The organism is Spirillospora sp. NPDC048824 (assembly GCF_043198455.1).
In the GTDB taxonomy this organism is placed as follows: domain Bacteria; phylum Actinomycetota; class Actinomycetes; order Streptosporangiales; family Streptosporangiaceae; genus Spirillospora.
The window spans coordinates 1-46,895 of the sequence record NZ_JBICUS010000031.1 but is presented as its reverse complement, the minus strand read 5'-3'; the positions used below and the strand labels follow the sequence as shown (position 1 = coordinate 46,895).

The following is a 46,895-nucleotide window of genomic DNA, read 5'->3' as shown; positions in this document are numbered from 1 at the left end:
CCGGGCCATCAGCATGCTCCGACACCGAAAACCCGCTCCCGGGGACGCTCGTCACGCCGTTCAGGCAGACGCTTCAGCAGCGTGAAAGATCGAGGCCAGGCCGCGCTACCAGGCGGAACGCTACCGCGCGGCGGACAAGCTCCGCGACAAGGTAGCGCTGATCACAGGCGGCGACTCCGGTATCGGCCGGGCGGTGGCGGTCCTCTACGCGCGCGAGGGCGCCGACGTCGCCATCGTGCACCTGCCCGAGGAGCAGCCGGACGCGGAAGAGACCCGCCGCGCAGTGGAGGCCGAAGGCCGCACATGCCTGCAGCTGTCCGGCGACCTGTCCGACGCGTCGTTCTGCCGCGAAGTCGTCGAGCGGACCGTGCAGGAACTGGGCGGCCTGAACATTCTGGTCAACAACGCCGCCCACCTGAACAGCCAACTGGACCTGTCGCAACTCTCCTTCGAGGACTGGGACCGGTCCTTCAAGGTGAACACCTACGCGTACTTCCATCTCGTGCAAGCCGCCCGTCCGCACCTGAAGGCGGGCGACGCCATCATCGCGACCGCTTCGGAGGAAGCGCTCAAAGGCAGCGACACGATGATCGACTACGCGGCCAGCAAGGCCGCCATGGTCAACTTCACCAAGTCGATCGCCTTCCACCTGGCCAAGGACGGCATCCGCGCGAACGTGGTAGCGCCAGGCCCCACCTGGACCGTCCTCAACATCGCCGACCAGAACATGCCGCAGGACGGCCTCGCCCATCTCGGCAGCGAAGGCCCGATGGGACGCGTAGGGCAACCAGAGGAAATAGCACCGGCGTACGTATACCTGGCCTCAGAGCCGGACTCCAGCTACACCATCGGCGAGATCATCGGCGTCACCGGCGGCTTGACCACCACCCGCTGACCCACCCGGCGACACGGCTGGAGCAAACATCGGGCGGTGAGTGCGCTTGAGCGCACCCTTCCGAGAGGCGCTCAACCGCCTGGGCACCGTCAGGCGTCGGGCGGGAAGAAGTCCCAGACGCGGTGATAGCCGAGCAGACCGACGACTCCCCTCAGGATCGCTCCAACATCGCCGATGGCGACGACAAGGGCGTCCGGTGGCAGGCTCGCGATGTTGAACACCTGCCGAGACCGAGGTCACAGGCACCCAGCGGCTTGGCGTGCCGGTACGCCACGGTGGATCATGAGCAGCGCGCAGATCGGTGGCCGCCTCGGCGGCCCCGCTCCAACGTTGGTGTCGCGGGTGGCGAAGAAGTCGCCGCCCCTCGGCGGGCATCCCTGCCAGGTGATGGCGTCGAACTCGATGGACCGCGCTGGCACGCTCCTTAGAGCTTGCCGTTCTTCTTCACCAGCGCCATGTCGCGGGTGCGCCAGTGGCCCAGGTTGACCTCGAACACGTCGAAACCCGGGTCGATATAGCTCCGATCCTGCGGCACGCCGAGCGCCAGCAACTGCTCGGTCTGGACGAGGCAGCCGCCCTCGCGCTGGTCCGCGCACTGCAGGAGCAGATCTTCGCCGGCGGCATGGCCGCTCAACGTCCGGCCGACCGACGGCAAGCTCGGCTCCGACACCAACAACCCCATACCGGTGCAGCGAAGCTTGGTCCCCTATACGTAGCGGCCCTTGCTGACCTGGCTTCGCCAGGGCAGGTCCAGCCAGTTCAGCAGCGTCCATTCGCGGGTGTGATGATGCACCACGTCGATCGCTGCGACCTGCTCCCAGGGAAGCAGTAGTTCGACGGGGCGCCCAGCCACACGCCCTTGCCGGTGACCGAAAACGCGACTTCGCGCTGCAGTCGGCGGCGTGCTGTGCCGACCGCCTAAGCGTCACCACGCCCAGGCACATCACGCCGAGCGCTGTCGCGACCAATGCGAACTGCTGCGGGCCGATGTCCCGTCCCGGAACACCGCGAGCAGAGCACCGGTACCGAGGGCCGCCAGAACGAGCGCAACCAGGGCGAGAGTGAGCGGCCGCCGCCAGGTGTACGGCACGACATAGGTCTCCTGCTCATCGATCATGCCGGGTGCCGCCTTCACCCAGCTCGCCCTCGCCCGTGACCCGGAAGCTTCGGGCCCGAAAAGGTCTCAGGGCGTGCAGCCTCTCGTGGCGATTGTGATTCTCTTCGCAGTCTGCTGCGGCCGGCAGGGGGTAGCTCTTGGTCGTTGCCGTGGCGGAACCAGAATATGCGGAGGGGTGAGATGGCCGAGGCCGCGCCAGGATCGCAACGTACGCAAGCGGCGTCCCTGGGGCGGGTGGCCCGCTTGAGGCAATGGCTCGGTCGAGCGGCTCGGGGCGGCCATGAGTGGCACACCTTTGCCCTCATCGCCAAGAGCGCGCTCGCGGCCACCGCATCGTGGGCGATCGCCCACGATGTCGTGGCCGCAGAGTCGCCGGCCTTCGCGCCGTTCTCGGCGATACTGATCATGCAGGTCACCGTTTATCAGTCGGTGCTCCAGGCCCTGCGTTACGTCGGTGCGGTCGTCCTGGGAGTGGGGCTTCAGGGCGTTCTGGGCGCTCTCGTGGGCCCGGGCCTGTTCACGTTCGTGCTGGTGGCATTGGCGGCGCTGGCCATCGGACGGTGGCGACCGCTGGGTTCCCAGGGCTCTCAGGTCGCCACAGCCGCCCTCTTCGCCTTTTCCACCTATGTCGCGGCTACCACTGATTCCGAGCGGTGGACCGGGATCGGGCAGATCATTGTCCTCGTCCTCATCGGCTGCGGCATCGGCGTCCTGATGAACCTGATATTTCCGCCCATGCGCTACCGCAGCGCCGAGCACGGCATCCACACCTTGGCGCATTCGCTGTACGGGTTGATCGGCGACATCTACCCGGCACTGCAGGAAGGGAAGCTGGAGCAAGAACGCACCCAGGGCTGGCGGCAGCGCGCCTCACAATTGGGGCCAATCGCGCAACAGGCCCAGTTGTCGGTGTACACCGCTTGGGAGAGCATTCTCTATAACCCGCGCCGTCTGCGTCATCGCCACCGGCGCCGATCCTCTTTTCAGAACTACCAGGCGCTTGTCGACGCCCTCGAACGCGTCTGCGACCAGGTGGCCTCCATGGCCCGCAGCCTCGACCAATGGCACGACGCCGACGGCAGCCGAGGCCAGCTCGACTTTCTCCGCGCCTACGGCGATTTCATGGCATCCCTCGCCCGCATCGCCGAACTGCTCGGCCGGATCGACGAAGACCGTTTGCAGGACCAGGCTCAGGAACTTTCCGAAGCGACCGCTGAAGCCCAGAGGTGCCATGACCGGCTGCGGGAGGACGCGCAGGCCGACTCGGTACCGCTCAGCGACCCCGGCCAGCCGCACGGCATCCTCATGGCAGAAGCGGCCCGGCTGATGGACGAATTCCAATACACCAGCGATGTCCTCAATTACGGCGTCGACGAAGCCCGATCAGGACCCGGAGCCTCTCCGGCAAGCTGCGGCGCCCGGTCCCGCCACCGTGGATCACGGTATTGGCGGTCAGCTCGTTGACTGCCAGTTCGAGGTCCAGGACCCGGTCGGGGTTCAGGCCAGCGCGGGTGGCGTGCTCAACGACCAGCCCGCTGGGGCTGCTGCAGCCGGTCGGCGCCGTAGTCAAGCGTTGCCACGAGCTCCGCGGTGTCGCGCCGGGGCAGGTTACAGACCTCGATCATGCGGTCGGCGGCAGAGCTGTGCTCGTCGGCGAGTCGGGGTCCGCGCCCTGCAGGGCTATCCCTGCGGCGCGCCAGCCAGTTCGCGGCTCGTCCTCTCCATTCTTGTGTTCGGCCACCACGCCTTCTCGGGAGAGTAGCGGCCCGCAGGGAGGCCACTCGAAACAGGTCAACCGCGGACTTTTCCGATGGCATCGCGGACCCGGTCAGCGACGGCCGCCATCGGGCCGACGGTGAGGTTCTTGGCGGGCGACTCCACGCCCTTGTGCGGGTGGGTCGGTGCGACCGCCTCGGCGGCCCGGACGGCCTTGGCCATGCCGCTCATCTGCTCAGGGGTGGCCACGCGCGCGATGCGCGGGAACTCCTCCTTCTCCTCGTGTGAGGCGTGCGCCTCCAGATCCTTGTGGAACTTGGAGAACGTCTCCTCGAAACCGACCGAATCGGGGTCCATCCCCTCCAGCTCGGACAGGACGCCCTTGGCGTCGTGCTCCTCCTCCAGTCGCTTGTCCACGACATGTGCGCCGTCGTCGGTGGAGCGTCGGGCGAACGGATGAACGACCTCCTCCTCGGCGGTCTCATGGATGGCGAGCAGTTCACGCAGCCGGTCGAAGGCGTCCTTGCGGACCTGGCCGCTGTTGTCGTCCACGATCGCTGCGAGGCGGCGGATCTCCCCGTGCTGCGAAATCAGCAGATCCACGACGTTCTCGGTCTGTTCGGTCATGATCGATCTCCTATTCAGGGTTCGAACAGAGCCAATACCCGGAGGTCGGGCTTCAATCACCGGGTGCTCGGGCTGCGCCGAGCAGGGTTAATACATGCTCAATGGGACCCACTGGACCATGTTGAGCACCGGGTACGTCCAGGACACCTGCTGGCGGTTCGAGGAGTACAAGGCGAGATCAACGTTGAGCGACCGCGTCTTCGACGAGCACCGCGACAAGTCGGAGGCACCGTCCGGCCATGCAGTCGGTCGACCTGGGGTAGTGGTCGCCGAACGAACCTACGACCGGCAGGCGGTGCGGGGCCGGGCGTCGAAGCCCAACCGGAAAGGGCTCAGCGTGCGCGGCAGCGGCCGGTCCGCGGACAGCCGCAGACCGACGTCCTGCCTGAGGTCGTAGGCGCGTAGCAACGCGGCGAGGAAGTGGCTTGCCGAGAGCAGCGACAGATTCCGTCCGGGGCACTGTCCGGGGCCCTTGCTGAACGGCACGACAGCCCAGTCGTGCTCCGCCGTGCCGTCCAGCCAGACGCCGGGCCGGAAGGAGTCGGCGTAGGGCAGCGTTTCGTCGTCTCGCTGGAGGAACGGTGTGTGTACGAGGAACCCGGTCCCGGCGGGCAGGGTCTGGCCCGCCCATTGGGTCGGGCGGGTGCTGTCGCGCAGGATCGTCATGGTGGTGGGCCACAGGCGCACCGACTCCCGGACGCACGCCCGCAGGAACGGCAGGTCGGTGTCACCGCCCTCGGCTTCGCGGCTGGCGCGCTCGGCGTGTTCGGGATGGGACGCCAGCAGCGCGAGTATCCGGAAGGCGGCCAGCGCGGCGGACTCGTAAGCGAACAGCCACTGCGGCACCTGGTCGTCGGGTTCGGTGACCTCCGATTTCGGGACGGCGGCCATCAACCCGGCCAGACTGCCAGGATCGGGATCGTCCAGGTAGCGGCGCAACCGCCGGAAGAACTCGATCCGCACGCCGGCACGCCTGGGGTGGGCGAACGCCCAGTTGGAGTTCATCCGCAATGTGGTGAGCAGGTCACTGATCTCGGAGTCGTCGCGGGCGGCGTCCCCGAGGACGACACGCCGCACCATCCGCCACCACGCCATCCGGAAGTCCGCCCAATCCAGGCGCCCGGCGAGCGCGACGGCACCGACCAGCCCGTCCGCCTCCTGGCGAACTTTAAGGGTGAGCGTGTCGGCGTGCCGGTGCACCGGCTGCGATGCGTCCAGCACGTCGTCGTTGAACCGGTGCCGGTCGGCGCGCTCCTCACCGTGCGAGGCCAGCACGCCGTGCGGCTGGAAGTGGACGATGGCGGCGCGCTTCTCCTTCGAGGCGATCGCAAACGGCTCGGGCGAGCCGGTCAGCACCCGCTCGACGTCGCGCGGCGAAAGGATCAGGGCGAACGAGCGTCCAGGTACGGCGAGCCGCAGCGGCCCGGTTCCGTACCGTGCGCGCAACCGTTGCAGCAGGCGCGCCGCACGGCGATCGGCCTGGATCGCCTCGGCCAGCGCCACGAAACGCGGGCGGCGGGCCAGCACACCCCGCGCGAGGGCCGGGACGACCACCGTCCCACCGATCCTCAGCGTGTCGGCGACCGTGGCCCTGGCCGGCGGCGCCTCGGTCGCTCCTGGCTTCACCTGAACAGTCGGCACATCTCCCCCCTTCGCATCAGCCAGGTGCTAACCGCTCACCGCCACGGCAAACAAACCGCCGCGTGACCTCCCGCATACGGACTGGATCCAGCCTCCTCCCGATCGCCAGCGTTCCTCAGCATCGCCATACGTGGACCTGGGATCTCCTCCGAGTCCGCGTCCCGGCAGCCCATCCGGGCGGCGGCACCACGAACCAATAGTTGGCATTCCATGCAGCGCTGAATAGCCACACTCCGGCTGACAGCAGCTAAAAGCGCTCGACTTTCCGGGCCCTCGAGTCGCAACGAACACGCGACCAGAGTGTGCGGTCCCCCTTGATGCCGGGCGTGTTCGAGAACGTGCCTGCCGCCGCAGTCCCGGCGTCATCGCGGGCGTCTCGGGTAGTGACCGCGCATGCGGGTAATGATCATGAACTTGTGGGGGACGCGCGGAGACTGGACGAAGCGGCGGGAGATACTCAAGCTATTTCGGGAGGGGGTCGGGGCCGCTGGACTCTTGGACCGACGTCCATGATGCTCGACAGCGTGGGTGTTTCTGCAGACTCCGAAGGGCTGGCCCGCGCGATGTTCTCGGCCGAGCAGGTCGGGGATGTGCTTGAGGTGGTCGGCTGGTACGACGACGTGCAGGCCGAAGACGTGCACCGTGCCGTACTGACGTTGAGTCAGGGCGACGTGGACGCTCTCCTCAACCTCGTGGTAGCGGCGGTGACCGACTACCGGGATGTGTTGATGTGGGCGAGTCAATCGGAGCCGACACCCGAAGAGCGAGAAGCAGCATGGGCGTGGACGCAGGAGATGGTCCGTGAATACCGGCAAGTCCGGCGTCGGCATCTGGAAGCCGAGTACGGGATCGAGGGCGCCGAGCAGATCGAACGGAGCAACAAGAAGCTGTTCGGCAGACCGTCGCCGGCCGATCACGACCTCGACGCCAACTGACGTCCAGCGGGCGCCGCCTTCGGCACCCGGGGCTCACTGTGGATGACCGGTGGACCCGGGTGATGTGTGGCAGGGTGGAGGTACCGCTTTGAGGCTTTTCGTGTCTGCTGGTCCGGTGGTCCGTCCCAGGGTGTGAGGTGAATCGCAGCCACCCCAAAGGGTCGGCGCAGTTAGGCCGGGCACCCGATGGCTGACGACACGTCCCGGCACGATTTCGGCCCGAACGATCCCGACCGGTGCGTTCTTAACGGTTCGTCCGAGGGTGGGGACGGCGCTGAGGCTCTCGGCGTTCTGGAGGGCGGGGACGGTCCGGCCGGTTATGAGGGGTATCGGCTGTCGGGCGACGCGGTGGCGGAGTTGCAGCAGCTGCTGCTGGCCACCGAGAGCGTCGAAGGGTTCATGCAGGACATCGCGCAGCTGGCCGCCGGGACGATCGGCGTGGGCCTGTCGTGCGGGATCACCATGAAGACCGACGGTCGGCCGACGACGGTGGCGTCCTCGGACGCGCTCGCGGAGAAGGTCGATGAGGTGCAGTACCAGCTGGACCGCGGGCCGTGCCTGTACTCGATGCGCAGCGGCGAACAGGTGCTCCTCAAGGATCTGCATCATCCCGACCGGTGGGGCGATTACGCCGCCCATGCGCTGGAACACGGTGTGCGGGCCTCGCTGTCGATGCCGCTGCACCCCGGCGGCGACAGCCAGGGGCGGGGGGCGCTGAACATCTACGCCCCTACCATCGACGCCTTCGGGCCCGAGCAGATCAGTCAAGCCAGCGGGTACGCCCAGATCCTGTCCGGGGCGGTGGCGTTGGCGGTGCGCATCGCCGACCAGGCGGCCCTGACCGCGCACCTGCGCACGGCGTTGACCTCGCGCGCCACCATCGACCAGGCCATCGGCGTCGTCATGGCTCGCCGTCGCTGCCCGCCCGAGCAGGCTTTTGAGATCCTGCGGCAGACGTCGCAGAACAACAACGCCAAACCTCCGCGACGTCGCCGCCCGCCTGGTCGCCGAGACGGCCCGCCGTCCCTCACCCCACCCCGGCGCCCCACGAACCTGAGGTTCCCTCGATAGCGGCGCCGGTGGATATGGCCGTGCTCGTTTGACACCTCGGCCCCACAGTGTGCATTTTGGATCAAGGTCCGCAGTCTCGCGTCGCGGACCCGGGTCCGACAGCGCTGGCCCTCCCTGCATTCCTTGATGCTGCCCGGAGGCCAGCCATGCGCGACCATGTCGCCGAAGCCGTCGAAGTCCACACCGCAGTCCGTCCTGAGCGGGCGACGGTGCTGGTGTTTCCCGACCAAGTCGACATCGCCAACGCCCCGGCGCTCCGCGCCCGGGTGCTTCAACTGCTCAACCAGGGCACGCGCAGCCTGGAGTTGGACCTGACCCAATGCAGTTTCTGCGACTCCAGCGGCGTGGACGTCATCCTGCGCTCCCACCTGCGCGCCACCGCCCTCGGCGCTCACCTGGCGATCCGGCTGCCGCCCACCGGCGTCGTCGCCCGCGTCTGCCAGATCACCGGCGTCACCCGCGCCGTCACCGTCCTCCCGGCCCCCGCACAATGAGCGACACCCACGCCACGAGCACCACCCACACCGCAGCAGCCAATGCCGACACGCCGCCGCCCGAGTCGCCCCCGACCGGGGCCACGCTCCGGACTGGGCGGACTCGGACATGCCATGCCGCCCACAGCGCCACGCCCCCATTGAGCAGGCCCCGGACCAAGGGCATAACGACCTATGCGAGTAGTGCTCGCAGGGGGGCAACACACCGGGCCGGGCCCGCCGCGGGGCCGACGAGGGCGGCGCGGGCGTTGTGGAACCATCCCCGTGCGTGCGGGGCCGACCCGCGCAGTTTCGTGATGATGAGATCGAACCCGTGGACGCAACGGAGCTGGTCCCGACCTGGGCTGATGCTGGTCAGATGATCGCGATCCAGCGGGCCGGATTGTGACCCCCGGTGGCGGAGGTGATCACACTGCTCGTACGCCGTGGGCTCTGTGTGAGCTGCCTACCGGCGACCTCGACGAGACCAGGTACGGCACGACCGTCGCCAAACCGACAATCCCAAGGAGGACGCCGTGGTGATCCCCGAGCGCAGACGTGCGCGTGGTCGACGCCCCAGCCCCGCGTAGCCGGCCGGGCCATGCGAACGGGCATGGGCGGGCAACCGACACCCTGGGCTCAGGCCCTGGCGGCGAGGCGTCATAATCATCCAGGCGAAGATCAGATGGCCCTGGAGCCGGGCGGCGGCGACCGCCGTCCGCACCGGTCTCCAGTCACGTTCGCCACGGAATGCACCAAACATGCTCGCGGTATCGGCATTGATCGCGATGGACTGCGTGCCGATCGGTGAAACGCTGGCGCGCTGCGACGCCGCCTTCGCCGCGCACTGGTGGCACTGGTTCGTCTATGGGCAGACCAGCAGAACCGGCCGCTCAATGCCGAACCCACCGCCCGGGAGTGGACAGGCGTCCCGAGGCGGTTCAGGGCATGGCGGGCAGAAGCGCCTCCCGCAGAGTCACGGGACGATGCTCGGGCTCGCGGCCCTCGGCCAGTTCGTCCAGGCGGTGCAGGAGGATGCCCTCGCGGAGCGCCCACGGGCAGATGTCGAGCCGGTCCAAGCCCAGCACGTCCATGGCGGCCTCGGCGACGATGGCGCCAGCGAGGATCTGGTGCGCACGCGACGCCTTGACCCCGCGTAGCCGGGCCCGGTCGGCGTCGGGCAGTTTCGCCAGCCGCGGAATCCAGCGATGCAGGTCGCGCCGGTCCAAGTGCCGCTCACGGTAGGGGCCGGCTTTCGCCTTGGGGGCACCGCACAGCCGCGCGAGCTGGGTGAACGTCCTGGATGTCGCCACGGCCCGGACCGGCGGCGGACGCTTGGCGATCTCTTGCGCCGCCTCGGCCAGCACGGACCTGACATGCCTGCGCAGTTGCTTGCGGATACGCTTGCGCACTGGCGGGTGCGGCGGCAGGTGATACCGGGTAAGGCGGCCCGCGCCGACCGGCAAGGAGAGGGCGATCTCCGGTTCCCGTCCTCCACCGTAGGCCAGTTCCAGGGAACCGCCGCCGATGTCGGCCAGCAGCAGTGGGCCCGCCGACCACCCGTACCAGCGACGGGCCGCGAGAAACGTCAGCCGTGCCTCCTGCTCGCCGGTGAGAAAGCCGAGGTGGACGCCCGTGGCGGCGTGGACCTCGGCGGCGACTTCGTCGCGGTTGGCGGCGTCTCGCAGCGCGGACGTGGCGAACGGACCATCTCCTCGACGTCGAGGGCGGCCGCCGCGGCCGCCGCCTCCCGCACCGCGCTGATCAGCCGTTCGACGGCGGGCCGGTGGATGATGCCGTGCCGGTCGGTGGCCTCGGCCAGCCGGACCGCGCTCTTGACCGACCGTACGGGGGCAGGCGCCTGCCTGGGGTTGAGGTCGGCGATCCGCAGATGGGCCGAGTTGGAGCCGATGTCGAGAACCCCGAGGCGCAGGCGCGCGTCGTCCATGCGCATGCTTTACCCCCCCTCCGCCCGGTCAGTCCGGCGTCCGTGCGGGGCCGAGGTTTTGCGCAGGTCGGCGGGCTGGGGCCGGCTGCGCGGTGTGCGGAGACCCGGTTCTGGAGGAGCGCGATGAAGGCTGTCCCCTAGCACGGCAAGCGTGTGTGCGACCGCGGCGCGGCGATGCTGCAGGCTGCCCTGGTGTGGGGCCTGGTCGCGTGGCGCTGGAGGATCTGGCGGCGGGGCGGGGAGGCGCCCTGCGTGAACCGACAGGTCTGCGTTTCGGCGGGTTAGAACGCTGCGCGGTACGGCATGCTGGACCAGGTGGTGGACCCGTTCTTGGGGGCGGCCAGCCCCGCGTGGGCGGATGGACGCGGACCTGGGACCTGTGCCGGGGCTGGCCGACCGGCGGGTCTTGACCAGGACATGGTCTAGGGGAGTGGTGAATCCCGGCCGCACGCTGGTGCCTTATCGGTGCAAGGGGGGCCGGGTGGCAGTCTCGGGTCACCCAGCACATGAACGACTCGCCTTTCAGCCCGAACCACCCACCGACCAGCCCTACAGCCGAATTAGTGGCGCTGGGGGACGTCGATGAGGTGCTGGTGGTCGACAGCGGCCGGATTGTGCAGCGGGGGTGCGCGCGCCGGGTTGGTGGCGGTGCCGGGTCCCATACGGGGACCTGTGGGAGACCGAGGCGCTGGTGGCCTGGCCGCGCCGCAGGGTCCCCGGGGCCCGCTTCGCGGACGTCCGCATGGGGGTCGGCCGCGTGGGTAGATGCGGCCGGGATATGCAGGCGTCCAACCCTCGGAAGGGGGCGAGTGATCATGTGCTCGGTGAGCGCGTTCGGCTCTGCGGTGTGCGGTCAGGGGGCTGGCCGGTGGTCGGCCCGGACGGCCGAGGGTAGGTCGTGACGGGCCGGGTGGTGGTGGTGACCGGTGCGAGCGCGGGCGTGGGACGTGCCGTGGCCCGCGGGTTCGGTGCACGCGGTGACCGGGTGGTGCTGCTTGCGCGCGGCGAGGAGGGTCTACAGGCCGCGGCGCGCGACGTCCGGGAGCTCGGAGGGTGGGCGCTGCCGGTGGTGGCGGACGTGTCCGATCCCGGGCAGGTCGAGACGGCGGCCAACCGCGCTGAGGAGGAGTTCGGGCCCATCGAAGTGTGGGTGAACAACGCGTTCTCCACCGCGTTCGGGGAGAGCCAACAGGTGTCGCCGCAGGAGTACCGGCGGGTGATCGAGGTGTGCTATCTGGGTGCGGTGCACGGCACCCGGGCGGCGCTGGACCGGATGGTGCCGCGCGGCACCGGCGCGATCGTGCAGGTGGGGTCGGCGCTGGCGTACCGGTCGGTCCCGCTGCAGTCGGCGTACTGTGCGGCCAAGAGCGCTATCCGGGGGTTCACCGAATCGGTGCGGTGCGAACTGATGCACGACCGAAGCGGTGTGGCGATCACGATGGTGCAGCTGCCCGGGCTGAACACTCCGCAGTTCGACTGGGTGCTGTCGCGGCTGCGCAACCGTGCACAGCCCGTCCCGCCGATCTTCCAGCCGGAGGTGGCCGCGCAGGCGGTCCTGCTGGCCGCGGACCGGCCGCGCCGTAAGGAGTACTGGATCGGCGGGTCGACGGCGGGGACGCTGCTGGGGCAGCGGATCGCGCCGGCGCTGCTGGACCGGTATCTGGCGCGTACGGCGTTCTCCTCGCAGCAGACCGGTGCCCGTGAGGACCCCGGCCGCCGGTCCAACCTGTTCCATCCAGTGGACGACACCGACGACGCGGGTGCGCACGGCCGGTTCGACCGCGGCGCCAAGGCCGGGAGCCTCCTGCTGAAGGCGCGGTCGCTGGTGGCGGGGCGGGGGCCGGGGACGGTACGGCGGCGTGCGGGCCGCGGCGGGCGTCTTCCGGCGGCGGTTCAGCGTGCACTGGCGGGGCGGGACGGCTGAGATCCTGCCGTGCCTCGCCGTTCAGGGGTGTTGGTCCGGTGGGGTGAGGCCGTGCACGGCGCCCGATGGCGTCGGCGATCTGGGACGGGGTTCCGGCGGCGTAGCCGAGGGACGAGCCCGGGCGGGGGCGGATGCGGGCGCTGGCAGTGCCATGACGGTGGATGTGCTTTGACGACCTGTGGCAGTGCGGCGTCCGCCGCGGCTCGGTCGGCGGCCCCTTCCCCAGCGGCACGGGCGTCGAGGGTGACGGTCAGGTGCAGGCCGGCGGCCGAGCAGTAGACGGTCGCGGCGGCATGTGCTCGGCGATCGCGCGGATCATCGCGTCGCGCGCGGTGCTGGCGGTCCAAGAACCGCAGTTGCCGTTCCAGCTCGCCGGTGTGCATCAGGCGGGCCAGGACCAACTGTGGCAGGTCGCGCCGCGGATCGCCTGCCGAGGGCTGGTCGGAGACGGTGGAGCGTTTGCCGGGCTCGGCATCTGTCACGTTGTCCTCAGCCTGCTTCGCGTGGCGGCGGAAAGTCGACGCCGAAGCCGTCCGGAGGTTTCCTTCGCGTACGAGGGCGGAGAGCGGGTGTGAGTGCCGTCCCTCCTTGCTTGAGAGTTGCGGCCCCGCGACGCGACGGCTGACGGGCCGGTAGTGCGAGAAGCGGATCGTCGAAGGGCGGGCCAAAATGCGGGAAGCGTGTGGGCCGGAAATGGCGTCCTCGCTTTGGCCGGGTCGGCTCGGCCGCATGGTCCGGCGAGGAGCGGGAAACGGGTCAACCGTCACTGTGGCGCCACCCACGGTTGAGAGATCATGCGCGGAACCGGCCACCGGTGCTGGGCAGCGTCTCGCTGGATTGATGAGGGGGCCGAGGGAGATTGACCGAGGAGGGCGTGCCTCGTGTGTTGGTGACCGGCTGGCCGAGTTTCCTGCACGGTGAGGCCACAGCGGGCGATGTCCTGGCGATGGAGGCGGTTGGTGGGGCGCTGACCGGCGCCGGGGTGGAGTGCGAACTCGCCTGGAGCCCCGTCTTGCGCCCGGGCGGAGTCGACCTCGACACGGCCGACCCTGGGCGGTATACCGACGTCGTGTTCGTCTGCGGGCCCGCGCACGGCGAGCAGGTCCGCGGCCTGCACCGCCGTTACGCACGGTGCCGCCGCATCGCCGTCGGCGTGTCGGTGATCGACCCGGACGACCCGGCGGTCACCGGGTTCGACGCCGTTCTGGCCCGGGACGCCCCGGCCGCGGGCCCGCGGCCGGACCTGTCCGCGCTGCTGTCGGCCGGGTCCGTGCCGGTAGTGGGCGTGGTGCTGGCACCGGGGCAGCCCGAGTATGGCGAGCGCGGGCGGCACGGCGCAGTCGAGGATGAACTGATGGGGTGGCTCGCCGTGCGGTCGTGCGCCCGGCTGCCGCTGGACACTCGGCTCGACCCGCGCGACTGGCGGCTGTTCACCACGGCGGCGGAGCTGGAGTCGGTGTTCCGCAGGCTCGACCTGGTGGTGACGACGCGGCTGCACGGGCTCGTTCTCGCGCTGAAGAACGGTGTGCCCGCGCTGGTTGTGGACCCCGTTGGTGGTGGCGCCAAGGTCTCCGCGCAGGCGCGGGTGTGGGGATGGCCGGCCGTCGTGACCGTTCCGCGGAACGGCGGCCCGCCGCTGCTGGACCCGGTGGAATTGGACCGGTGGTGGGCCTGGGCGCTGTCCGCCGAGGGGGCCGGACGCGCGTCCGCGGTGCCGCCGGCCGGGACCATGCTCGGCGAGCTGCTGGACGTCCTCGGCGCACGTTGATGGTCCTACACAACGGGGGAGCCGTCGACCGGCGCGGCGCCTAGACGGAACGGCCGCGCCGAGGAGGGAACCTCATCGCGGTCGTTCCGATGAGGGCGGCCGTCAGGCCGGGCGGGCCACCACCAGTTCCCGGGCGAACCACTCGATCGTGGTGCGCAGTCCCTCCTCGACCCCGATGCGAGGACGCCAGTCCAGGACGTCCTCGGCGAGTGTCGTGTCGGGGCGCCGTACGCGGGGGTCGTCCTTCGGCCGGTCCACGAATCGCAACGCAGACGGTGCCCCGGTCAGCTCGATGATCATCCGGGCCAGGTCCGCCATCGAGACTTCGTAGGGGCTGCCGATGTTGACCGGCCCTGGATGGCCTGCGAGGGCGAGGGCGATGATGCCGCGGACGGTGTCGTCGACGTGGCAGATTGAGCGGGTCTGGGTGCCGTCCCCGGTGACGGTGAGGTCTTCTCCGGTCAGTGCCTGCCGCAGGAACGTCGGGATGGCGCGGCCGTCGTCGGGGCGCATCCGTGGGCCATAGGTGTTGAAGATCCGCACGATCGCGGTGTCCAGGCCCCGGGAGTGCCGGAACGCCGACGTCAGCGCCTCGCCGAAGCGTTTGGCCTCGTCGTACACGCTGCGCGGCCCCACGGGATTGACGTTTCCCCAGTACGACTCGGGCTGCGGATGCACGAGGGGGTCCCCGTACACCTCGGAGGTAGAGGCGAGCACGAACCGGGCGCCCTTGGTCTCAGCGAGGTCGAGCGCATTGCGGGTGCCCTGGCTGCCGACCTCCAGAGTCTGGACCGGCAGCCGCAGGTAGTCGATGGGGGACGCCGCCGAGGCGAGATGGAACACGTACCCGACATCGCCCGGGACGTGCGCCGGCTCGGTGAGGTCGCGCTTGATGAACCGGAAGTCGCCCCGCTCGGCCAGATGTGCGATGTTGCGGGACGACCCGGTCAGAAGGTTGTCCATGCACACCACGGAGATCCCGCGGGCCAGCAGTGCCTCGCACAGGTGCGAGCCGAGGAAGCCCGAGCCTCCCGTCACAACGGCGCGTGGATGTCGCATCATCTCTCCTCAGCAGTGTTGTAGAGCGAGCAACCGGGCGGCGGCGGCCCGGACGACCTCGTCCGCGGTGATCTCCAGCAGCCCCGGGTCCCGTGCGGCGCCGTGCGGGTCGCCGTGCCGCCCGGCCCACAGCACCGTGTGCTCGGGCCGGTCCGGCGGCGGGCCCCACCGATCCGGCGGTGTCGGGCCGAACAGGACGACCGACGGCGTGCGGTACGCCGTCGCCAGGTGCGCCACGCCGGTGTCCCCGCACACCACCAGGCACGTGCCGGCGATCAGCGCCGCGAGCTCTGATGGCGAAGTGTGTCCGGACAGGTCGGCGGCGTCGTCGAGCCCGGCCAGGCCGGCAACGCGGCGGGCGAGGCCCGTCTCGCCGGGGCCGCCGGTGACGACGACCCGCTCTCCGGCGTCTCGCAGAGCGGCCGCGACGGTCGCGAACCGCTCTGCGGGCCAGCGACGGGCCGGGTGGGCGGCGCCGGGATGGACGACGACGGCATCGGGCGCCGGGGAGGCCGTCTCCGGGGGCGGCAGGTCCAGGTCGTCGGGGTCGGCGGGAAATCCGTAAGCCTCGACGAGCCCGCACCAGCGCGTCACCTCGTGCGCGCTCGCGTCCCACTCCGGGCCGCCGATCTCCGGGAAGTCGGGATGGGCGAACGCCAGCAGCCGCCCTGGGCTCGTTGTGGCGAGCAGTCGGTGGCTCTGCGGGCCGCGGCCGTGCAGGTTGACGGCAGTATCCACTGGCTCGGGCGATGGCAGCGGCTCGTCCAACCCGGACGTGTCCAGGACGGCGTCGACCGCGCCCGTAGCACGGGCGAGCGGCGCCAGGACGTCCGGCGCCGCCAGGGTGATCCTGGCGTCGGGGGCGCCACGTCGCAGCGCCCGCAACGCGGGGACGGCGGTCAGAAGGTCGCCCAGACCGAGGGCCCGCAGTACCAGTATCCGCCGCACCGGTTCCCCGACCGCCCGTTGCGGCGTCACGGCCACGAGGGCTCCTTGGATGGCGCGACGACCAGTTCCCGCACCTCGCAGCCCGCGGGCTGGGCGAGCGCGAACGCCACGGTCGCGGCGACGTCCTCGGGCCGGTTCAGCTTGGCGTCGGGGCCCGGCCGGTACTGCGGGGCGCGGCCCTCGAAGAACGCGGTGTCCATGCCGCCGGGGATGACCATGGTGACGCCGACCCGCCCGGACAGTTCCGCCGCCAGCGCGCGGGTGAATCCGACGATCCCGAACTTGGACGCGCAGTACGCGGTGGCGTCGGGGAACGCTCGGAGTCCGAGCGTGGACGCGATCGTCACGACGCGTCCCTTCGGCTCGTTCTCCAGGTAGGGGATCGCGGCGCGGACCACCGCAGCGGTGCCCAGCAGGTTGACCTGCACGACCCGCTCCCAATCCTCGGCGGGCACGTCGTTCAGCTGCCCGCAGGCGTCGATTCCGGCGGCGGTGACGACGCCGTGCAAGCCGCCATGAGCGCGGGCCAGCCCGTGCACGGCCCGCTCGGTGCAGTGCCGGTCGGCCAGGTCCGCCTGCATGCAGGGGAAGTCGTCCTTGGGCGGGTGCAGATCCAGGATCAGCGGCTTGCCGCCGTCGTCGGCGACGCGCCGTGCGACGGCCGCGCCGAGCCCGGACGCACCGCCGGTGATGAGCACGTTCATGAGGCATGTCCCTTCGTGGTCGACAGCAGGCGCGTCGTTGAGCGCCCTTCCAGCAGGGGGAGGAGGACGACTTCGCCGCCGTGCGCCCGGACGGTCCCGGCTTCGGGCAGCGGCGTCCCGGCGTAGTCGGAGCCCTTCACCCACACGTCGGGCCGGAGCCGTTCCAGCAGCGGCGCGGGGGTGTCGTCGTCGAAGACGACAGCGGCGTCCACGTCGCTGAGGGCCTCCAGCACCCGGACGCGGTCGGCGGCCGTCGTCACTGGCCGGGACGGCCCCTTGCGGCGCCGCACCGACGCGTCCGAGTTGACGCACACGATCAGGCAGTCACCGAGCCGCCGCGCGTGTTGCAGCATGTTGACGTGGCCCGCGTGCAGCAGGTCGAAGCAGCCGCCGGTCGCCACCACCGTCCCGCCCGCGCGCCGCGTCCGCTCGATCACGTCCCAGGCGTCCTCGCCGCGCTCGGGCACCAGCCGCGCGGTGCCGGTCTCGGCGAGCCGCGCCGTGACGCCCGCCGCCGCGCCTGCCCGGACGAAATCCGAGGCCCGCCGGACGCCCTCGGTGACGGCGCCGGGGAGCGTGCCGCCGTCCGCGAGTGCCTGGAGGGCTCCGGCGGCGAAGCTGTCGCCCGCGCCGCAGGAGTCGCCGCAGGCGGGTTCGGCGGGCACCAGGAACGGCGCCTGCGACCCGTCGCACAGCAGCGCGCCCTCCGAGCCGAGCGTCACCGCCACGCCGTCGAGTCCCCAGGACCGGCCGAGGTGCCGACCGCGGCGGCCCGCCGCCGGCAGCCCGAACCCGGAGATTTCGGCGCCGTCGGCAGCGGCGAGCCGCGCGGCCTCCTCCTCGTTCGGGGTGAGCAGCTGCACCACCCCCGGCACCGGTGGTTCCCCGCGGGGGTGCGGGTCCCACACCACCGGGACGCTCGGCGGCAGATCGGTGAGCCGCGAGCGGACGGCGCGGTGCCGGGTGACGCCCCGGCCGTAGTCGGAGACCAGCACGGCACCCGCGCCGGAGATCGCCTCGGCGACGCGCGGGCCGAGCGGCCCGTCCAGCGCTTCGCCTTCCCCGGTGTCCAGCCGCGCCACCGACTGCCCGCCGGACCGGATCCGCAGCTTGCACGGGGTGCCGCCGTGCAGGTGGAACGCGGCGACATCCAGGTGCCGTTCCAGCATGGCGCGCAGCCGGCGGCCCGGTTCGTCGTCGGCGAGGGCGGTCACCAGGACCACGTCGTGGCCCTCGGCGGCCGCGAGCAGCGCCGCCATCCCGGCGCCGCCCGGACGGGGACGCTCCTCGGCCCGCTCGACGACGGGGACCGGGGCGTCCGCGCACAGGCGGCTGCTGCTGCCGACGATGTCCACGTCCAGCAGGACGTCCCCGATCACCACCAGCGGTCCAGTCATGAGCCCTCCATCCTGGGGCCGGCAAGAGCCGCGCTCATGCCGCGCCCAGCGTCTCGTCCACCACCCCGCACAGCAGGTGGATAGCCGCGAGGTGGATCTCTTGGACGGTCGAGGTCGTCGCGGCGTCGGCGGTGACCGCGTCGTGGCACGCGTCGGTGAGCGGATTGGGTCCCGGCCCCGTCACCGCCCAGGCCGACATGCCGAGCCGCCGCGCGAGCCGCGCCGCCGCGATCACGTTCGGGCTGCGCCCACTGGTGGACAAGCAGATCAGCACGTCGCCACGTCGCCCGTGGGCCTGCACCTGCCGGGAGAACACCTGGACCGGCCCGTAGTCGTTGCCGATGGCGGTGACCGCGGACGTGTCGCCGTGCAGCGGAATCGCCGACAGCGGCCGCCGGTCGCCCTCGAACCGTCCGGTCAGCTCGGCCGTCAGGTGCTGCGCCTCCGCCGCGCTGCCGCCGTTTCCGCAGGTCAGCAGCCGTCCGCCGGAGTCGAGCACGCGGGCCAGACGACGGCCCCACACGGTGATCGTCGGTACGTGCTCGCGGAACGCGAGCGCCGCCTCGGCCAGCGCCTCCAACCTTGCGTCCTGCGCGGTCTTCGTCTGCGTCGTGGTCATGGCTGCTCCTAATGGGCGACAAACACCCGATCGGTGAGGACCAAGCCGGTTGGGCCTACCGCTGGGCTGGAGGGACGGGAAGTGTGCGGAGTCAAGCGGGCACCTCACAGAGTTCGGCGGCCCGCCGGTAGACGGCGGCGGTTTCGGCGGCGATTCGCGCCCACGAGTAGCGGACGCGGGCCCGGTCGGCGCTCGCGATGCCCATCGTGGCGCGGCGCATCGGGTCATCGAGGAGCTCCCGGATCGCCTTGGCGGCGGCGTCCGGGTCGCGTGGCGGGACCAGCAGCCCGGTGTCGCCGTGCACGACGGTGTCCAGATGCCCGCCCACGGCGGCCGCGACGATCGGGACGCCGCACGCCATCGCCTCCAGCGGCACCATCCCGAAAGGCTCGTACCAGGGCAGCGTCAGTACGAGGCTCGCCGACCGCAGCAGCGGCGCGACGTCTGTCCGGGCCACCCGGCCGACGAAGTCGACCCGGTCGGCCACGCCCGCATCGGCGGCGACTCTTCGCAGCCGGCGGATCTCCGGGTCGGCGTCCAGTTCGTCGCGGGGCGGGCCCCCGGCGATGGCCAGCTCGGCTTCCGGGAGGAGTGCTAGCGACCGGATCGCGGTGTCGACCCCCTTGCGTTCGACGAGCCGGGACAGTACGACGAGACGGTGCCGCGAGTCCGCGCCGGCCGCGCCGTCAGGGCCGCCGGGTCCGAACAGCCCAAGGTCCACCCCGCACGGCACCACCGAGACGCGCTCGCCCGAGACGCCCATCGCGGTCAGCTCGCCGACCTCGTCCGAGCACGTCGCGATGATCGCGTCGACGCGGCGGCCGATCGCCCGCTCCAGCCGGACGCGCCCCGCCGGGCTCGTGTCCGTGGCGCCCTGGTGGCGGCGCTTCACGGTGCCCAACGCATGATAGGTCTGCACCACCGGGACAAGCCGCCGCTCCGCTCGGTCGCCGGCCGCGGTGTCCACTGCCCGGAGCGCGGCGAGACCGCTCATCCAAAAGTGCGCGTGCGCGACGTCCGGCGGCTCGGTTCGCCACCGGTCCCGCAGGTACCGGCCGAAGTCGCCCATCCACGGCAGCAGGTCGTCTTTGGGGACGTTCTCGGGCGGCCCCGCGGGGACGTGCTCGACCGTCACATGGGGCGCGAGCCGGACCCGGCGCGGTAGCGCGGGCGCGTCCCGCCGGGTGTAGACGGTGACGCAGTGCCCCTGCCGGCCCAGTTCGGCGGCCAACTCCGCGACGAACACGTTCTGCCCGCCGCCGTCGGCCCCGCCGAGGCCGCCCTTGGCCGCCAGCGGGCTGGCGTGCTCGGAGATCATGGCTATCCTCATCGCGTCACCTCCGTGAGTGTTCGCTGCCAGTCGCGCAGGAACCGCGTGAGCCCGTACCGTTCCACGGCGAAGGTCCGCGCCTCCTTGCCCATCTGGCGGGCGCGTGGCGCGTCGGCGGCGAGGGCCGCGGCCGCGGCGGCCAGCGCGCCGACGCGGGTCGACAGCACCCCCGCCTCCGGCGGCACCGCCTCGACCGCCTCGGTCGTGGCGAGCGCCACCACGGGGAGGCCGAGCATCATCGACTCGATCAGCGCGAGGCCGAGCGAAGTCCACCGGTAGGGGTGGACGTAGACGCGGCGGCGCGCGAGTTCCGCGTGCATCCGCGCCTGCGGGAGGTCCTCGAAGGTCCACAGCGACTCCGGGGGGATGCCGAGCTTTCCGGGCGCGTCCACGACGTTCATCCCGAACAGGTCCAGAGGGACGGCGGCGGCCAGTTCGGGGAGCAGGTCGGCGCCGGTGACGCGCCCCCGGCGCAGCGGATCGTTGATCACCACGGCCGCGCGGGGCATCTCGGCGGTGTACCGGTGACCGGGGTCCACGACGCCGTGCTCGATGACCGTGGTGGGGGCGCGCCCGCAGTTCCAGAACAGGTGGTTGAAGTGGGTGACGTGCACGACCGGGATGTCCGAGCGGTCGTGCAGGAAGTGCCGGCTGTCGGGGACGACCTCCTCGCGGCGGCTCGCGTCGGCCGGCGTGCGGCGGGGGGTGTCGTGTTCGACGTAGACGGCCGGGACGTCGGTCCCCGGCCGCCGCCCGAGCCACTCCTCGGCCAGCCGCAGCTCGTGCGGACGTTGCAGGACGACGACGTCCACGTCCTCGTCGCACAGTCGGTCGTACGGAACCTCCAGGGCGCGGTCCGGCCAGGTGAAGGTGTCCGGGCGGCCACGCCCGTCCGGGCCTCGGCCTGGGACGACCGGAACGATCGTGGTCTGCGGGCCGTGGACGAACGACGTCGCCCACGAGCCGTGCACGTGCCACAGCAGAACCCTCATCGCGCGGGCACCTCCTCCTGCTCCTCCACCTGCACGTCGGCCACGATCTCCACGGCCGCGGCGACCTCGTCGGCGGTGACGTTCGTCAGGCACGGATGCCCCCCGACCGGACACTCGCGGGCGCGGGTGTCCCTGCACGGGGCCTGCTGGTCGCCCAGCAGCGCCATCGGCACTCCGAACGGCGCCCACCGCGCCGCCGAGACCGTCGGCGCGAACAGCGACACCACGGGCGTGCCGACGGCAGCCGCCAGATGCGCGGGCCCGGTGTTGCCCGCCACCACCGCCCGCGCGTCGGCCAGCACCGCCGCGAGCTCCGGCAGCGACGTCCGTCCGCCCAGGTCCAAGCCGTACTCACCGGCGACGTGCGCGGTCAGTTCCTTCTCGTCGCCGTGCCCGGTGACGACGACCCGGTGGCCCGCCGCGTCCAGCAGCCGGACCGCCTCGGCGCAGCGCTCCGGCGGCCACGCCCGCGCCGGCACCGACGTCCCGGGGTGGACGACCACGTAGCCCGGGCCGTCCGTCAGGTGCGCGGTGTCCGGCAGTGGCCGGCGGACCCGCAGCCGCGTGTCGGCGGGAGCCGGGAATCCGGCGTCCTCGGCCAGCGCGAGCATCCGCAGCGGCTCAGGGACGTCGCCGTCGGACCGGTGCCGCAGGTCCAGCAGCGCTCCGGGATAGTCCTCGCTGATCCCTCCGATCCACGGGACGCCCGCCAGCCGCATCAGCAGCGCCAGCGGAAGCGGCGACTGGTGGAACGAGGTCAGGATCAGCGCGCGGTCGAACCCCCGCACCATCCCGACGAGCCGGTCGACGTCGTCGCGGTGGACCGGGTCGGGCTCCGGGTCGATCCAGGGCGCGCACCACTCGAGTACTCGGTCGACGCCGGGCAGCAGGTCGGCGGCGGCACGTCCGCGCGGCCCGCACAGCAGCACCACCTCGTCGGCGCGCTCGGCAACGGCCCGCACGGCAGGCCCGGCGAGCAGCACGTCGCCGATGTTGTCCTGGCGTGCGACGAGGACCCTCATCGGCGCGGCCCCCCGCCAGTCCGACCGCCCAGTACGAGCTCGACGGCGGCGCGCAGTGTCGGCGCCGTCTCCGTCGCTCCGGCGATTTCCCCGGGCAGCGTCCGCGCGGTCGGCACCAGGATGCCGCGGACACCCGCCGCCGCGGCCGCCTCGACGTCCCGCCCGATGTCGCCGATCACCGCGATCTCCGCCGGCAACGCCCCGAGCCGCCGCGCGGCCCGCTCGATCATCCCCGGCGCCGGCTTGCGGCAGCCGCACCCCTCTCCGCCGTCGTGCGGGCAGAACTCCCACACGTCGATGCGTCCGAGCAACTCCTCGACCCGCGCGTTGACTCGGCGAACGTCGCCCTCGGCGATGCGGCCCTTCGCCACGCCCGACTGGTTCGACACGACTCCGATCCGCACGCCGTGGCGGCGCAGCCGGTCCAGCGCCTGCCGCGCCCCCGGCACCGGCTCGACCCGCGCCGGGTCGCCGTTGTAGGGGACGTCCCGGATCAGCGTGTCGTCACGGTCGAACAACACCACCCGGCGACCGGCCCACGGGTGCGCCCGCCCGTGCAGGACGAGCCCGCGAACCCGATGCCGCACCGCGATGGGCGGGATCAAGGCACTGGTCACGGCCATCCGCGCGATCTCCCCGGCCGTTCGCGGCCCCGGACGGATCCGCTCCGCCGCGAACCGGACCGTCAGCCCCGCCCAGGCCGCCCCGCCCGCCACGGCGGCGAACGCGGCGAGGCCGCCCGACGTGGGCGCAGTCCGCATGAGGACGGTCCTGTGCGAGGTCGGCCCGCGCGGAGTGAGGCCGTGCCGGGACACGAATCCGCGTGAGGTTCGAGCCGTCCGGGTGAGAGTGGATTCGCGTGAGGCGGCCAGGCCGCGCGCAGTGGTCGAACCACGGCGGAGGAGCCGATCACGCAGGATGGCCGGACCCGACGGGACTGCGCGGCGGCGGAGGGCGGCAGGGGCCGCGGCCAGGGCCAGCAGGGCGGACGCCGTGATGAGGACGTGCTCGCGGAGGCGGCCCCGGCCCTCGCCGGCGCGGGTACGCCAGGACGGGCCGTGCAGGCGCCGCATCAGGACGTCGTCGGCGTTGCCCGCCTGCGCCCGGACGGACGCCCAGAAACCGGCGGGCCGGACCGGGTGCGTGATCTCGCGGTCGCCCCGGACGAGGACGCTGCCGGTGTCCAGGACCCGCAGGGCCAGATCGGCGTCCTCCCTGTACGCGCGATGGAACCGCTCGTCGAAGCCGCCGGCCTCGGTCAGGGCGCTGCGCCGGTAGGCCATGTCGGCGGTGATCCACTCGGCGGTCTCCAGGCCGGTCGTGTTCCGTTCCCAATCGGTTGGGCGGCGGCCCTCCGGGCGCGGCACGAGGACGCGGCCCTGGGAGCCGGCGACCTCGGGCAGCAGGCCTGCGAGGTCGGCGGCCAGCCGCTCTGGCCAGCAGGGGCCGGGAACGACGTCGTCGTCCAGGAACGCGATCCACTCGGTGGCGGCGGCGCGCCAGCCGGTGTTGCGGGCGGCGGCCGGCCCGCGCCCGCCCGAGCGCAGCACGCGCAGGGCATGCCCGCCCGCCTCCGGGAGCGGGAGCGGCGCGCCGGGGACCGGACGATCGTCCACGACGATGATCTCGTACGGTGCGGGCGCGATCCCGTCGAGGTCGGCGAGGAGCGCGCTCAGCGTGATGCACAGGCTCGTCCGCCCGACAGTGGGAATCACGACGGTGTAGTCCATCAGGCGTGCACCTCCCGGCGCCGCACCACGAACGGGCCGATGGCCAGCAGGTCCACCGGGGCGGATCCGAAGCACTCGAGGGCGTCCCGTGGGTCGTCGACCATCGGACGTCCGGCGGTGTTCAGGCTCGTGTTGATCACGAGGGGTATCCCGGTGCGGCGGTCGAACTCCCGCACCATCCGGGCGACGAGGGGTTCGTCGCCGTCCGCGACCGTCTGGATCCGGGCGGTGCCGTCGACGTGCACGACCGCTGGGATCCGCTGGCGCCACTCCGGGCGCACGCGGTGCACGAACAGCATGTACGGGCTGGGGAGCGGGCCCTCGAAGATCTCCGGCGCCCGGTCGAGGGACACCATCGGCGCGATCGGACGGAACTGCTCGCGGCCCTTCACGTCATTGAGCCGCTCGACGTTCGCGGCGTGTCCCGGGTGCGCCAGGAGGGAGCGGTGCCCAAGCGCGCGCGGGCCGAACTCGGAGCGGCCCTGGAACCACGCGACGACCCGGTCGTGCGCGAGGGCCTCGGCGACCGTCGCGGCCAGGTCCGCGGGACGCTCGTAGGGGATCTTCGCGATGTCGAGGTGGTCCGCGATCTCGTCGTCGTCCCACTCGCGGCCGAGGTCCGCGCCCGGCATCGCCTCGATCTCGTCACCGGACGAGCGCGCCACGTGCAAGGCCGCGCCGAGTGCCGTGCCCGCGTCGCCTGCGGCGGGCTGCACCCAGACGTCGTCGTAGGGCCCGGTCTCGGCGAGGCGGGAATTGGCGACGCAGTTGAGCGCGACACCGCCGGCGAGCATGAGGCGGCCGGACCCGGTGCGGCCACGCAGCCAGACCGCGAGGTCGAGCAGCACCTCTTCGAGCCGCGCCTGGACGCTCGCGGCGAGGTCGGCGTGGTCGCGGGTCCATTCGCCGTCGGGTGTCCGGGCCTTCGCCAGCGCCCCCCAGTCGAACGGCGCGACCGCGAAACCGCCGTCGCCGGTGGCGCCGACGTGCTCGCGCAGTTCGTTCAGGAACCGCGGCTCACCGTAGGAGGCGAGGGCCATCACCTTGTACTCGTCGCTTGAGGGCAGGAAGCCCAGGTGTTCGGTCAGGTCCTCGTACATCAGCCCGAGCGAGTGCGGCAGCCGCTGCGCATGCAGGGTGGTGAGGACACCGTTCGCGTAGGTCCCGGCCAGGTGCGAGTGGGATTCGCCGCGGCCGTCCAGGACGAGCACGTCGCCTACGCCGGGGCGGGGGGCGGCGAGCGCCGCCGACGCCGCGTGCGCCACATGGTGCGGGACGAACCGGACGATCCCCGGGTCGAGCCCGGGCAGCGCGGTGGACAGGAAGTTCGGGGCCCGCCGTGCGTAAAGCGTGCGCAGCCGCTCCCAGTTCACGTCGTGCCCATCGAGCCCGGTTCGACCAGGTGCGGGTCGTAGGAGTAGGCGACGGCGTCCAGCTCGCCGGGCTCTAGCCCGGCCCGGTCCAGGCACGATCGGGCCGCCTTCTCCGGCAGTTCCCATCCGGAGAACGGCACTGGGCGTTTTCCGTGTTTGCGGCGGCTGAGCCGCTCTTCCTCGGTCGCCGCCACGACGCGGCCGTCCGACACCAGCGCGGCGGCCGGGTCGTGGAAGATCGCGTTGATTCCGAGCACACGCATGACAGAGCCCCGTTCGGCGCACGGTCGGTGGGATAGCCGATGCCTGCGTCATAGACATCGGTCAAGGGGCGAAAATCCCCTTTAGGTAATTTCGGACATAGCCGAGAACTGGGACGCTAAACGCGGGCGAGGCAAAAGAGGTCTTCTGAGGAATTGGCTCGTCAGGGACGATCCCGCCTTCCCAGGGGGCGAGTACCCGCGAGCTCGATGGCCTATCTGCCCCGAGCGGGCGCCGTCGCTGCGGCTCGTCGCCGACCGGCCGCGGTAGAGGACATGGCACGGCGAGGCCCGGGTAGGGCGGACGCATGCGCTACACCGTCGTCGTCATCACCCGGAACCGGCGGGCCTCGCTGCTGGCCGTTCTCGGCCGCCTGCGGGCCCTGCCGGAAGGTGCACCCGTCATTGTCGTCGACAACGCCTCCCGCGACGGTACCCCGGACGCGGTCGCGGCCAGGTTCCCGGAGGTGCGGCTGATTCGATCTCGCGAGAATCTCGGTGCTGTCGCGCGCAACCTGGCGGTGGACCACGTCCGTACCCCGTACGTGGTGTTCTGCGACGACGACACCTGGTGGGAACCGGTCGCCCCGGGCCGCGCGGCGGCGCTGCTGGACGCGCACCCGCGGCTGGCCGTGGTCACTGGGCGGATCCTGGTGGAGCCCGGCGGGCGTGAGGACCCGATCGTCGCCGAACTGCGGGACTCACCTGTCCCCGGCCCCGGCTGGCTGCCCGGCCCCGCGCTCGGCTCGTTTCTGGCAGGCGCGTCCATGATCCGCGCTGTGGCGTTCCGCGCGGCCGGCGGGTTCTCGCCCCGCTTGTGGCTGGGCGGCGAGGAGGAGTTACTCAGCGCCGACCTGATGACCCTCGGCTGGTACCTGTGCTATACCGAGGACGTCGTCGTGCACCATGAGCCGTCGCCGCTCCGGGAGGTGCACGTGCGGCGGCGCCACGGCATCCGCAACACGCTGTGGTTTACCTGGCTGCGCCGCCCGCTGCCGGCCGCCGCGCGCCGCACCGCCGGGCTGCTGCGCACGCTGCCCCGCGATCGCGTCACCGCCGCCGCCCTCGCCGAGGCCGTGGCGGGGCTTGGCTGGGTCGTGCGGGAGCGCCGCTCGCTGCCCCGCGACGTCGAAGATCGCCTGCGCACCCTGGAGACCTCCCAGCGGACGTCCATGGCCCGCCGCTACGTGAGCTGATCGGCTCCGGGGAGGAACAGCCAGATGACCGACACCCCCTCTGGATCCGGAAATCACTCCGGATCCGGCACCCGCTCCGAGACCGGCACCGCCCGCTCGGAACGCGTGCGGAGACCCGAGACGTCCGGCGTCACGATCGTCGTCGCGACCCGCGACCGCGCCCCAGAGCTGCGCCGCAGCCTGGTCCGGCACGCCGCCCCGGTGATCGTCGTCGACAACGCGTCCGCCGACGGCACCGCCGCCGTCGCCGCGGCCGCCGACACCCGTGTGTTGCGGCTGCCGGGCAACTTCGGCGCCGCCGCACGCAACGTCGGCGCGATCGAGGCCGGAACCCGCTACGTCGCGTTCGCCGACGACGACTCCTGGTGGGCGCCCGGTGCCCTCGCACGGGCTGTCGAGATCCTCGACGCGCACCCCCGCATGGCGCTCCTCGCCGCCCGCGTGCTGGTCGGCGAGGAGGAACGGCTCGAGCCGGTGTCGGACCAGATGGCCGCCGCGCCCCTCGGCCGTCCGGACGGCCACCCGGGGCCGGCGATCCTTGGCTTCCTGGCCTGCTCGGTCATCGTGCGACGGGACGCATTCTTCGACGTCGGCGGCTTCTCGAATGTCCTGCACTTCGCCGGCGAGGAGGAACTGCTCGCCCTGGATGTGGCCGCCGCGGGTTGGGGCATGGCCTACGTGCCCGAGCTCGTCGTGCACCACCACCCGTCGCGGACGGGCCGCGACCCGGTCGGGCGCCGCCGCCGGGAGATCCGCAACCGGCTCCTCACGATGTGGCTGCGGCGCCCGCTGCCGGTGCTGGCCCGCGCCGTCGCGTCCGCGCTGCGCACCCCGGACGGCCGCGCCGGGCTCGCTGCTGCCGCCCGGGTCCTGCCTCGCGTGCTGCGCGACCGCCGACCCGTTCCGCCCGCGGTCGAGGCCGACCGCGCCCGCCTCGAGGGCTATTGACTCCCGGCGGCCGCGCAGTGCCGGCCTCGCCGGGGCACCTGGATGGCTGCGAAGATCGGTTCAGTCGGTGGACAGGGCTTGGAGCAAGTCACCGACCTGAGGCTCGGGCAACGATCGCGCGACATCGGCCTGCGCGACGATCCCGACGAGACGGCGCCCGTCGATCACCGGGAGACGGCGGACCTTGTGGTCGGTCATGGTCTCCATGATCTCTTGGGCGTTATCGTCGGCGCCGATCGTCACGGCCTCTCCCTGAGCCAGTTCCCCGGCCCTGGTCGCCTCGGCATCCTTACCGACGCCCAGCACCTTCACCACGATGTCGCGGTCGGTGATCATCCCCTTGAGGCGGTCGTCGTTCCCGCAGATCGGCAGTGCGCCCACGTCCAGCTCGGTCATCTTCTTCGCCGCCTCGAGCACAGTGGCGTCCTCACCGATGCAGTCGGCGCCCGGCGTCATGATCTCTCGTGCAGTGGCCATGCTCGTCCTCTCCCAAAGTTGAAGTACCGCAGCCGCTACCCCCAGGAGTGCCTTCCATGCGCGTCCGGAAGGCACCGACACCGCACGTGAGGTACCGCGTCGCCGGACAGCAGATGGGGTCGGCTTGGAAGTCGGACTGCATCTCAACCTCAACGCCTCCGATCCAGTCCGAGCTGCTCGCTGCTGAGCATCCACAGGCCGGCCCTGTATGCCGGCAGCCGCGCCCGCCGCCCCAAGGCCTGGGGTTCCGCTAGGCCCAGCACGTCATCGCTCTGCGCGTCCCCAACGAGAACGACGCGCTCGCTGTCCAGGCCGTCGGCGGGCGCAGGGCAGACCCGAACGACCAGTCGGGACCGTCCTCGAACGCGGCCAGTACTCTAGTGACCGCCGGTACCAACCATTTGCGGCTTTGGGGACGGCACCGATGCTGACCGCGAGAACGGACGCCACAGTTCGTCTTGTTCTAAAGACGGGCGCAGACTGGGTGCTGCGGCTGGCTCGTTGATCACTCCCTGTAGGTGTCAGGAGCGACGAGCTCGTAACAATCAGCCGCGCGGTGGGACGGGTTTGGTGCCCCAATTTGCGTTTCGTCCACAGGACGTCTCCGTCAACATCCATCGCTCGTGAGATGTGTCTCGCGCTGCGTGTCGAGCCGCCCGCCGATTCGCTTCCCCTGTCAGCGGATCACCTGGCGGTTGATGTGGGACTGTGAGAGGAGAGCGGTGATCTTGTCGATCTTGTCGTCCCGCACCGTGAGCCTGACCAGTCGCCGAGCGAGGGTGACGTGACACCGGAGTGATCATCCTCGCCGAAAGGGCTACCACGGAGCTGAGCGTCGCCTTAGCCTTCGGCGAGCAGGCCGCCGCGCAGTTTGTCGAGAGTGGCGCGGAGCAGCCGCGAGACGTGCATCTGGGACAGGCCGATCTGCTCGGCGATCTGCGTCTGCGTCTTGTTGCCGAAGAACCGCAACAGCAGGATCGTCCGCTCCCGCTCGGGAAGGTCGTCGATCAGCGGGGCGAGGGCGTGGCCGTCGATGAAGGCGTCCAGCGCGGGGTCGTCCGATCCGAGGTACTCGCCGACGGTGCCGTTGTCGCCGCTCTGCGAGCCGTCGGCGGGAGCCTCCAGGGACAGCGGGCGGTAGGCGTCGCAGGCGACGATGACCTCGACGGTCTCCTCCTCGGTGATGTCCATGAGCTTCGAGATCTCCCCCGTGGTGGGGGAGCGGCCCTTCTCGCGGGTGAACTCCTGCGTGGTGCGCTGGAGCACCGGGCGCAGTTCCTGGATGCGGCGCGACACGCGGATGCCCCAGGTCTTGTCGCGGAAGTGCCGCTTCACCTCCCCGGTCACCACCGGGTAGGCGTAGGTGACGAACCGGTCGCCGATCCCGGGGTCGAACCGGTTGATGGCCTTGACCAGCCCCAGGTAGGCCACCTGCTGGAGGTCGTCGATGGGTTCGCCGCGGTTGGCGTACCGGCGCGCGACACCGCGGACCAGCGGGGCGTGCATGTCGACGATGCGCGCCCGCAGCCGTTCCCGCCGGGGATCGTCCTGCCCGAGCCCGTTCATCTCCGCCAGCAGGATCTCGGTCTGCCCATCGTCGAGCCGAGTGGAGGATTGCGCCGTCGTCATGCGGGTCGTCTCCTTTGCGGACGAGACCGGCGGGAGGAGGGGAACGATCGCTCGGTGGCGTCCCTACCCGGACATAAAGCGATCACACGGGCGATCTCCGTGCGTGGCCCGGAATCGACGTGGCGCGACGGGGAACAGCCCTTCCATGTCGCTGGATGTGATCACGACACTTGATCAGCTGGCCGAGCTGCTGGAAGGCCGCCCGTGCCTGTTCGTGCGCTGGTCGGCCGATCCGGAGGCCGACCAGTCCCGCCCGCACAGCGCGGACGGCCTGACCGGCGCCGAATTGCCGGGCCTGTCCGCCAATCCGCTCGCCGTGGAGGCGTGGTGGGGCACCCGGTCGCTGGTCCTGTGGGTGGCGCGGCGTCTGCACGATTACTCGCACCTGGAGAGGGCCCGCGCCCAAGGTGCGCGGCCCTGGGTACTTGAGGGCGAGGAGGTGGGCCGTGGGCCCGACAACGAGCCCATCGTGGCCCGTCCCGCCGCCGTCGCTCTGATCGACAAGCAGGTCCTCGACCAGGCCGAGAGGCTGCTGAAGCAAGACGCGAACGCCGAGTGGGGGCCGCTTGGCCGCGAAGGAGGTTGACCAGCGGGACCATCAGGTCGTCGGCCTCAAGAGCGAGGGTTTCGCCGACGCATATAGTCAGGCCGACACCGCCGTGTCCGAACCCGAGACGGTGCCCGGAACGGCAGCAGCCCTGCGCCTACCAGCGAGGCGTCCGCGAAGCGCCGTCCGCCAGCGCCGGTGAATCGGTTCTCGGCGCCGGCGGACGTGGTCGCCCCGCCGAAGGTGATCAGGCGACGGGGCGGCGTTCCCTCAGGGTCCATTGGCTTCCGCTGCATCCTCGTGGAAGCGGTGGAAGTGGATGGTCCGCCACGTCGGTGCTCCAGCGGTGGGAATTGGGACAGTCGCATTCGTAGAAGCCACTTTCCGGTGCACGTTCTCCGGGCTTGAAGCTGTCTCCGATATCAGTCATGCCAGCGCCTCTACCCGCGGCTTCCTCGCCGTAACAAACTCGCCCGGCCGACCGCAGCCGCCGCCGGTTAAGCCCGCCGCCGGTGAGCCGGCCAACCTAACTGCATAGATACGTTGCGCGTCAGCGTCTTGGTGATCGCCTGGCTGACTCCGCCTGGGCCCGTCGTATTCCCGGTCGGGTATCGCCTGAAGCGCTTGCAAGGTGCCCTCTTCGGCGCCGTGCCGCTGCGCGTACTTGACGAGGTCGTCCTTGGACACCGGATAGCCCATCCCCGGCCAGGGACTTCTGCACTTCGATGAACGACGGGTTGTCCGCCATGGCCTCCTCCCCCGAGTAGTGCTTGCGTCCTTGGTGTCGTAACCTCTAGGTCGCCGAACGAATCCGTGTCTTCAGGAGGCGAGTGGGACTCGTTCGCTCGGGTACCAGGCGCCCTGTCAGTCGATCACCGCAAGCCAACGCCCGCCAGGCCACGGGGCGGTACGCGGTGTTCTCCTGGCTCGAGCGCAGACACCAGAGGGAGAGGTCCCATGGGCGACGAGAAGCGCGATGTGGTCGAGGTTCTCAAGCACGATCACCGCGAAGTCGAGGACATGTTCGACGAACTGGCGGCCACGACGGACGCGGACGAGCGGCGGCGAATCATCGATGACGTCACCATCGAACTGGTCCGGCACTCGATCGCCGAGGAAGCCTACCTGTACCCCGCAGTCCGCAAAGTCGTGCCGGACGGCGAACAGATCGCCGACAGGGAGATCTCCGAGCACGCCGAAGTGGAGCGGATTCTCAAGGAACTCGAAAAGGTCGACGCCGCACACCAAAGCTTCAATACGCTGGTCAACCGGCTCATCGAGGATGTATCCGCCCACGTCGAGGATGAGGAGGGCAACCTGTTCCCCAAGCTCGCCGAGCACGCCGACGCCGACCAACTGCTGGAACTGGGTGACAAAGTCCAGTCCGCCAAGCGTGTGGCGCCCACCCGCCCGCACCCCTCGGCGCCCAACAAGCCGCCGCTGAACAAGTTGCTGGCCCCCGGTGCCGGACTTGTCGACCGGGTCCGCGACCGCGTGAGCGGCCGTGGCAGCGACTGACTCCCTGCCATGGCTTCCAGTTCGTGCAGACCCGCCCTGACGCGGAACCGACGTGGCGCCTCCTTCGGGGGTGCGGCGTCCGTACGCACATGCCTGTGCCCGAACCTTCAGGCGTAAGCCTGCCAAGCGCTCCCAGCTCGGTACTGCCGGAAGGGAGCTGGGCGTAAGAGCAGGGGCGGCGGGTATCGCTGAGGGACCTGACCAGGGCCTACCGAGTTGCGGAACCGAGTATGGCCGTTGAGTATCAGGATCTGCTGGAGTCGGTCTCGGAGAAGACCCGGACTCAGGGGTTGCGCGAGCGGCGGCGGAGGCGACCGTGACCGCACTGGCCCGCACGCTTGGCGAACCCGACCGGGACCGCCTCATGGACGCGATACCAGGTCAACTCAAGGGACGTCCTCCAGTCGAAGAGCAGATGCGCAAGGACGACGAGGCGGATTTCGTCCGCGCCGTCTCGCTGCTGGCGCATCGGCCACCTGACGAGGCACGACTTCGGGCGCGGGCGGTCCTCGCCGCGCTGGCCGAACAGGAACCCGACCTGATCGCGGAGCTGGACGTGCCCGAACAGCTCCGCGAGATGTTCGCTCCTCCCGGGGCGGGCGGCGGTGTCACCGGCTCCGCCGGACAGGAGGCGCCGCTTACCCCCGAGGAGGTGGACGCCGCACTGGGTCCCCTCCCGGACTGGTCGGGCGATACCGGCGAGCTCCGGCGTACCCTCGTACTCCCATCCGGCAACCTCGACCGGGTGCTGCGCAGAATCGACCCGCTCCGCGAGGAGATGGGCCGCGGACCCGAAGTGCGCCGCAGCGCCGACGGCATCCAACTGGCCATGCGCACGGTGTCAGCGGATGCCGTCACGGCTCTGGATGTCGAACTCGCCTCCCGGCTGGACGACGCCATCGACGAAGCGGGCGCCCAAATGGGTTCCTGAGCCGGCGGCGTGGGACCGGACACGAGGTGGCGTCGCCGGCGTGACGCATGATCTGGAGAACGCCACGACGGGCCGGACGAACTGAGCTCCCCTGAGCTCCTGGCCAGCGGGACGCTGTTCGCGCACGGCAGCGCAAGCCACCCGGCCGGCATCCTCCAGATCATCGTGGGCCCGCCCGCATGCCTCGAGCGTGACGATGGGGTCAGTACGGAGTACCCGAACCTGCCCTCGATAGCAGCAAGTCGGAGACAGACGAAGCCGATGACCCGCCGCACCTGTCGGACGCACGACCGGACGGTTTCGCAGGCCTGCTGCCAGGCGCTTCGGCGGAGTGAGCGGGCGGGCCGTGCCTGGCGCGTTTCATCCCGATACGCCGCACACGTGAATATTCATGGCATGTGGGTATCGGCTCCTCCAAAGCACATGGCTCGTCGCACGAGGAGTAGGAAATGCCGAAGACCACCGGCAAGGGCAAGGCCAAGAAGGAAGAGTTGCCTGACACCATCAAGCGCTCGGACGCCAAGGCGCAACGTACTTACGCCAAGGCTCACGACTCGGCCGTTAAGGAGTACGGGGAAGGGCAGCGGGCGCACCGCGTCGCCTACGCCGCCCTCAAGCACACCCACGAGAGGGTCGGCGACCATTGGGAGCCGAAGTCCGGTGGCGCGAAGGGGCCGTCCGACAAACAGGCCGAAGGAGGTCGTGAAACCTCGCGCAAGACTGCGGCCGGCGTGGACGCCAACGCCTCGAAGAAGCACCTGTACGATGTCGCCAAGCGGCTGGGCATCTCGGGTCGATCCACCATGAAGAAGGGGGAACTCGTCAAGGCCATCGAGAAGGCCAATAGCCGCAAGACCGCCAATTCCAGGTCGTAAGGAAAGTAACAGCCAACAGCCTTTCGTTGAAGTCTAGACATTCACTGAGGTGATCTCAGCGAATCACCGGGCGTAGCCGTGTTCGAAATGGGTGAGGACGAGTGCGGCTTTGGCGATGTCGGCGATTCTGCTGGGGCTGGCGGTGATGTGCTGCAGGATGCGCCAGCGTTGGGTGAGCAGGGCGAAGCCGCGTTCGGCCAGGCATCGCAGGCCGCTCAGCAGCGCGTTGTAGGTGCGGGCGTCGGCGTCCAGGACCTGGCCGCCGGAGGGGTGCTTGGCCAGGGTGAACACCCCGATGCCCGCGCCCTCGTACCCCAGGTCGGCCAGGGTGGGCAGGTCATCGGCCGCCGCGGCGTACAGCGCGCCCAGCACGTGGGTGCGGGCGGCGGTCAGGTCGTGCACCGAGCCCGGCTCGACGTCGGAAACCCATAGGGGAAGCCCGCAGGGCGCCGACATCGCCTGTATATTGCCGCCGTGGTGGTGCGCCTTTCCCGAATACCAGGCGTCGATCATCTCGCCTTTGACGCTTTGGGTCTGCTGACGGCAGCGGTCGGACCCGATGATGGTGCCGTCCAGTTGCACATGCGGCAATCCGTCGTCTTTGGCCCGCTGCAGCGCGGTGTGCAGGTCGGGGGCCTGGGCGGCGAGCACCTCGATCGCCTCGCCGATGTAGCGGTAGGCCGTCGCCCGCGATATCCGGTGGTCACGGCCGAGGGCGGCGGGGTCGGTGCGGTCCCGGAACCACCGCAGCACCAGCACCGCCTCCCAGAAGCAGGTCAGCGCCCTGCTGCCCTTGGGCGTGCGCCGGTACCGGCGTTCGGCGGCAAGCAGCCCGGACACATGCAGAACCAGTTCCCGCGAGACATCGAGCGTGGCACGATAGCTGATCACGTGGAGCCTTCCGGTAGCGGACGAGATCTTGTGGTGAGACCTCTTCTACCGGGGGCTCCACGCCCTTTCCGGGCGCCGCCTGATCGTCCGCGTGTCCGCCCTCGAAGGCTCGTTCGTGACAGGGAAAGCATTCTTGTCCGGATCAATTTCGCTGAGATCACCTCACTGCTGCAACGCATTTCCCGGTGACGGAAGTCCGGGCCGCGAACAATGCAGACCAACGGTGTCAGCATAAATGTCAGCGACACCTTTGGCGCCTGCTCAAATGTCGCGTAGAGCCCTTATCTATCGAGGGCCCTGATTGGTGACATGGTCTCACCCCCAGGGCCTCGTCGACCACGCCGCATAGAAGGTGGACCGCAGCGAGTTGGATCTCCTGGACGGTGGCGGAGGGCTGCACAGGTGATCGCGTCGTCGCACGCGCTGGCGTGGGCGTTGGGCCCCGGTCCGGGGACGGCCCACGCGGCGATGCCGAGCTGGCGGGCGCGGTGCGTCGCGGCGACCACGATCGGGTTGCGGCCACTGACCGACAGGCGCATCAGCACGTTGCCGGGCCTTCGTGCGCTTGCACCTGCTGCGCGAGCACGTTGACCGGGCCGAAGTCGTTGTCGATCGTGGTCAGTCCGTGCTCGCGCTGGACGCGGCAGGGGCCCCACTATTCGCGGATGCTGTCGGCAGGAAGATCCTTCCGCTCGGGAGGCGCGGCGTAGGAAGGAAGACCTCGCTTCTGCGCGGGTCCGAGACCAGGTCGCCGGTCGGCTTCTCCGCTGGTCAGCCGAGCCTCATTCCATACAGTAGTGATTTCCGCATGGCCTCAGGGGGAAGCGCCGCTGTTGCCAGATCACCGGGCCTCGGGGATCGCTCACTGCGAAGGTGATCCGGCATCCCCGAACCTCCCTCCCTTGAGGAGACGCGACCACGACCAGTCAGTCGTGTTTGCGGCCGGGAAGGTTCTCGTACATCTCCGTGAGCTTCTGCCGGAAGCCGCGCTCGGCGATGCCGACCTTCTGCGGGTCCCGGACGCCGGCCTTGAGGGTCTTCTTGGCCTGTTCCTTCATGATGTGCGGCGGGATCGGCGCGATCTCGTTGTCCACCACGAATTCCAGCACGACAGGCCGATCGCTGGCGAGGGCGTCCTGCCAGGCCTTGGTGACCTTCTTGGGGTCGTCGCAGTAAATGCCCTTCAGGCCGCACAGTTCGGCGTACTTCGCGTACGGGAAGTCCGGGATGGACTGCGATCCCTCGTACTTCGGGTCACCGCCCATCGCCCGCTGCTCCCAAGTGACCTGGTTGAGGTCCTGGTTGTTGAAGACACAGAAGACCAGCGGCGGCGAGCCGCCCATCCGGTCGGCGTACCGCTTCACCGTGAGCATCTCGTTCATGCCGTTCATCTGGAACGCGCCGTCCCCGACGAAGGCGATGACCGGACGGTCCGGGAAGGCGAACCGCGCGGCGATCGCGTACGGGACGCCCGGCCCCATCGTCGCGAGCGTCCCCGACAGCGACGCCTTCATGCCCTCGCGGATCTTGAGGTGCCGGGCCCACCAGTTGGTTCCCGAACCGGAGTCGGCGGTGAGGATGCACTCATCGGGAAGCAGCGGCGACAGTTCATGGGCCACCGCCTGCGGGTTGATCTTCCCGTCGAACGTCTGCCCGGCTCGCTTCTCCAGCACCGTGTCCCAGGTGCGGACGTTCTCCTCGATCTGCTCGCGCCAGGACCGGTCCTGTTTGCGGCGCAGCAGCGGGATCAGCTGCTGGAGGGTCTCCTTGGCGTCGCCGACGACGTGCGCGTCCATCGGGTACCGGATGCCGATCATGCGGCCGTCGATGTCGATCTCGACCCCGCGGCAGCTGCCCTCGTCCGGCAGCCATTCCGCGTAGGGGAAGCTGCTGCCGATCATGAAGAGGGTGTCACAGTTCATGATCATCTCGTCGCTGGCCTTCGAGCCGAGCAGCCCGACGGGGCCGGTGACGAACGGCAGGTCGTCGGGCAGGACCTCGCGGCCGAGCAGCGCCTTGGCGACCCCGGCGCCGAGCAGTTCTGCGGCCTCGACGACCTCCTCGCCGGCTTGGGCCGCGCCCTGCCCGATGAGCATTGCGACCTTCTCGCCCTGGTTGAGGATGTCGGCGGCTTTGCGCAGCTCTTCCTGGTTGGGCAGGACCCGGGGTTGGCTCCAGCCGACGCTGGAGTACACCGAGCCGTGCTCCTTCGGCGGCGACGGCATCGCCTCCGTCTCCTGGACGTCCTCGGGAATGATGATCGTCGCGACGCTCCGGGTGGTCAGCGCCGTCTTGAACGCCCGGTCGATCACATGCCGCATCTGCCCGGGGTGCATGACGATCTGGCAGTACTCGGAAACGTCGGAGAACAGGTCCTCGAGGTTCACTTCCTGCTGGTAGTGGGTGCCCTGCGCGAGTCGCTTCTGCTGCCCGACGATCGCGACGACCGGCTGGTGGTCCAGCTTCGCGTCGTACAGGCCGTTCAGCAGGTGGATCGCACCGGGCCCGGACGTGGCCGCGCAGACGCCGACCTCGCCGGTGAACTTCGCGTGGGCGCAGGCCATGAACGCCGCCATCTCCTCGTGGCGCGTCTGGATGAACTCCGGACGCCCCTTGGCGCGGTCGAAGGCACCCAGCATGCCGTTGATGCCGTCACCCGGATATCCGTAGACGCGCTTGATGCCCCACTCCGTGAGGCGCTGGAGGACGTAGTCGGCTACTTGCTGGGCCATGATCTTCAACTCTCCCGGTGGTCGTCGACTACTCGGTGCCCGTGTCAAACCCCCGGGTCCCCGGGGAGCGGGCGACCAAACCAGCTGGAGGGAGCCCCGCCACCGTTTCAGAGCTTCCACCAGAGGTAGTAAGACGCGCGTCGCCGAGCGAAGGAGGCGTGAATGACCGGGGGGAACGGCATCGGGGACGGGCCGGCCGGAGGCGACGCCGTCCCCGTGGCGGACGTGCGGGTGCACGCGTTCACGGTGCCGACCGACGGTCCGGACGGGGTCGAGGAGGACGGCACGCTGCGCTGGGACTCCACCACGATGGTGCTTGTCGAGGCGGACGCGGGCGGGCGGACCGGCATCGGCTACACCTACGGCGACGTCTCGCTCGCGCCCTTCATCGAGTCGAAGCTCGCGCCAGTCGTCCGGGATCGGGTAGCGTTCGCGCCCGCCGCCGCGTGGCACGCCATGTTCGCGGCGATCCGCAACGCGGGGCGTCCCGGGCCCGGCGCCATGGCCGTGTCGGCGGTGGACGCCGCGCTGTGGGACCTGAAGGCGCGGTTGCTCGGCCTGCCGCTGTACCGGGTGCTGCCGACGTTCCACGACGTGGTCCCCGTCTACGGCAGCGGCGGCTTCACGAACTACCCGCTCGACCGGCTCGCCCGCCAACTGGGCGACTGGGCGGAGCGCGGCATCCCCCGGGTGAAGCTGAAGATCTCCCGTGAACCGGGCCGCGACCCCGAGCGGCTCACGGCCGTCCGGGAGGCGATCGGACCGGGCGCCGAGCTGTTCACCGACGCCAACGGGGCCCTGACCCGCAAGGACGCCCTGTCCTGGGCGCATCGCCTGGCGGGGGAGTGGGACGTGCGGTGGTTCGAGGAGCCGGTGAGCAGCGACGACCTCGCCGGCCTGCGGCTGCTCCGCGACCGGGGCCCGGGAGGGCTGGAGGTCGCGGCCGGCGAGTACGGGTTCGGTCTCGGCGACTTCACCGGGCTGCTGGACGGCGCGGTCGACTGCCTGCAGGCCGACGCGACCCGCTGCGGCGGCGTCACCGGCGTCCTGCAGGTCGCCGGGCTCGCGGCGGCGCACCGCGTGGACCTGTCCGCGCACTGCGCCCCGGCGCTGTCGGCGCACGCGTTCTGCGCCGTCGAGCGGCTCCGCCACTTGGAGTACTTCCACGACCACGTCCGCGTCGAGGACATCGTGTTCGACGGGACGCTCAGCCCGGCGGGCGGCTCGCTGCGCCCGGCCCCGGACCGCCCGGGCATCGGTTTGGAGGTGAGGTGGGCGGACGCCGAGCGGTACCGGGTGTACGGCGCCCGCCGCTCCTGCACGACGTGACCGGCCTGTCCATACAGATGCGATCCGGAGGAGTGCGCGAATGGCGCCGAAGACTCAGCAGGTTCCGGGCAAGAGCGCCCCGTCGATGTCGGGACCGCCGCGAGGCAGGACGACGATCGCCGTCGGGCGCCTGGCGAAGGCCCTCGCCAAGGCCGTCGAGGGCGAGGTGCGCTTCGACGACGGGTCCCGCGCCCTGTACGCCAACGACGCGTCGAACTTCCGCCAGGTGCCGATCGGTGTCGTGATCCCGAAGACGCTCGACGACGTCGTCGCGGTGCACCGGATCTGCCGCGGGTTCGGCGCGCCGATCCTCAACCGCGGCGGCGGGACGAGCCTGTCGGGGGAGACGGTCAACTACGCGGTGGTCATCGACCACTCGAAGTACCTCAATGGGATCGGCGAGGTCGACCCCGAGGCCCGGACCGTCACCTGCGAGACCGGGGTGATCAACGAGGAGCTGAACCGCCACACCGGGAGGTGGAACCTGGTGTTCGGCCCCGACCCCTCCTCCCACTCGCGCTGCGTCATCGGCGGCAACATCGGCAACAATTCGTGCGGTATCCACTCGGTGCAGTCGCAGCTGTACGGGCCGGGGCCGCGCACGTCCGACAACCTGCACGCGATGGAGATCGTCACCTACGGCGGCGACCGCTTCTGGGTGGGGGCGAACGAGGAGGAGCGGCTCGACGAGATCATCGCTGCCGGGGGCCGCAAGGGCGAGATCTACGCGGCGCTGCGCGACCTGCGCGACCGGTACGCCGACGCGATCCGCGCAGGGTACCCGTCGGTCGCGCAGATGCCGCGCCGCGTGTCGGGCTTCAACCTGGACGAGCTGCTCCCGGAGAACGGCTTCAACGTCGCCCGCGCGCTCGCCGGCACCGAGAGCACCTGCGTCACCGTGCTGCAGGCCGTCCTGCTCCTGACGCCCGCGATGCTGCAGCGCACGCTCGTCGTAGTCGAGTACGACGAACTGTCCGACGCCGCCGAGCACTGCGAAGAGATCATCGAGAAGTTCCGGCCGGTCGGTTTGGAGGCTCTCGACCGCCAGCTCATCGATGACCAGCAGCTTCAGCACAAGAACGTCTCCGACATCCGGGAGCTGCCCCGGCGAAGCGGCGGCGCATGGCTGCTGGTCCAGTTCGGTGCCGACACCGAGGAGGAGTCGGTCGGGACGGCCGAGGCGTTCGTCCGCTGGCTGACACGGGAGCGTGAGTACGCACCGGACCGGGTGAAACTAGTCAGGAGCACGCAGGAGGGCGGGCACAGCGGCGAATTGTGGGCGATCCGCGAGGCGGGCCTGGGTGCAACGGCGTTCCCGCCCGGCCAGGACCACTGGCCCGGCTGGGAGGACTCGGCCGTCCCGCCGTCCCGCATCGGCGACTACGTCCGCGCGCTGCGCCGCGTCATGGACCGGCACGGCATCACCGGTGCCATGTACGGGCACTTCGGGCAGGGCTGCATCCACTCCCGGATGAGCTTCGACCTGCGCACCGCCGGGGGACTGGCGACCTACCGGGCCTTCATGACCGACGCCGCCGACCTCGTCGTGTCGTTCGGCGGCTCGCTGTCGGGGGAGCACGGCGACGGGCAGCAGCGCGGCGAACTGCTGGAACGCCAGTACGGCCCCGAGCTGGTGCGGGCGATGCGCGAGTTCAAGCGCATCTGGGACCCGGACGGCAAGATGAGCCCCGGCAAGGTCGTCGATGCGTACCGGATGGACGAGAACCTGCGGCTCGGCACCGACCACAACCCCCCGCGCCCAGAGGTGAAGTTCGCCTACAAAGAGGACGACGGCGACTTCGCCCACGCCACGCTGCGCTGCGTCGGCATCGGTGAATGCCGCGTCCCGCAGGCGACCAACACCATGTGCCCCAGCTACCAGGTGACCCGCGAGGAGAAGCACACCACGCGCGGCCGGGCCCGGCTGCTGTTCGAGATGCTGCAGGGCGAGGCCATAACCGACGGCTGGCAGTCCAAGGAGGTCGCCGAGTCGCTCGACCTCTGTCTGGCCTGCAAGGGCTGCACCAACGACTGCCCGGTCAACGTCGACATTCCGACGTACAAAGCGGAGTTCCTGCACCACCACTACAAGTCGGCGCGACGGTGGCGTCCCCGGTACGCCTACGCATTCGGGTTCATCGACCAGGCCGCCCGGCTGGCGTCTCGGATGCCGGAGATCGCCAACGTCGCGACCCACACGCCGGGCCTGACGCGGCTGGCGAAGTTGGTCGCCGGGATCAACCGGCGCCGCCCCCTGCCCCGTTTCGCACCGATGACGCTTCAGAAGTGGTTCGAAGAGCGCGGCGGCAGCGTCAATCCGCACGGGCGACCGGTCGTGCTGTTCCCCGACACCTTCAACAATTACTTCCACACCAACGTCGGCGTGGCGTGCGTCGAGGCGATCGAGGCCGCCGGCTGGCAGGTCCTCATGCCGGAGAGCCACGTGTGCTGCGGCCGCCCCCTGTACGACTACGGCTTCCTCGACACGGCTGAACGCTACCTGCACAACGTGCTGGATGTGCTACGCCCGCACGTCCGCGCCGGCACGCCCGTGGTCGGGATGGAACCGAGCTGTCTCGCCGTCTTCAAGGACGAGCTGACCAAGCTCCTCCCTCACGACGACGACGCCGCCCGGCTCGCTCGCAACTCCCATCATTTCGCCGAGTTCTTTGACCGCTACGACATCGCACTGCCAAGGCTCCTCGGAGCCGGCAAGGCGCTGCTGTGGGGCCACTGCCACCAGCGCGCGACCGGCGGCATGGACAACGACACCAAGCTCCTGGAACAGATGGGCCTGGACACCGCCCCCCTCAAGGGCGGCTGCTGCGGCCTCGCCGGATCCTGGGGTTTCGAGAATGGCAAGTACGACATCTCGATGGACTGCGGTGAGCAGGCGCTCCTGCCCGCCGTCCGCCACGCCGACCAGACGGCGGCGATCGTGGCCAACGGCTTTTCCTGCAAGACGCAGATCAAGGACGCCGAAACCGGACGCCAAGCTCTCCACATCGCCCAGCTCATCCAACTGGCCCGCAGGCAGGAGGGCCACCCGGTTACCGGACGACCGGAAAACGCCGGACATCCCGGCAAGCCCGCACCGCCGCTCCCGCACCGTGTAACCCGCATCGCAACCACCTTCGGGGCCGCAGCCGGCGCCGCCGTTCTCGGCGCCGCCGCAACCCGCGCGGTGTACCGGAAGCTGCGCCCTCGCCCCACCACCGCATTCCCAGGACAGATCGTCTCCAGTCTCAGAATCGACGTTCCATCCAAAGGGATCAAGATCTCGAAAAAACGCTCCAAACGTCACGGCACCCGCCAACGACGAAAGTGATCATCCCCGCCCTGCACGAGCCGGCCCCTCCTCCCAACTCAGCCCCCGGACGAACCGCCACCGCTCGAACCGCCTAAGGTGCCCCGGCGTAGGACCTGGTGGTCGACTCGGCGCGGCCACGCGCGAACCGCAGACGCCGCAGAAAATGATCAACAGGCGGGACCCGAAGCAGCGTCGGACCCATGCAGAGTCCACGTGCTCGACGGCATAGCGTTTGCCGATTAGTTCCCGAAGAGTAGAACCGTACTGATTGCGCATCCAACGATCGGCACAGATGAAACTCACTTAGCCCTCAGGGTCGAGCATGCGGAGGGAACGTTCGATGAACCCCACATAGATGTCACCACGCCACGCATCGTTGACTACATTCGGCGATACCCAGCCGCAACATCTTCAGGCAGGCGCTCGACTCGCCCGCCCACCAGCAGGGCCACCATGGTCTCGGTCTTGCCCGTCCCCCGTCGGCATGACCACCGTGGCGGGCTGGGGCCGTCTTGACGCCCAGTGCCCCAGAACAGCGTGTACAGCTCCAAGCTGCGCCTCGCGCAAGCCAGCCAGGCCCCGCTGCGAGTCCTCCTGGCGGAACCGGAAGGCTTCATCGAACGAGGCAAGGACGTGAGAGGGATCCACATGTTCGGCAGCGGCATCCGGAGCTACGAGGCGCCACGCTATGTTGCCCTCGACAGCGCAATGCTTGGACCGCCGGGTGGGCAGATCTACTCCCATGATGCCTCACACGCACTAGATGGCCCAAGAAGCCAACCCAAGATCACGCATAGAGTACTTTACCAGCAGCCACCTCTTGTTCCTCGGATGTTTGACCTGATCCTCTTGTGTCGCGTCGCTGATCTTGGAGAAGTTGAAGGCGAGGGCTGCGCGTCGCGTGAGAGGAGTTCGTCCCTCTGAGGGCGGCTATCCGCTGTCGTCGAAGTAAGCACGAGGATGTCGGCCTGTGCGCTCGTCTGTTACCGGGGTCGTGTCAGCCGGGAACGGCGGCACGTGGGGCCAGGAGGCGCTCACGCACTCCGGTTCAGATGTGCGATGACCTTCTCTTCGGAGATGCGCCCTATTGGAGTAACAGAGTCCGGGAGAAGTGTCGCCCGTCCGGGTCGTATTACCAGTGGAATAGCCCGCGTGGTGTCGACGGCCAGCACGCGCGAGCCATGAACAGAGTAGTAAATATCGGGAAATGTTCTTGGGGTCTCTTGAGTGTGAGGAAATGATGGCTCCTTGGGCATGGTCCTAGCGTTTGCTGGATGCGTTCGCTCTCATTGCTGGATATTGAAACCGAAAGGTGTTTCCGGCATGAGGAGATGCGGATCATGGCTGCGAGGCGGCCGAACGCGTCCGGGGAAGCAGGTCGGGACGTGGGCGCGGACTCCCTCCTGGCGTGGGCCGAGCGGTCGGGGAAGCGCCGGGTGGCGCAGCCGCAGAAGGGCGGGTTGCGGTTCGCCTTCTACGGGCGGGTGTCGACCGAGGACCACCAGGATCCGGTGACGTCGCGGGCGCGGCAGCGTGATCAGGCCGCGGCGCTGGTCGGTGGGCATGGGCGGATTGTGGCGGAGTATTTCGATGTCGGGTATAGCCGGGTGTTGCCGTGGGCGCGGCGGCCTGAGGCTGCGGCGTTGCTGGTGGCGATGGCCGATCCGGATCGCGGGTTCGATGCGATCGTGGTGGGGGAGTACGAGCGGGCGTTCTACGGCAACCAGTTCTCTCTGATGGCGCCGCTGTTCGAGCATTACGGTGTGCAACTGTGGATGCCCGAGACCGGCGGCCCCATCGACTTCACCGCCGAAGCGCACGAGCAGTTGATGTTCAACCTCGGTATCCAGTCCAAGCGGGAGATCACCCGGACCAGGATCCGGGTCACCACCGCGATGGCCGCTCAGGCCCGTGAACAGGGCCGGTACCTGGGAGGGCGGCCGCCATACGGGTATCGGCTCGTAGACGCGGGCCCGCACCCGAATCGGGCCCACGCGGCCTGGGGCCGGCGGGCCCGTCGGCTGGAGCCCGACCAGCAGACCGCGCCGATCGTGGAGTGGATCTTCGCGCAGCGGCTGGCCGGGCACAGCATGGCCCGCATCACTCGGGCGCTCAACGACATGCACATTCCCTGCCCGTCCGCGGCCGATCCGCGGCGCAACGCTCATCGGTCCAAACGGGCGTGGAAGCTGACCACGGTGCGGACGATCCTGGCCAATCCGCGCTACACCGGGCGGCAGGTGTGGAACCGGCAGCCGAGCGAGCACGATCTGATCGATCCGTCCAACACCGGGCTGGGGCATCGGCAGGTGCAGCGGTGGAACCTGCCCGACGGCTGGGTCATCTCCGCCCGCTCCGCGCACCCGGCTCTGGTCAGCGAGGCCGACTTCATCGCCGTCCAGGGCATCCAGATCCCGCCCGGCGCCACCGCCCGCCCGGACCGCTGTTACCTGCTGGCGGGGCTGCTGCGGTGCGGGATCTGCGGGCGGCGGCTGGAATCGTGCTGGGCCAACAACCGGTCGGCGTATCGGTGCCGGCACGGCCACACCAGCGCGTCGCGCTCCGATCCGGATCGGCCCAAGAACCTCTACGTCCGCGAGGACCACATCCTGCCCCACCTGCCGACGCTGCACGTTCTCCTGACCGGACCGTCAGCCACCGCACCGGACGGCGTGTCCCCTGACCCCAGGGAGATCATCGACCACCTGCGCACCTGCAAGATCACTCTCACCTACGAGCCCGAGACCCGCACCTTGCGGGCCGCCACTCCGAAGGAGGTGAGGGTCACCATCGACCACCGACGCTGACACCGCGGCGCCGGGTGGCGTCGCATACTCCGCCTTGGCATACGGATTGCGGCTCGTGTGCTCACGGCATTCACAGCCGGAAGGAGGTGATCAAACAGCGAAAGGCCGACCCTCTCGGGCGTAAACCAAACACCGAGAGGCACTCCAGGATGCCTGGAAACGCCTGGTTATGTACAAATAGTGTGTCCGAGACCATAATTCTACCACTCGGCCATGTCCCTCTCAATGTAAACGCCCTGGTCGACGAGGGGGAGGGCTGAGCGGCCATGGCGAAGACCGAGCCTTCTCCCGCAGATCGAGTGATCCGGTGGGCCTCCACACTCAGCGTCATCGTGCTGGCTGGGATCGCCGCGGTGATCAGCTATAAACACATGTACGAGCTTGTGCTTCGCTACGGCGAGACGTCCTGGACGGCGGCGTAGCTGCCGGTCAGTGTGGACGGGATGATCGTGGTGGCCTCGATGTCGCTGCTGGTCGACTCCCGCCAAGGCCGCCGCAGCGGTCTGCTGCCATGGACGCTGCTGGTACTGGGCAGCGCCGCCAGCCTGGCCGCCAACGTCGCGGTCGCCGAGCCTTCGGTGGTCGGTCGGCTGATCGCGGCGTGGCCTAGCTGTGCGCTGATCGGGGCGTATGAGCTCCTGATGCGCCAAGTACGGCACGGTTCGCAGCCAAGGCTCGCGAACGCTTCATACGAAGCTGTGAAGAGGCTCGATGGTTCAGATGGGTCTCATACGCGCCCTCATATGAGCCTGATCAGGAGGGACGTGGCTTCTTACGAAGCTCCTACGACTTGGGATAACCCGTCGAACGGCTCCTACGACGTTCAGACGAACCGCGCTCAGACCGACAGTGTGGAGGAGGAGCTCATACAGAATGCAGATGAGGCCCAAGCAGGTGATGGCGGGGGAGTGGGTCGGGCTCGTCCGCGGCGCGGCCGACCGGCATCGGGGCTGCAACGCCAGGCATGGCAATGGGCCCTCGCCCACCGCACCCCGGCCGGGGATCTTCCCTCAGGGAAGGCCATTGCGGAGCGGTTCGGACGCCGCGAACGGTGGGGACGCCTGGTCAAACAGGCCGGAGCAGCCGGACGTCTGGACCCCGCCACCACATAGCTGAGTCCGGTCGACTCGCATCTCGTTGTCGGGATTCGAGGTCTCGGCTCGCAGAACACTCACACATGCCGATGACCGGTTGTTCCTCTACATACGGCTCGTCCCTGTTAGCGCTGGACAGTCGTTGTCCTCCCGACCTGCCGACGATCGTCGCTGACTCTGACACTCTTACCGCCGCTGCTCGCTCGTTAGCTGCTCAAGCCAGCAGACTTAGAACCGCTACTCCACCCTCGGCCACCACTCTCTGCGCCCGATTAAGACAGCCAGGTGAGTGGGATGAGTTTCGTGCCGTCGCGCCAGTTGTGGACGACTGATTCGCGGAACCAGGTATCGGGGAGGTTTGCGTGGTCGCAGACGATGATCTGGAAGTCGGGTGCGAGTTCGGCGACGACGTCGTGCAGGAGCTTGAACATGCGTAGTACCGCCCCGCGGTCGGTGTCGTCTTCAGGAATGCCGCTTTGCAGGGACACCTCCGAGGGGTAGTGGGCCTGGGTGGGCTGGTCGAGGATCAGGAAGCGAGGGACGGGCCTGTCCTGGTGGGTGAAGTAGCGGTGAAGAGCCAGGTGGGTCGCCAAGTGGTAGCCGATCCAGTTGGCGGCGCTTCCGATCCGCTCCAGGCGGATGGGGCCGCGTTCGGTGTCGGTGACCACAGTGAGGCGCGCGAGGTCCAGGCGGACGCTGCCCTGGCTGTGTTCGAGCTCCAACCGGTCGGCGTAGGCGGTCATGTCCTTGCCGACGAGCAGGAGTCGTGAGGTCAGTTGCTCGCGGGCGTCGTCGCCGCTCAGCTCTGTCTCCAGCGCCGCCACCGTCGCTGCGGCGCCGGCTGCCGCGTCCCGCAGGCGCTGAAGTTCGGTCTCGTCGGTGGAGCCGACACGCGACAGGATCGCGTCGATCCTTCCGCGGGTGAAATCCCGTCCGTCGGCGTCGGTGAGCTCGTTGATTCGCACTGCGGTAGGTGTCAAGTCAAATGAGACAGGGGTCAGTGATCGTTAGGCAGCGTCTTCCCCCTGGTCAACGCCGGTCTGGACGACGATGTCCTTGTCG

Annotated in this window: 42 protein-coding genes and 2 pseudogenes; 20 read left to right on the top strand and 24 right to left on the bottom strand. The window is 70.0% G+C overall.

The genetic code is table 11. From position 1 onward, the window contains the following. Positions 1-88: 88 nt before the first annotated feature. Complete coding sequence (locus ACGFIS_RS35635; protein ID WP_392913218.1) at positions 89-895, top strand: SDR family oxidoreductase; 807 nt, start codon at positions 89-91, stop codon at positions 893-895. A gap of 89 nt (positions 896-984) precedes the next feature. Here the strand turns inward: ACGFIS_RS35635 and ACGFIS_RS35630 are convergent, their stop codons facing one another. The 4 genes from ACGFIS_RS35630 to ACGFIS_RS35615 form a co-directional block, all read right to left on the bottom strand. Then, positions 985-1,116: a hypothetical protein gene (locus ACGFIS_RS35630; protein ID WP_392913208.1), complete on the bottom strand. Its 132-nt coding sequence runs from the start codon at positions 1,114-1,116 to the stop codon at positions 985-987. Positions 1,117-1,319: 203 nt separating this feature from the next. Then, positions 1,320-1,565, bottom strand: a complete 246-nt coding sequence (locus tag ACGFIS_RS35625) for a hypothetical protein (protein WP_392973822.1) — start codon at positions 1,563-1,565, stop codon at positions 1,320-1,322. Positions 1,566-1,601: 36 nt separating this feature from the next. Further along, complete coding sequence (locus ACGFIS_RS35620; protein ID WP_392913204.1) at positions 1,602-1,748, bottom strand: hypothetical protein; 147 nt, start codon at positions 1,746-1,748, stop codon at positions 1,602-1,604. A 90-nt stretch (positions 1,749-1,838) separates the two neighbouring features. Further along, positions 1,839-2,012: a hypothetical protein gene (locus ACGFIS_RS35615; RefSeq protein WP_392913202.1), complete on the bottom strand. Its 174-nt coding sequence runs from the start codon at positions 2,010-2,012 to the stop codon at positions 1,839-1,841. 180 nt (positions 2,013-2,192) lie between these two features. On the opposite strand from ACGFIS_RS35615, the gene ACGFIS_RS35610 reads away from it, so the two are divergent. After that, complete coding sequence (locus tag ACGFIS_RS35610; RefSeq protein ID WP_392913200.1) at positions 2,193-3,476, top strand: aromatic acid exporter family protein; 1,284 nt, start codon at positions 2,193-2,195, stop codon at positions 3,474-3,476. 327 nt (positions 3,477-3,803) lie between these two features. Here ACGFIS_RS35610 and ACGFIS_RS35605 read toward each other — a convergent pair whose 3' ends face one another. Both ACGFIS_RS35605 and ACGFIS_RS35600 read right to left on the bottom strand, forming a co-directional pair. Next, positions 3,804-4,355, bottom strand: coding sequence for a hemerythrin domain-containing protein (locus ACGFIS_RS35605; protein WP_392913197.1), 552 nt, complete (start codon positions 4,353-4,355; stop codon positions 3,804-3,806). A 279-nt stretch (positions 4,356-4,634) separates the two neighbouring features. Beyond that, positions 4,635-5,996, bottom strand: a complete 1,362-nt coding sequence (locus ACGFIS_RS35600; RefSeq protein ID WP_392973821.1) for a cytochrome P450 — start codon at positions 5,994-5,996, stop codon at positions 4,635-4,637. A gap of 509 nt (positions 5,997-6,505) precedes the next feature. On the opposite strand from ACGFIS_RS35600, the gene ACGFIS_RS35595 reads away from it, so the two are divergent. From ACGFIS_RS35595 to ACGFIS_RS35585, 3 genes are all read left to right on the top strand, one after another. Further along, positions 6,506-6,931, top strand: a complete 426-nt coding sequence (locus ACGFIS_RS35595; protein WP_392913192.1) for a hypothetical protein — start codon at positions 6,506-6,508, stop codon at positions 6,929-6,931. A gap of 186 nt (positions 6,932-7,117) precedes the next feature. Beyond that, entirely contained in the window at positions 7,118-8,002 is an 885-nt protein-coding gene (locus ACGFIS_RS35590; RefSeq protein WP_392973820.1) for an ANTAR domain-containing protein, read from the top strand. 146 nt (positions 8,003-8,148) lie between these two features. After that, the gene (locus tag ACGFIS_RS35585; RefSeq protein WP_392913187.1) at positions 8,149-8,496 is read left to right on the top strand and encodes an STAS domain-containing protein; all 348 of its coding nucleotides are present in this window, start codon (positions 8,149-8,151) and stop codon (positions 8,494-8,496) included. Positions 8,497-9,416: 920 nt separating this feature from the next. Here the strand turns inward: ACGFIS_RS35585 and ACGFIS_RS35580 are convergent. Both ACGFIS_RS35580 and ACGFIS_RS35575 read right to left on the bottom strand, forming a co-directional pair. After that, a complete protein-coding gene (locus ACGFIS_RS35580) occupies positions 9,417-10,163 on the bottom strand; it encodes a Ppx/GppA family phosphatase (protein ID WP_392973823.1) in 747 nt (248 codons plus the stop codon). Further along, positions 10,064-10,423, bottom strand: a complete 360-nt coding sequence (locus tag ACGFIS_RS35575) for a hypothetical protein (RefSeq protein ID WP_392913184.1) — start codon at positions 10,421-10,423, stop codon at positions 10,064-10,066. The genes ACGFIS_RS35580 and ACGFIS_RS35575 overlap by 100 nt, the downstream gene beginning before the upstream one ends. Before the next feature lie 898 nt (positions 10,424-11,321). On the opposite strand from ACGFIS_RS35575, the gene ACGFIS_RS35570 reads away from it, so the two are divergent. The 3 genes from ACGFIS_RS35570 (at position 11,322) to ACGFIS_RS35560 (ending at position 14,115) form a co-directional block, all read left to right on the top strand. Next, positions 11,322-12,347: an SDR family oxidoreductase gene (locus tag ACGFIS_RS35570; protein ID WP_392973819.1), complete on the top strand. Its 1,026-nt coding sequence runs from the start codon at positions 11,322-11,324 to the stop codon at positions 12,345-12,347. Between the two features lie 161 nt (positions 12,348-12,508). Next, positions 12,509-12,922, top strand: a complete 414-nt coding sequence (locus ACGFIS_RS35565; protein ID WP_392913179.1) for a hypothetical protein — start codon at positions 12,509-12,511, stop codon at positions 12,920-12,922. Positions 12,923-13,221: 299 nt separating this feature from the next. Continuing rightward, entirely contained in the window at positions 13,222-14,115 is an 894-nt protein-coding gene (locus tag ACGFIS_RS35560; protein WP_392913177.1) for a polysaccharide pyruvyl transferase family protein, read from the top strand. Positions 14,116-14,217: 102 nt separating this feature from the next. On the opposite strand, the gene ACGFIS_RS35555 is transcribed toward ACGFIS_RS35560, so the two are convergent. The 10 genes and pseudogenes from ACGFIS_RS35555 to ACGFIS_RS35510 form a co-directional block, all read right to left on the bottom strand. Next, complete coding sequence (locus ACGFIS_RS35555; RefSeq protein WP_392913214.1) at positions 14,218-15,174, bottom strand: NAD-dependent epimerase/dehydratase family protein; 957 nt, start codon at positions 15,172-15,174, stop codon at positions 14,218-14,220. A gap of 9 nt (positions 15,175-15,183) precedes the next feature. After that, a complete protein-coding gene (locus tag ACGFIS_RS35550; RefSeq protein WP_392913175.1) occupies positions 15,184-16,152 on the bottom strand; it encodes a glycosyltransferase family 9 protein in 969 nt (322 codons plus the stop codon). After that, positions 16,149-16,826 carry an SDR family oxidoreductase gene (locus ACGFIS_RS35545; RefSeq protein ID WP_392913173.1) on the bottom strand — a complete coding sequence of 226 codons (678 nt, stop codon included), beginning with the start codon at positions 16,824-16,826 and terminating at the stop codon, positions 16,149-16,151. Before ACGFIS_RS35545 ends, ACGFIS_RS35550 begins: the two co-directional genes overlap by 4 nt. Beyond that, complete coding sequence (locus ACGFIS_RS35540) at positions 16,823-18,223, bottom strand: PfkB family carbohydrate kinase (protein WP_392913171.1); 1,401 nt, start codon at positions 18,221-18,223, stop codon at positions 16,823-16,825. The genes ACGFIS_RS35545 and ACGFIS_RS35540 overlap by 4 nt, the downstream gene beginning before the upstream one ends. Before the next feature lie 34 nt (positions 18,224-18,257). After that, positions 18,258-18,842, bottom strand: a complete 585-nt coding sequence (locus ACGFIS_RS35535) for an SIS domain-containing protein (protein ID WP_392913169.1) — start codon at positions 18,840-18,842, stop codon at positions 18,258-18,260. A gap of 91 nt (positions 18,843-18,933) precedes the next feature. Then, a complete protein-coding gene (locus tag ACGFIS_RS35530) occupies positions 18,934-20,172 on the bottom strand; it encodes a glycosyltransferase (protein WP_392913167.1) in 1,239 nt (412 codons plus the stop codon). After that, the gene (locus tag ACGFIS_RS35525) at positions 20,169-21,164 is read right to left on the bottom strand and encodes a glycosyltransferase (protein WP_392913165.1); all 996 of its coding nucleotides are present in this window, start codon (positions 21,162-21,164) and stop codon (positions 20,169-20,171) included. The genes ACGFIS_RS35530 and ACGFIS_RS35525 overlap by 4 nt, the downstream gene beginning before the upstream one ends. Further along, entirely contained in the window at positions 21,161-22,186 is a 1,026-nt protein-coding gene (locus ACGFIS_RS35520) for a glycosyltransferase family 9 protein (protein ID WP_392913163.1), read from the bottom strand. The genes ACGFIS_RS35525 and ACGFIS_RS35520 overlap by 4 nt, the downstream gene beginning before the upstream one ends. Further along, positions 22,183-23,916: an HAD-IIIA family hydrolase gene (locus tag ACGFIS_RS35515; RefSeq protein ID WP_392913161.1), complete on the bottom strand. Its 1,734-nt coding sequence runs from the start codon at positions 23,914-23,916 to the stop codon at positions 22,183-22,185. Before ACGFIS_RS35515 ends, ACGFIS_RS35520 begins: the two co-directional genes overlap by 4 nt. Further along, positions 23,916-25,552 (bottom strand): annotated as a pseudogene (locus ACGFIS_RS35510) (carbamoyltransferase). Before ACGFIS_RS35510 ends, ACGFIS_RS35515 begins: the two are co-directional and overlap by 1 nt. A gap of 305 nt (positions 25,553-25,857) precedes the next feature. Between ACGFIS_RS35510 and ACGFIS_RS35505 the strand changes: the two are divergent. After that, positions 25,858-26,745 (top strand): glycosyltransferase family 2 protein, encoded by an 888-nt coding sequence (locus ACGFIS_RS35505; RefSeq protein WP_392913157.1) that lies wholly within the window; start codon positions 25,858-25,860, stop codon positions 26,743-26,745. 24 nt (positions 26,746-26,769) lie between these two features. Next, positions 26,770-27,693 carry a glycosyltransferase family 2 protein gene (locus ACGFIS_RS35500; protein ID WP_392913155.1) on the top strand — a complete coding sequence of 308 codons (924 nt, stop codon included), beginning with the start codon at positions 26,770-26,772 and terminating at the stop codon, positions 27,691-27,693. 60 nt (positions 27,694-27,753) lie between these two features. On the opposite strand, the gene ACGFIS_RS35495 is transcribed toward ACGFIS_RS35500, so the two are convergent. Beyond that, the gene (locus ACGFIS_RS35495; RefSeq protein ID WP_392913153.1) at positions 27,754-28,149 is read right to left on the bottom strand and encodes a CBS domain-containing protein; all 396 of its coding nucleotides are present in this window, start codon (positions 28,147-28,149) and stop codon (positions 27,754-27,756) included. A gap of 861 nt (positions 28,150-29,010) precedes the next feature. After that, the gene (locus ACGFIS_RS35490; RefSeq protein ID WP_392913151.1) at positions 29,011-29,799 is read right to left on the bottom strand and encodes a SigB/SigF/SigG family RNA polymerase sigma factor; all 789 of its coding nucleotides are present in this window, start codon (positions 29,797-29,799) and stop codon (positions 29,011-29,013) included. A 145-nt stretch (positions 29,800-29,944) separates the two neighbouring features. Here ACGFIS_RS35490 and ACGFIS_RS35485 point away from each other — a divergent pair, with 145 nt between their 5' ends. Then, positions 29,945-30,385, top strand: a complete 441-nt coding sequence (locus ACGFIS_RS35485; RefSeq protein WP_392913149.1) for a DUF6098 family protein — start codon at positions 29,945-29,947, stop codon at positions 30,383-30,385. Between the two features lie 387 nt (positions 30,386-30,772). Here ACGFIS_RS35485 and ACGFIS_RS35480 read toward each other — a convergent pair whose 3' ends face one another. Next, on the bottom strand, positions 30,773-31,045 hold the full coding sequence (locus tag ACGFIS_RS35480; RefSeq protein WP_392913147.1) for a DUF2795 domain-containing protein: 273 nt from the start codon (positions 31,043-31,045) through the stop codon (positions 30,773-30,775). A gap of 258 nt (positions 31,046-31,303) precedes the next feature. On the opposite strand from ACGFIS_RS35480, the gene ACGFIS_RS35475 reads away from it, so the two are divergent. The 4 genes and pseudogenes from ACGFIS_RS35475 (at position 31,304) to ACGFIS_RS35460 (ending at position 33,670) form a co-directional block, all read left to right on the top strand. Continuing rightward, a complete protein-coding gene (locus ACGFIS_RS35475) occupies positions 31,304-31,864 on the top strand; it encodes a hemerythrin domain-containing protein (protein ID WP_392913146.1) in 561 nt (186 codons plus the stop codon). A 289-nt stretch (positions 31,865-32,153) separates the two neighbouring features. Further along, positions 32,154-32,408: pseudogene (locus tag ACGFIS_RS35470) on the top strand (DUF2267 domain-containing protein); the annotation flags it as partial. A gap of 33 nt (positions 32,409-32,441) precedes the next feature. After that, positions 32,442-32,795 carry a 4a-hydroxytetrahydrobiopterin dehydratase gene (locus tag ACGFIS_RS35465; protein WP_392913212.1) on the top strand — a complete coding sequence of 118 codons (354 nt, stop codon included), beginning with the start codon at positions 32,442-32,444 and terminating at the stop codon, positions 32,793-32,795. Between the two features lie 449 nt (positions 32,796-33,244). Further along, on the top strand, positions 33,245-33,670 hold the full coding sequence (locus ACGFIS_RS35460) for a ChaB family protein (RefSeq protein WP_392913145.1): 426 nt from the start codon (positions 33,245-33,247) through the stop codon (positions 33,668-33,670). Between the two features lie 63 nt (positions 33,671-33,733). Here the strand turns inward: ACGFIS_RS35460 and ACGFIS_RS35455 are convergent, their stop codons facing one another. Both ACGFIS_RS35455 and ACGFIS_RS35450 read right to left on the bottom strand, forming a co-directional pair. After that, entirely contained in the window at positions 33,734-34,561 is an 828-nt protein-coding gene (locus ACGFIS_RS35455) for a transposase family protein (RefSeq protein ID WP_392913144.1), read from the bottom strand. Positions 34,562-35,487: 926 nt separating this feature from the next. Then, the gene (locus ACGFIS_RS35450) at positions 35,488-37,293 is read right to left on the bottom strand and encodes a thiamine pyrophosphate-requiring protein (RefSeq protein ID WP_392913143.1); all 1,806 of its coding nucleotides are present in this window, start codon (positions 37,291-37,293) and stop codon (positions 35,488-35,490) included. Positions 37,294-37,455: 162 nt separating this feature from the next. On the opposite strand from ACGFIS_RS35450, the gene ACGFIS_RS35445 reads away from it, so the two are divergent. The 5 genes from ACGFIS_RS35445 (at position 37,456) to ACGFIS_RS35425 (ending at position 45,851) form a co-directional block, all read left to right on the top strand. After that, the gene (locus tag ACGFIS_RS35445; RefSeq protein WP_392913142.1) at positions 37,456-38,622 is read left to right on the top strand and encodes an enolase C-terminal domain-like protein; all 1,167 of its coding nucleotides are present in this window, start codon (positions 37,456-37,458) and stop codon (positions 38,620-38,622) included. A gap of 40 nt (positions 38,623-38,662) precedes the next feature. Continuing rightward, the gene (locus ACGFIS_RS35440) at positions 38,663-41,950 is read left to right on the top strand and encodes an FAD-binding and (Fe-S)-binding domain-containing protein (protein ID WP_392913141.1); all 3,288 of its coding nucleotides are present in this window, start codon (positions 38,663-38,665) and stop codon (positions 41,948-41,950) included. Positions 41,951-43,272: 1,322 nt separating this feature from the next. Next, a complete protein-coding gene (locus tag ACGFIS_RS35435) occupies positions 43,273-44,739 on the top strand; it encodes a recombinase family protein (protein ID WP_392913140.1) in 1,467 nt (488 codons plus the stop codon). Positions 44,740-45,005: 266 nt separating this feature from the next. After that, on the top strand, positions 45,006-45,161 hold the full coding sequence (locus ACGFIS_RS35430; RefSeq protein WP_392913139.1) for a hypothetical protein: 156 nt from the start codon (positions 45,006-45,008) through the stop codon (positions 45,159-45,161). A gap of 21 nt (positions 45,162-45,182) precedes the next feature. Continuing rightward, positions 45,183-45,851, top strand: a complete 669-nt coding sequence (locus ACGFIS_RS35425) for a hypothetical protein (RefSeq protein ID WP_392913138.1) — start codon at positions 45,183-45,185, stop codon at positions 45,849-45,851. Between the two features lie 254 nt (positions 45,852-46,105). On the opposite strand, the gene ACGFIS_RS35420 is transcribed toward ACGFIS_RS35425, so the two are convergent. Further along, positions 46,106-46,798: a DUF3732 domain-containing protein gene (locus ACGFIS_RS35420; RefSeq protein ID WP_392973818.1), complete on the bottom strand. Its 693-nt coding sequence runs from the start codon at positions 46,796-46,798 to the stop codon at positions 46,106-46,108. Between the last annotated feature and the right edge of the window lie 97 nt (positions 46,799-46,895).

Coding starts and splice junctions, on each gene's coding strand:
- ACGFIS_RS35615 (WP_392913202.1), bottom strand. CDS start 2,012: ATGATCGATGAGCAGGAGACCTATGTCGTGCCGTACACCTGGCGGCGG.
- ACGFIS_RS35610 (WP_392913200.1), top strand. CDS start 2,193: ATGGCCGAGGCCGCGCCAGGATCGCAACGTACGCAAGCGGCGTCCCTG.
- ACGFIS_RS35605 (WP_392913197.1), bottom strand. CDS start 4,355: ATGACCGAACAGACCGAGAACGTCGTGGATCTGCTGATTTCGCAGCAC.
- ACGFIS_RS35595 (WP_392913192.1), top strand. CDS start 6,506: ATGATGCTCGACAGCGTGGGTGTTTCTGCAGACTCCGAAGGGCTGGCC.
- ACGFIS_RS35590 (WP_392973820.1), top strand. CDS start 7,118: ATGGCTGACGACACGTCCCGGCACGATTTCGGCCCGAACGATCCCGAC.
- ACGFIS_RS35585 (WP_392913187.1), top strand. CDS start 8,149: ATGCGCGACCATGTCGCCGAAGCCGTCGAAGTCCACACCGCAGTCCGT.
- ACGFIS_RS35575 (WP_392913184.1), bottom strand. CDS start 10,423: ATGGACGACGCGCGCCTGCGCCTCGGGGTTCTCGACATCGGCTCCAAC.
- ACGFIS_RS35565 (WP_392913179.1), top strand. CDS start 12,509: ATGTGCTTTGACGACCTGTGGCAGTGCGGCGTCCGCCGCGGCTCGGTC.
- ACGFIS_RS35555 (WP_392913214.1), bottom strand. CDS start 15,174: ATGCGACATCCACGCGCCGTTGTGACGGGAGGCTCGGGCTTCCTCGGC.
- ACGFIS_RS35545 (WP_392913173.1), bottom strand. CDS start 16,826: ATGAACGTGCTCATCACCGGCGGTGCGTCCGGGCTCGGCGCGGCCGTC.
- ACGFIS_RS35540 (WP_392913171.1), bottom strand. CDS start 18,223: ATGACTGGACCGCTGGTGGTGATCGGGGACGTCCTGCTGGACGTGGAC.
- ACGFIS_RS35535 (WP_392913169.1), bottom strand. CDS start 18,842: ATGACCACGACGCAGACGAAGACCGCGCAGGACGCAAGGTTGGAGGCG.
- ACGFIS_RS35530 (WP_392913167.1), bottom strand. CDS start 20,172: ATGAGGATAGCCATGATCTCCGAGCACGCCAGCCCGCTGGCGGCCAAG.
- ACGFIS_RS35525 (WP_392913165.1), bottom strand. CDS start 21,164: ATGAGGGTTCTGCTGTGGCACGTGCACGGCTCGTGGGCGACGTCGTTC.
- ACGFIS_RS35520 (WP_392913163.1), bottom strand. CDS start 22,186: ATGAGGGTCCTCGTCGCACGCCAGGACAACATCGGCGACGTGCTGCTC.
- ACGFIS_RS35515 (WP_392913161.1), bottom strand. CDS start 23,916: ATGGACTACACCGTCGTGATTCCCACTGTCGGGCGGACGAGCCTGTGC.
- ACGFIS_RS35505 (WP_392913157.1), top strand. CDS start 25,858: ATGCGCTACACCGTCGTCGTCATCACCCGGAACCGGCGGGCCTCGCTG.
- ACGFIS_RS35500 (WP_392913155.1), top strand. CDS start 26,770: ATGACCGACACCCCCTCTGGATCCGGAAATCACTCCGGATCCGGCACC.
- ACGFIS_RS35495 (WP_392913153.1), bottom strand. CDS start 28,149: ATGACGCCGGGCGCCGACTGCATCGGTGAGGACGCCACTGTGCTCGAG.
- ACGFIS_RS35490 (WP_392913151.1), bottom strand. CDS start 29,799: ATGACGACGGCGCAATCCTCCACTCGGCTCGACGATGGGCAGACCGAG.
- ACGFIS_RS35485 (WP_392913149.1), top strand. CDS start 29,945: ATGTCGCTGGATGTGATCACGACACTTGATCAGCTGGCCGAGCTGCTG.
- ACGFIS_RS35480 (WP_392913147.1), bottom strand. CDS start 31,045: ATGGGCTATCCGGTGTCCAAGGACGACCTCGTCAAGTACGCGCAGCGG.
- ACGFIS_RS35475 (WP_392913146.1), top strand. CDS start 31,304: ATGGGCGACGAGAAGCGCGATGTGGTCGAGGTTCTCAAGCACGATCAC.
- ACGFIS_RS35465 (WP_392913212.1), top strand. CDS start 32,442: ATGTTCGCTCCTCCCGGGGCGGGCGGCGGTGTCACCGGCTCCGCCGGA.
- ACGFIS_RS35460 (WP_392913145.1), top strand. CDS start 33,245: ATGCCGAAGACCACCGGCAAGGGCAAGGCCAAGAAGGAAGAGTTGCCT.
- ACGFIS_RS35450 (WP_392913143.1), bottom strand. CDS start 37,293: ATGGCCCAGCAAGTAGCCGACTACGTCCTCCAGCGCCTCACGGAGTGG.
- ACGFIS_RS35445 (WP_392913142.1), top strand. CDS start 37,456: ATGACCGGGGGGAACGGCATCGGGGACGGGCCGGCCGGAGGCGACGCC.
- ACGFIS_RS35440 (WP_392913141.1), top strand. CDS start 38,663: ATGGCGCCGAAGACTCAGCAGGTTCCGGGCAAGAGCGCCCCGTCGATG.
- ACGFIS_RS35435 (WP_392913140.1), top strand. CDS start 43,273: ATGGCTGCGAGGCGGCCGAACGCGTCCGGGGAAGCAGGTCGGGACGTG.
- ACGFIS_RS35430 (WP_392913139.1), top strand. CDS start 45,006: ATGGCGAAGACCGAGCCTTCTCCCGCAGATCGAGTGATCCGGTGGGCC.
- ACGFIS_RS35425 (WP_392913138.1), top strand. CDS start 45,183: ATGATCGTGGTGGCCTCGATGTCGCTGCTGGTCGACTCCCGCCAAGGC.